Source organism: Kribbella sp. NBC_01505, from assembly GCF_045040285.1.
In the GTDB taxonomy this organism is placed as follows: domain Bacteria; phylum Actinomycetota; class Actinomycetes; order Propionibacteriales; family Kribbellaceae; genus Kribbella.
This window is the reverse complement of record NZ_CP109425.1, coordinates 624,967-681,932: the sequence shown is the minus strand read 5'-3', so window position 1 is coordinate 681,932 and position 56,966 is coordinate 624,967. Positions and strand designations below refer to the sequence as shown.

Annotated in this window: 53 protein-coding genes, 2 tRNA genes, 1 pseudogene and 2 riboswitches (2 of these 58 only partly in view); of the genes and pseudogenes, 34 read left to right on the top strand and 22 right to left on the bottom strand. The window is 67.9% G+C overall.

The window, feature by feature from the left end; genetic code table 11:
• The 4 genes in view from OG474_RS02995 to OG474_RS02980 are tightly spaced (at most 27 nt apart) and all read left to right on the top strand, a layout consistent with a single transcriptional unit that may run on beyond the window.
• Positions 1–557, top strand: partial view of a hypothetical protein gene (locus OG474_RS02995; protein WP_405060615.1) — the 3' portion only. It extends 391 nt beyond the left edge of the window; the window shows 557 of its 948 coding nt (coding positions 392–948); its start codon lies beyond the left edge, outside the window; it ends in the stop codon at positions 555–557.
• Positions 558–577: 20 nt separating this feature from the next.
• Positions 578–1,486 carry a 2-hydroxyacid dehydrogenase gene (locus OG474_RS02990; RefSeq protein WP_405060614.1) on the top strand — a complete coding sequence of 303 codons (909 nt, stop codon included), beginning with the start codon at positions 578–580 and terminating at the stop codon, positions 1,484–1,486.
• A 27-nt stretch (positions 1,487–1,513) separates the two neighbouring features.
• A complete protein-coding gene (locus OG474_RS02985) occupies positions 1,514–2,599 on the top strand; it encodes a WD40/YVTN/BNR-like repeat-containing protein (RefSeq protein ID WP_405060613.1) in 1,086 nt (361 codons plus the stop codon).
• 1 nt (position 2,600) lies between these two features.
• Positions 2,601–2,864 (top strand): MoaD/ThiS family protein, encoded by a 264-nt coding sequence (locus OG474_RS02980; RefSeq protein WP_405060612.1) that lies wholly within the window; start codon positions 2,601–2,603, stop codon positions 2,862–2,864.
• A 1-nt stretch (position 2,865) separates the two neighbouring features.
• Here the strand turns inward: OG474_RS02980 and OG474_RS02975 are convergent, their stop codons facing one another.
• The gene (locus OG474_RS02975) at positions 2,866–3,234 is read right to left on the bottom strand and encodes a nuclear transport factor 2 family protein (RefSeq protein WP_405060611.1); all 369 of its coding nucleotides are present in this window, start codon (positions 3,232–3,234) and stop codon (positions 2,866–2,868) included.
• Positions 3,235–3,374: 140 nt separating this feature from the next.
• Between OG474_RS02975 and OG474_RS02970 the strand changes: the two genes are divergently transcribed.
• Positions 3,375–3,914 (top strand): AAA family ATPase, encoded by a 540-nt coding sequence (locus tag OG474_RS02970; protein WP_405060610.1) that lies wholly within the window; start codon positions 3,375–3,377, stop codon positions 3,912–3,914.
• A 1,109-nt stretch (positions 3,915–5,023) separates the two neighbouring features.
• Here OG474_RS02970 and OG474_RS02965 read toward each other — a convergent pair.
• Entirely contained in the window at positions 5,024–5,935 is a 912-nt protein-coding gene (locus tag OG474_RS02965) for a 5-aminoimidazole-4-carboxamide ribonucleotide transformylase (RefSeq protein WP_405060609.1), read from the bottom strand.
• 15 nt (positions 5,936–5,950) lie between these two features.
• Positions 5,951–6,023: riboswitch (ZMP/ZTP riboswitch) on the bottom strand.
• Between the two features lie 68 nt (positions 6,024–6,091).
• Between OG474_RS02965 and OG474_RS02960 the strand changes: the two genes are divergently transcribed.
• Positions 6,092–7,078, top strand: coding sequence for a hypothetical protein (locus tag OG474_RS02960; protein WP_405060608.1), 987 nt, complete (start codon positions 6,092–6,094; stop codon positions 7,076–7,078).
• Here the strand turns inward: OG474_RS02960 and OG474_RS02955 are convergent.
• A complete protein-coding gene (locus OG474_RS02955; RefSeq protein WP_405060607.1) occupies positions 7,075–7,788 on the bottom strand; it encodes a class I SAM-dependent methyltransferase in 714 nt (237 codons plus the stop codon). The two genes, OG474_RS02960 and OG474_RS02955, sit on opposite strands and share 4 nt — an antisense overlap.
• A gap of 54 nt (positions 7,789–7,842) precedes the next feature.
• Between OG474_RS02955 and ilvD the strand changes: the two genes are divergently transcribed.
• Complete coding sequence (gene ilvD, locus OG474_RS02950) at positions 7,843–9,510, top strand: dihydroxy-acid dehydratase (protein WP_405060606.1); 1,668 nt, start codon at positions 7,843–7,845, stop codon at positions 9,508–9,510.
• 3 nt (positions 9,511–9,513) lie between these two features.
• Here ilvD and OG474_RS02945 read toward each other — a convergent pair whose 3' ends face one another.
• Entirely contained in the window at positions 9,514–9,885 is a 372-nt protein-coding gene (locus OG474_RS02945) for a hypothetical protein (RefSeq protein ID WP_405060605.1), read from the bottom strand.
• A 367-nt stretch (positions 9,886–10,252) separates the two neighbouring features.
• On the opposite strand from OG474_RS02945, the gene OG474_RS02940 reads away from it, so the two are divergent.
• From OG474_RS02940 to serA, 5 genes and pseudogenes are all read left to right on the top strand, one after another.
• On the top strand, positions 10,253–12,001 hold the full coding sequence (locus OG474_RS02940) for an acetolactate synthase large subunit (RefSeq protein ID WP_405060604.1): 1,749 nt from the start codon (positions 10,253–10,255) through the stop codon (positions 11,999–12,001).
• A 76-nt stretch (positions 12,002–12,077) separates the two neighbouring features.
• Positions 12,078–12,581 (top strand): annotated as a pseudogene (gene ilvN / locus OG474_RS02935) (acetolactate synthase small subunit); the annotation flags it as partial.
• A 201-nt stretch (positions 12,582–12,782) separates the two neighbouring features.
• Positions 12,783–13,802, top strand: coding sequence for a ketol-acid reductoisomerase (ilvC, locus tag OG474_RS02930; protein ID WP_405064536.1), 1,020 nt, complete (start codon positions 12,783–12,785; stop codon positions 13,800–13,802).
• Between the two features lie 99 nt (positions 13,803–13,901).
• Positions 13,902–15,125: a serine protease gene (locus OG474_RS02925; protein ID WP_405060603.1), complete on the top strand. Its 1,224-nt coding sequence runs from the start codon at positions 13,902–13,904 to the stop codon at positions 15,123–15,125.
• A gap of 78 nt (positions 15,126–15,203) precedes the next feature.
• Positions 15,204–16,802, top strand: coding sequence for a phosphoglycerate dehydrogenase (gene serA / locus OG474_RS02920; protein WP_405060602.1), 1,599 nt, complete (start codon positions 15,204–15,206; stop codon positions 16,800–16,802).
• 100 nt (positions 16,803–16,902) lie between these two features.
• Here the strand turns inward: serA and OG474_RS02915 are convergent, their stop codons facing one another.
• Positions 16,903–17,469 carry an O-methyltransferase gene (locus OG474_RS02915; RefSeq protein ID WP_405060601.1) on the bottom strand — a complete coding sequence of 189 codons (567 nt, stop codon included), beginning with the start codon at positions 17,467–17,469 and terminating at the stop codon, positions 16,903–16,905.
• A gap of 123 nt (positions 17,470–17,592) precedes the next feature.
• Here OG474_RS02915 and OG474_RS02910 point away from each other — a divergent pair, with 123 nt between their 5' ends.
• The 3 genes from OG474_RS02910 to OG474_RS02900 are packed head-to-tail and all read left to right on the top strand — an operon-like array spanning position 17,593 to position 19,956.
• The gene (locus tag OG474_RS02910; protein WP_405060600.1) at positions 17,593–17,772 is read left to right on the top strand and encodes a hypothetical protein; all 180 of its coding nucleotides are present in this window, start codon (positions 17,593–17,595) and stop codon (positions 17,770–17,772) included.
• Entirely contained in the window at positions 17,769–18,818 is a 1,050-nt protein-coding gene (locus tag OG474_RS02905; protein ID WP_405060599.1) for a 3-isopropylmalate dehydrogenase, read from the top strand. The genes OG474_RS02910 and OG474_RS02905 overlap by 4 nt, the downstream gene beginning before the upstream one ends.
• Before the next feature lie 46 nt (positions 18,819–18,864).
• Positions 18,865–19,956 (top strand): branched-chain amino acid aminotransferase, encoded by a 1,092-nt coding sequence (locus tag OG474_RS02900; RefSeq protein WP_405060598.1) that lies wholly within the window; start codon positions 18,865–18,867, stop codon positions 19,954–19,956.
• A 52-nt stretch (positions 19,957–20,008) separates the two neighbouring features.
• Here the strand turns inward: OG474_RS02900 and OG474_RS02895 are convergent, their stop codons facing one another.
• The 3 genes from OG474_RS02895 to OG474_RS02885 are packed head-to-tail and all read right to left on the bottom strand — an operon-like array spanning position 20,009 to position 22,050.
• On the bottom strand, positions 20,009–20,371 hold the full coding sequence (locus tag OG474_RS02895; protein WP_405060597.1) for a hypothetical protein: 363 nt from the start codon (positions 20,369–20,371) through the stop codon (positions 20,009–20,011).
• 9 nt (positions 20,372–20,380) lie between these two features.
• Complete coding sequence (locus tag OG474_RS02890; protein ID WP_405060596.1) at positions 20,381–21,523, bottom strand: polysaccharide lyase family 7 protein; 1,143 nt, start codon at positions 21,521–21,523, stop codon at positions 20,381–20,383.
• Between the two features lie 32 nt (positions 21,524–21,555).
• Positions 21,556–22,050: a hypothetical protein gene (locus tag OG474_RS02885; RefSeq protein WP_405060595.1), complete on the bottom strand. Its 495-nt coding sequence runs from the start codon at positions 22,048–22,050 to the stop codon at positions 21,556–21,558.
• 90 nt (positions 22,051–22,140) lie between these two features.
• Here OG474_RS02885 and OG474_RS02880 point away from each other — a divergent pair, with 90 nt between their 5' ends.
• The 3 genes from OG474_RS02880 to OG474_RS02870 all read left to right on the top strand — a co-directional run bounded on the left by OG474_RS02880 (position 22,141) and on the right by OG474_RS02870 (position 24,659).
• Positions 22,141–22,548: a hypothetical protein gene (locus OG474_RS02880; protein ID WP_405060594.1), complete on the top strand. Its 408-nt coding sequence runs from the start codon at positions 22,141–22,143 to the stop codon at positions 22,546–22,548.
• 273 nt (positions 22,549–22,821) lie between these two features.
• Positions 22,822–24,411, top strand: a complete 1,590-nt coding sequence (gene cimA, locus OG474_RS02875) for a citramalate synthase (RefSeq protein ID WP_405060593.1) — start codon at positions 22,822–22,824, stop codon at positions 24,409–24,411.
• Positions 24,408–24,659, top strand: a complete 252-nt coding sequence (locus tag OG474_RS02870; RefSeq protein ID WP_405060592.1) for a hypothetical protein — start codon at positions 24,408–24,410, stop codon at positions 24,657–24,659. Before cimA ends, OG474_RS02870 begins: the two co-directional genes overlap by 4 nt.
• Here the strand turns inward: OG474_RS02870 and OG474_RS02865 are convergent.
• Both OG474_RS02865 and OG474_RS02860 read right to left on the bottom strand, forming a co-directional pair.
• Positions 24,652–25,200, bottom strand: coding sequence for a TetR/AcrR family transcriptional regulator (locus OG474_RS02865; protein WP_405060591.1), 549 nt, complete (start codon positions 25,198–25,200; stop codon positions 24,652–24,654). The genes OG474_RS02870 and OG474_RS02865 overlap by 8 nt on opposite strands.
• On the bottom strand, positions 25,190–26,119 hold the full coding sequence (locus OG474_RS02860; RefSeq protein ID WP_405060590.1) for an oxidoreductase: 930 nt from the start codon (positions 26,117–26,119) through the stop codon (positions 25,190–25,192). The genes OG474_RS02865 and OG474_RS02860 overlap by 11 nt, the downstream gene beginning before the upstream one ends.
• An 88-nt stretch (positions 26,120–26,207) precedes the next feature.
• On the opposite strand from OG474_RS02860, the gene OG474_RS02855 reads away from it, so the two are divergent.
• The 3 genes from OG474_RS02855 to OG474_RS02845 are packed head-to-tail and all read left to right on the top strand — an operon-like array spanning position 26,208 to position 28,592.
• The gene (locus tag OG474_RS02855) at positions 26,208–26,669 is read left to right on the top strand and encodes a MarR family winged helix-turn-helix transcriptional regulator (RefSeq protein ID WP_405060589.1); all 462 of its coding nucleotides are present in this window, start codon (positions 26,208–26,210) and stop codon (positions 26,667–26,669) included.
• A complete protein-coding gene (locus OG474_RS02850; protein WP_405060588.1) occupies positions 26,666–28,003 on the top strand; it encodes an MFS transporter in 1,338 nt (445 codons plus the stop codon). The genes OG474_RS02855 and OG474_RS02850 overlap by 4 nt, the downstream gene beginning before the upstream one ends.
• A 10-nt stretch (positions 28,004–28,013) precedes the next feature.
• The gene (locus OG474_RS02845; protein ID WP_405060587.1) at positions 28,014–28,592 is read left to right on the top strand and encodes an isochorismatase family protein; all 579 of its coding nucleotides are present in this window, start codon (positions 28,014–28,016) and stop codon (positions 28,590–28,592) included.
• A gap of 666 nt (positions 28,593–29,258) precedes the next feature.
• Here the strand turns inward: OG474_RS02845 and OG474_RS02840 are convergent.
• From OG474_RS02840 to OG474_RS02790, 11 genes are all read right to left on the bottom strand, one after another.
• Positions 29,259–30,332: a ribonucleotide-diphosphate reductase subunit beta gene (locus OG474_RS02840; RefSeq protein WP_405064535.1), complete on the bottom strand. Its 1,074-nt coding sequence runs from the start codon at positions 30,330–30,332 to the stop codon at positions 29,259–29,261.
• A complete protein-coding gene (locus OG474_RS02835; protein ID WP_405060586.1) occupies positions 30,323–33,220 on the bottom strand; it encodes a ribonucleoside-diphosphate reductase subunit alpha in 2,898 nt (965 codons plus the stop codon). The genes OG474_RS02840 and OG474_RS02835 overlap by 10 nt, the downstream gene beginning before the upstream one ends.
• 138 nt (positions 33,221–33,358) lie before the next feature.
• A riboswitch (cobalamin riboswitch) is annotated at positions 33,359–33,514 on the bottom strand.
• A 31-nt stretch (positions 33,515–33,545) separates the two neighbouring features.
• Positions 33,546–34,127, bottom strand: a complete 582-nt coding sequence (locus OG474_RS02830; RefSeq protein ID WP_405060585.1) for a DinB family protein — start codon at positions 34,125–34,127, stop codon at positions 33,546–33,548.
• A 94-nt stretch (positions 34,128–34,221) separates the two neighbouring features.
• Positions 34,222–35,364, bottom strand: coding sequence for a Wadjet anti-phage system protein JetD domain-containing protein (locus OG474_RS02825; RefSeq protein WP_405060584.1), 1,143 nt, complete (start codon positions 35,362–35,364; stop codon positions 34,222–34,224).
• Positions 35,361–38,759 (bottom strand): ATP-binding protein, encoded by a 3,399-nt coding sequence (locus OG474_RS02820; RefSeq protein ID WP_405060583.1) that lies wholly within the window; start codon positions 38,757–38,759, stop codon positions 35,361–35,363. The genes OG474_RS02825 and OG474_RS02820 overlap by 4 nt, the downstream gene beginning before the upstream one ends.
• Positions 38,752–39,342, bottom strand: a complete 591-nt coding sequence (locus OG474_RS02815; RefSeq protein WP_405060582.1) for a DUF4194 domain-containing protein — start codon at positions 39,340–39,342, stop codon at positions 38,752–38,754. Before OG474_RS02815 ends, OG474_RS02820 begins: the two co-directional genes overlap by 8 nt.
• Positions 39,339–40,766 (bottom strand): DUF3375 domain-containing protein, encoded by a 1,428-nt coding sequence (locus OG474_RS02810; RefSeq protein WP_405060581.1) that lies wholly within the window; start codon positions 40,764–40,766, stop codon positions 39,339–39,341. Before OG474_RS02810 ends, OG474_RS02815 begins: the two co-directional genes overlap by 4 nt.
• A 407-nt stretch (positions 40,767–41,173) precedes the next feature.
• Positions 41,174–43,084, bottom strand: coding sequence for a potassium transporter Kup (locus OG474_RS02805; protein ID WP_405060580.1), 1,911 nt, complete (start codon positions 43,082–43,084; stop codon positions 41,174–41,176).
• 40 nt (positions 43,085–43,124) lie between these two features.
• Positions 43,125–43,322, bottom strand: a complete 198-nt coding sequence (locus OG474_RS02800; RefSeq protein ID WP_405060579.1) for a hypothetical protein — start codon at positions 43,320–43,322, stop codon at positions 43,125–43,127.
• 9 nt (positions 43,323–43,331) lie between these two features.
• Positions 43,332–44,198, bottom strand: a complete 867-nt coding sequence (locus OG474_RS02795; RefSeq protein ID WP_405060578.1) for a 3-methyladenine DNA glycosylase — start codon at positions 44,196–44,198, stop codon at positions 43,332–43,334.
• Positions 44,195–44,677, bottom strand: a complete 483-nt coding sequence (locus OG474_RS02790; protein WP_405060577.1) for a GNAT family N-acetyltransferase — start codon at positions 44,675–44,677, stop codon at positions 44,195–44,197. Before OG474_RS02790 ends, OG474_RS02795 begins: the two co-directional genes overlap by 4 nt.
• A 41-nt stretch (positions 44,678–44,718) precedes the next feature.
• Here OG474_RS02790 and OG474_RS02785 point away from each other — a divergent pair, with 41 nt between their 5' ends.
• From OG474_RS02785 to OG474_RS02740, 10 genes are all read left to right on the top strand, one after another.
• Positions 44,719–45,507, top strand: coding sequence for a fumarylacetoacetate hydrolase family protein (locus tag OG474_RS02785; protein ID WP_405060576.1), 789 nt, complete (start codon positions 44,719–44,721; stop codon positions 45,505–45,507).
• Positions 45,500–47,059 carry a glutamate--tRNA ligase gene (gene gltX, locus OG474_RS02780; protein WP_405060575.1) on the top strand — a complete coding sequence of 520 codons (1,560 nt, stop codon included), beginning with the start codon at positions 45,500–45,502 and terminating at the stop codon, positions 47,057–47,059. The genes OG474_RS02785 and gltX overlap by 8 nt, the downstream gene beginning before the upstream one ends.
• Positions 47,059–47,940, top strand: a complete 882-nt coding sequence (locus tag OG474_RS02775; protein ID WP_405060574.1) for a CPBP family intramembrane glutamic endopeptidase — start codon at positions 47,059–47,061, stop codon at positions 47,938–47,940. The genes gltX and OG474_RS02775 overlap by 1 nt, the downstream gene beginning before the upstream one ends.
• Before the next feature lie 139 nt (positions 47,941–48,079).
• Positions 48,080–48,151 (top strand) — tRNA-Gln (locus OG474_RS02770).
• A 78-nt stretch (positions 48,152–48,229) separates the two neighbouring features.
• Positions 48,230–48,305: transfer RNA gene (locus tag OG474_RS02765), tRNA-Glu, on the top strand.
• Positions 48,306–48,575: 270 nt separating this feature from the next.
• Complete coding sequence (locus tag OG474_RS02760) at positions 48,576–49,862, top strand: extracellular solute-binding protein (protein ID WP_405060573.1); 1,287 nt, start codon at positions 48,576–48,578, stop codon at positions 49,860–49,862.
• Between the two features lie 13 nt (positions 49,863–49,875).
• Positions 49,876–50,739: a carbohydrate ABC transporter permease gene (locus tag OG474_RS02755; protein ID WP_405060572.1), complete on the top strand. Its 864-nt coding sequence runs from the start codon at positions 49,876–49,878 to the stop codon at positions 50,737–50,739.
• Positions 50,736–51,557, top strand: a complete 822-nt coding sequence (locus tag OG474_RS02750) for a carbohydrate ABC transporter permease (RefSeq protein ID WP_405060571.1) — start codon at positions 50,736–50,738, stop codon at positions 51,555–51,557. Before OG474_RS02755 ends, OG474_RS02750 begins: the two co-directional genes overlap by 4 nt.
• A gap of 7 nt (positions 51,558–51,564) precedes the next feature.
• Positions 51,565–52,461: a nucleoside hydrolase gene (locus tag OG474_RS02745; RefSeq protein ID WP_405060570.1), complete on the top strand. Its 897-nt coding sequence runs from the start codon at positions 51,565–51,567 to the stop codon at positions 52,459–52,461.
• On the top strand, positions 52,445–53,425 hold the full coding sequence (locus OG474_RS02740) for a LacI family DNA-binding transcriptional regulator (protein ID WP_405060569.1): 981 nt from the start codon (positions 52,445–52,447) through the stop codon (positions 53,423–53,425). The genes OG474_RS02745 and OG474_RS02740 overlap by 17 nt, the downstream gene beginning before the upstream one ends.
• On the opposite strand, the gene OG474_RS02735 is transcribed toward OG474_RS02740, so the two are convergent.
• Complete coding sequence (locus OG474_RS02735; protein WP_132176781.1) at positions 53,426–54,145, bottom strand: IclR family transcriptional regulator; 720 nt, start codon at positions 54,143–54,145, stop codon at positions 53,426–53,428.
• A 145-nt stretch (positions 54,146–54,290) separates the two neighbouring features.
• Here OG474_RS02735 and leuC point away from each other — a divergent pair, with 145 nt between their 5' ends.
• From leuC to corA, 3 genes are all read left to right on the top strand, one after another.
• Positions 54,291–55,721 (top strand): 3-isopropylmalate dehydratase large subunit, encoded by a 1,431-nt coding sequence (leuC, locus tag OG474_RS02730; protein WP_405060568.1) that lies wholly within the window; start codon positions 54,291–54,293, stop codon positions 55,719–55,721.
• Positions 55,722–55,735: 14 nt separating this feature from the next.
• Positions 55,736–56,335 carry a 3-isopropylmalate dehydratase small subunit gene (gene leuD, locus OG474_RS02725; protein ID WP_405060567.1) on the top strand — a complete coding sequence of 200 codons (600 nt, stop codon included), beginning with the start codon at positions 55,736–55,738 and terminating at the stop codon, positions 56,333–56,335.
• 272 nt (positions 56,336–56,607) lie between these two features.
• Positions 56,608–56,966 carry the start of a magnesium/cobalt transporter CorA gene (corA, locus tag OG474_RS02720; protein ID WP_405060566.1) on the top strand. Its footprint extends 802 nt past the window's final position, so only the first 359 of its 1,161 coding nucleotides appear in the window; its start codon is at positions 56,608–56,610; the stop codon falls past the right edge of the window.

Below are 56,966 nucleotides of genomic sequence, written 5' to 3'. Positions count from 1 at the left end.
CGTGGATAGAGGCCAAGGTCGTGACGATTGCTCCGGGCCTGACGAAGGTGGCGACGGTGGAGGAACCGGACCATGTGTCCACGCCTACCGAATCGACCTTCGCACGGTTGAGCGACTTGGACCTCGACGTCGCAGCCCGGGCCGGACTGCGATCCGAGCAGATCGAGACTCACGAGGAGATCACGACGAAGTCGGGTGCCACGGTGCACCTCGTCGGCGGTACCTCGATGTTCATCGCGAGCAAAGTGCTGATCCCCGGCGATCTCGCGCGCTTGGCGGGCGCTCCGACGACGCCGCCGTTCGGGATCTTGTTCTGCGCGCCGTCGCGCCACCTGCTCGCGTTCCACCTGATCCGCGACGAGACGTACCTGGCCGCGGCCCTGGACCTGTGGGACTTCGGCCGTCAACAGTTCACCGGCACGGTGGAGCGGCCGATCAGTCCGGATGTCTACTGGAGCCGGGCCGCGCATACCAGTCGCGCGATCAGTTTGGAGGACCGGACGATGGAGATGGATGGGCAACTGATCAGCGTGGGCTCCTACCTCGACTACTGGTGAGCACTAGTAGGTTCAGCTGTATGGGTGAACTGGTGAGGGCGTGGCTGCCGTGGGAGGACTCGGAGCGGGTGCTCGGTGGGGTGCCAGACGGGGTGGTGGCGCAGGGCGGGCCTGATGGTGCTGAGCTCTTTGTGCCGGGGTACATGGAGGGCGTGGACCTGCCGGAGGCGTTTGCGGCGATGCCGGAGTTGAAGGTGGTGCAGCTGCAGACCGCCGGGTACGAGGGCGTGCTGCCGCATCTCCCGGAAGGCGTGACCCTGTGCAATGCGCGCGGGGTCCACGACGCGTCAACGGCCGAGTTGGCGGTCGGGCTGATCCTGGCGTCGTACCGGCGGTTGCCGCGGGCGGTGCGCAACCAGGAGCTCGGGGTGTGGCCGACCGACTACGTGGACATGGATGATTCGCTGGCGGATCGGACCGTGCTGATCGTCGGGTACGGGTCGATCGGTGAGGCGCTGGAGCGGCGGCTGACCGGGTTCGAGTGCGAGGTGGTTCGGGTCGCGCGGCGGCCGCGGGACGGCGTGCACCCGGTGAGCGAGCTCCCGGACCTGCTGCCGCGGGCGGACGTCGTCGTACTGCTGACTCCCGCGACCGACGAGACGCGCGGCATGGTCGACGCGAAGTTCCTCAGCCAGCTGAAGGACGGCGTACTCCTCGTGAACGTCGCCCGCGGCGTCATCGTCAACACCGACGCTCTGATCGCCGAGCTCGGGAGCGGCCGCATCTCCGCCGCGCTCGACGTCACCGACCCCGAGCCGTTGCCGTCCGGTCATCCGTTGTGGTCTGCTCCGAACGTGCTGATCAACCCGCATCGCGGGGGTGCCTCGACGGCGTTCGAGCCGCGGGTCGCCCGGCTGGTGCGCGCGCAACTGGAGCGGTTCGCCCGCGGCGAAGCACTCGTCAATGTGGTGGCAGGCCCACCGCGCTAGGAGACCTACCATGCTAGGAGGACGGCGATGTCCGAGGCCGTACTGCTGATCGGGACCAAGAAGGGGCTCTGGATCGGCCGCAGCGACGCTGCGCGCCGTGAGTGGAGGCTGGACGGGCCCGCGTTCGAGATGCAGGGCGTGTACGCCGTGGGCATCGACACGCGCGGTGAGCGACCGCGACTGTTCGCCGGTGGGACGAGTGAGCACTGGGGGCCGGCGGTCTTCCACTCCGACGACCTCGGGCAGACGTGGGACGAGCCGCCGGAAGGCGCGATCGGGTTCCCGGCCGGGACGGATGCGTCGCTGGAGCGGGTGTGGCAGATCCAGCCGGCGCCGGCCAGTCAGCCGGGAGTCGTGTACGCCGGGAGTCAGCCGTCCGCGCTGTGGAAGTCGACCGATGGGGGAGTGACGTTCGAGCTGGTCCGCGGGTTGTGGGACCACCCGCATCGGGAGCAGTGGGGCGCGGGTTTCGGCGGTCAGGCTGTCCACACCGTGCTGCCGCATCCGGCGGATCCGGCGCGAGTCAGTGTTGCGATGTCGACCGGCGGGGTCTACCAGACGTCCGACGGCGGTACGACGTGGTCGCCCGCCAATCACGGGATCAAGGCGTACTTCCTGCCGGATCCCGATCCCGAGTTCGGTCAGTGCGTGCACAAGCTGGCGGCGCATCCCGACGTACCGGAACGTCTTTTCGCGCAGAACCATCATGGTGTCTACCGGTCCGACGACGGTGGCGAGATCTGGAAGTCGATCGCGGACGGGCTGCCTTCGGACTTCGGCTTCCCGATCGCGGTGCATCCGCACGAGCCCGACACGGTGTACGTCTTCCCGTTGGTGGCCGATGGCAACCGAATCCCCACCGACGCGACCTGCCGCGTCTACCGCTCGCGCGACGCGGGCGCGACCTGGGAACCGCTGACCAACGGTCTCCCCGATGTCTCCTACGTGCCGGTGCTTCGCGACGCCCTGACCACCGACAGTGCCGACTCGGCCGGTGTGTACGTCGGCACCCGGGACGGCTGTGTCTACGCGAGCGCGGACGCGGGTGACACCTGGACGGAGGTCGCCCGCCACCTCCCCGACGTACTGACCCTGCGCGCCGCGGTGATCTGACGTGATCACCCTCCGGCTCCCACCCGTGCTCCGTCCGTTCGCGGGCGGAGCGGAGGCGGTCGAGGTTGACGCCGACACAGTCGGAGCAGCCCTCGCGGCCACCCAGCCGGCCCTCCGCCGCCGCCTCACCGACGAACAAGGCGCGGTCCGCCGCCACGTCAACATCTACCTGGGCTCCGACAACATCCGCGACCTGTCCGGCCCCGACACCCCGCTCCCCGAAGGCGCCGAACTCCTCATCCTCCCCAGCGTCGCCGGCGGCTGACCTAACGCCAGATGCCGGTCCAGTCATAGAGCTCCGCGCTGGTGGAGTACTCCCGCAGGTAGTCGATGCGACCGTCCGTCACACGTGCGACGGTCGCACCGTCGAAGGCCCCAGACTTGCCGAGCCAGGTGCATTCGAACTGCCACTCGGCGACCAGAGTGCTCCCGGCGGACGCCTGGCTGGTCAGCTCCCACCGGTCAACACTTCCGCCCGCGGCGAACCACTGGCTCATCCACTGCGCGACCCGAGCCTTCCCGCGGTACGTCGGCCCGTAGGCCTCGATCACCACGCAGTCGTCAGCCAGCGTGTCGAGCACCGCCTGAACGTCATGCCGACGCCAGCCGTCGATGTACGCCTCCAACAAATCCATCCGCCGATGTTTTCATGCGCCAACGCGGAGTCGCTCGGCACGAACGACAGGTGGTAGTTGGGCAGGACCGGTCTCTGCGCGCCTGGCCCAGGGGCCTTCAGAGCGGAGACCTCCTGTCGTTGGTGCCGTAGTTTCGGGGCGTGACGGGTGAAGTGATCGTGGTGACGGGGTCGCCGGGGGCTGGTAAGACGACGGTCGCCGGGTTGGTTGCTGCGGAGGCCGAGCGGCCGACTGTGCACCTGATCACGGACCAGTTCTTCGAGGCGATCCGGACCGGCTTCATCCCGCCGTACTTGCTGGAGTCCGAGTCACAGAACGACGTTGTGGTCGACGCCTACGTGGCCGCGGCGGCGACGTACGCGCGCGGTGGGTACGACGTCGTCGTGGACGGTGTGGTCGGCCCCTGGTATCTGCCGCCGTTCCGCGCGGCCGCGGCGCGGGACGGTCTGGCGATCTCGTACGTCGTACTGCGCCCAACGCTCGGTACGACGCTCAGCCGGGCGCAGGCGCGTGGTTCCGGGGCGCTGCGCGACGAGCAGGCGATCACCGGTCTGCACGAATCCTTCGCCGACCTCGGCCCGCTGGAGCACCACGCCCTCGACACCACCAACCAGACGCCGCTCGCCACCGCAGACGCCGTCCGCCAAGCGCTCGCCGCCGGCACCCACCACCTCCGCTAACTCGCGATTCGTGTCGCGAAGGACACGTAGTGGTCGGTGGCCGCGACCTCCCGCACGCCTGGCAGCGGCCGCCAGACGCCAGCTCGAGGCACCACTACGTGTCGTTACCGACGCTCAGCCGGTGGCCGGTGGCCGGTGGCCGGTGGCCGGTGCCGGCCGGTGCGCGCCGCCTCCTCCAATCCGCCGCCCTGGTCGGTGTACTCCGTGCACGAAGCGCGACTTTGGGTACCCACCGACCATCCGAGCTGCCCGAAAACGGTTGGTGGATACCCAAAGATCCGCTCGATGCACAAAGAGCAGCCGGCCCACTCCGAACACGGCCGCCCACCCTTGGGCACGAACCGCGTCTTTGGGCACGAGCGGCGTCTTTGGGTACCTACCGACCATTCGGAGTGCCTGGAAACGGTTGGTGGGTTCACAAAGTTGGGGATCGTGCACAAAGAGCCGCCGGCCCACTCCGAACACGGCCGCCCACCCTTGGGCACGAACCGCGTCTTTGGGCACGAGCGGCGTCTTTGGGCGCCCACCAACCATTCGGAGTGCCTGGAAACGGTTGGTGGGTTCACAAAGTTGGGGGTCGTGCACAAAGAGCCGCCGGCCCACTCCGAACACGGCCGCCCACCCTTGGGCACGAACCGCGTCTTTGGGCACGAGCGGCGTCTTTGGGTACCTACCGACCATTCGGAGTGCCTGGAAACGGTTGGTGGGTTCACAAAGTTGGGGATCGTGCACAAAGAGCCGCCGGCCCACTCCGAACACGGCCGCCCACCCTTGGGCACGAACCGCGTCTTTGGGCACGAGCGGCGTCTTTGGGCGCCCACCAACCATTCGGAGTGCCTGGAAACGGTTGGTGGGTTCACAAAGTTGGGGGTCGTGCACAAAGAGCAGCCGGCCCACTCCGAACACGGCCGCCCACCCTTGGGCACGAACCGCGTCTTTGGGCACGAGCGACGTCTTTGGGAACCCACCAACCATTCGGAGCGCCCGGAAACGGTTGGTGGGTTCACAAAGTCGAGCCCCGTGCACAAAGAGCAGCCGGCCCACCTTTGGGCGGGAGGCGGGAGGCGGGATGCGGACGGGGGACGGGGGACGGGGATGCGCCGGGGGACTCAGTGGCGGAAGAGGCGGAGGTTGGTGGGGGACCAGGTGATGTTGTGGGTGGTGCAGGCGGCGGCTACTTCGGGGGAGCGGATGGAGCCGGCTGGTTCGGCGATGTGGGTTACGCCGTAGGTGGCGGCTGCTTCGATGTTGTCGGCGAAGGGGAGGGCGCCGTCGGAGACCATGGCGACGCCGGTGAGCGGGGCAGCGGAGTGGCGGGACCACCAGAGGGCGGCCTTTGCTCCGGCCAGGTGGGTGCAGTCGACTCGGGATTGCTGGCCGGCGCCGATGCCGATGGCCATGCCGTCTTTGAGGAGGGCGACGGTGTTGGACTGGGTGTAGCGGACGACGATCAGGCCGAGCAGGAGGTCACGAGCCGCGTCCTCAGGAACCGAAGGTGCCAGGAGGTCGCGAGTCAGCGGCACGTCGTCGCGGCTCTGCGTCAACCGAACGCCGTACAGCTCACGCACCTCCTCGCAGGGCGGTTCGAACAGCGGATCCGCCTCCAGCACCAGGTACGTGCCACGCTTCTTGGCCGCCAACACCTCCACCACACCCGGCGCGTACCCAGGCGCGATGATCCCATCACTGACCACGCGCCGCAGCACGTCGGCGAGCTCAAGATCCACCGGCTCCGAGACCGCCACGAAATCGCCGTACGACGACTTGGGGTCAGCGTCCCGGGCGCGTCGGTAGGCGTCCGCGACCGACGTACCGAGTGCGGCACCAGCTGGGGAGACATGCTTGTACGACGCCGCCGCCGGCTGCCCGAAGGTCGCACCGGCCTCCCGCACGAGCTGCCAACCGGTCAGCGCGTCCAGCACATTGATGTACGACGGTTCGCCCGCGACGACCGTGAACGGTGCCCGCGGTCCGACGACCGTCAGCGCCGCCGTCTGATGTGGATTCATCCCATAACGCATGAGCAGACCTCCGCAAGGAGGCGCCCAGGCGGACGACGCCAGATAGGGTCCGCTCCCCGGTGGTGATCCACCCTCGCCAGTCGCGGTAGGGCAGAGCCTATTGCAGGAACGTGCAATTCGGGTCCAGAGAGGTCCGAGGAGTCTTACCATCCGCGAATGGGGTTCTTCTCGCGAAAGGAGGCGTCGGAAGTCGATGTGTCCGGGTTCAGGCTGGATCAGGCCTGGCTGGACGACGACCTCGACGCCGCGTACTCGGCGGTCCGCCAAGGCGACCTGTCGACCGGGCTGGCGTTGCTGAAGGTGACACCGGCCAACACGAACCTGCGGTCGATCCGGGCGACCGGGTTGGCCAAGGCCGCGGTCGGGCGGAGCGAGCAGCTGGAGATGCGGCTGGAGGCCTACCCCAAGGACCCCGATCTGCTGTTGTGGTTCGGTCAGACGCTGGTGCTCGAGGCGTGGGGCGTGCGGACCGGGCAGTGGGCGAAGGATGTGTCAGCGCAGCGGTTCGCGATGTTCCACGACATTCTGCGGACGGCGGCCGAGGTGCTGCAGGGCGCGATCGTCTCGGCGGCGGACGACTCGGTGCCGTGGGAGGTGCTGCAGTGGGCCGCGCTGGGATTGCAGGCGGAGCTGGAGGACAAGGCCGAGATCTTCCATGCCGCACTGGTCCGCCACCCGGGCAGCTACGCGGCGCACACCGGTCGCGTTCAGGTGCTGGCGAACAAGTGGTCCGGGCTCGGAGTCGAGCAGTTGATCGACTTCGGTGACGGTGTCGTTTCGAGGGCCCGATCGGGCAGCGTTCTGTGCAGCATCGCGGCCAACGTGTTCAACGAGGTCTGGCTGGAGATCGCCTCCGACAAGGACCTGCCGCGGGACGACCGGATGAAGCGCTACGCGAGCAGAGTCACGGCCCGCCGTACCGACTTGCTCACCGCCCGCGCCAAGTGGAACGACGCCCGTACGCCGGACCCCGCGGACGTCGCGGCCAACGGGGCGATGGCGTTCGCGCTCAAGTGGGCGAACGCGAAACCCGAGGCGATGGAGCATGCGTGCCGCACCGAGGGCCGGATCGAGAGCGTGCCGTGGGGCTATGTCGGCGGCGTGGCCGGCTTCGGTGAGGCACTCAAGCGACAGATGGACTAGACCTTCTCGGCGCGGAAGACCATCAGCCGGGACTCCGGCACGAACTCCTCGCCGTGCCAGCCGGCGGTCACCTGCACGGTGAACCCGGCCGCCTCCAGGGCCGCGGTGATCTCGGTCGCCGAACGGAAGTAGAGCTCGTTGCGGTAGACGTCGTCGCGACCGTCGTCGTACAGGTTGTGGGCGTCGAAGACGACGCGGCCGTCGCTGACCTCGATCAGGTCGAGCCACTCGGTGAGGTGCCCGACGGGCGTGTCACGATCCCCGTACGTCGCCTCGCGCGTCCACGACTCCCAGGCCCGCGCCGCGGGGTTGCGCGACTCGAAGGCCAGTACGCCGCCGGTGCGGAGCGCGGCTGCCAACGCGGTCAATGTCGCGGGCAGGTCGGCGATGTACATGACCGCGTTTCCGGTGGACAGCGCGAAATCGACGTCGCCGGTCGGCGCGATCGCGCCGGCGTCACCGGAGATCCAGGTGACCGAGCTCGGCGTACGGCGGGCGTAGTTGAGCATCGTCGGACTGGGATCGATGCCGATCACCTCCCGGCCGGGCGTCGCCAGCGCGCGGGTCAGCAGCCCGGTGCCGCACCCGAGATCGAGGACCTTTCGGGCATCGAGGGAGTCGGCGAGAGCGCGGAAGTACGCGTGATCGTCGCCGGGAGCATTGTCGAGGTCGTACAGCTCGACCAGGTTCTCGTCACCAAAAGGATCCACCTCGCGAACGCTAGAGAGCCTGGAACGCCGAAGCAAAGTGTTTAGAGTGACCCCATGGTCGATGTGAAGCCCCGCAGCCGCACTGTCACCGACGGTCTCGAAGCCACCGCGAGCCGAGGGATGCTCAGAGCGGTCGGCATGGGCGATGACGACTGGGTGAAGCCGCAGATCGGGGTGGCCTCGAGCTGGAACGAGATCACCCCCTGCAACCTCTCGCTGGACCGGCTCGCGAAGGCGGTCAAGGAGGGCGTGCACGCGGCCGGTGGGTATCCGCTGGAGTTCGGCACGATCAGCGTCTCCGACGGCATCTCGATGGGTCACGTCGGGATGCACTACTCGCTGGTCAGCCGCGAGATCATCGCCGACTCGGTCGAGACCGTGATGGAGGCCGAGCGCCTCGACGGCTCGGTTCTGCTGGCCGGTTGCGACAAGTCCCTGCCCGGCATGCTGATGGCGGCCGCGCGGCTCGATCTGGCGAGTGTGTTCCTGTATGCCGGTTCGATCATGCCTGGGCGGTTGGGCGACAAGGACGTCACGATCATCGATGCCTTCGAGGCGGTCGGTGCCTGCGTTCGCGGCCTGATCACCCGCGAGGAGGTCGACGCCGTCGAGCGCGCGATCTGCCCGGGTGAAGGTGCTTGCGGCGGTATGTACACGGCCAACACGATGGCCGCGTCCGCCGAGGCGCTCGGGATGTCGCTGCCCGGGTCGGCGGCGCCGCCCGCGGTGGATCGGCGTCGCGACGGGTATGCGCGGAAGTCCGGTGAGGCCGTGGTCGGCCTGCTGCAGAAGGGGATCACCGCGCGACAGATCCTCACCAAGGAGGCGTTCGAGAACGCGATCGCCGTGGTGATGGCGCTGGGTGGTTCGACGAACGCCGTGCTGCACCTGCTCGCGATCGCTCGTGAGGCCGAGGTCGACCTGACGCTGGACGACTTCAACCGGGTCGGCGACAAGGTCCCGCACCTCGGGGATCTGAAGCCGTTCGGCCAGTACGTGATGACGGACGTGGACCGGGTCGGCGGTATCCCGGTGATCATGCGCGCGCTGCTGGACGCCGGTCTGCTGCACGGCGACTGCCTGACGGTGACCGGCAAGACGATGGCCGAGAACCTGGCCGACATCGCCCCGCCGGATGTCGACGGCACGATCATCCGCGCGCTGGACAAGCCGATCCACCACACCGGCGGCATCACCATCCTGCACGGCACGCTCGCTCCGGAAGGCGCGGTGGTGAAGAGCGCGGGGTTCGACTCCGACGTCTTCGAAGGTACGGCGCGCGTGTTCGACGGCGAGCGCGCAGCGATGGATGCCGTGGCGGAGTTGAATCCGGGCGATGTCGTCGTGATCCGCTACGAAGGTCCCAAGGGTGGCCCGGGGATGCGCGAGATGCTCGCGGTCACCGGGGCGATCAAGGGCGCCGGCCTCGGCAAGGACGTGCTGCTGCTCACCGACGGCCGCTTCTCCGGCGGTACGACGGGGCTCTGCGTCGGCCATGTCGCACCGGAAGCCGTGGACGGCGGGCCGATCGCGTTCGTCCGCGACGGTGATCGAATCACCTTGGACGTGGCGAACCGCACGCTGGAGCTCCACGTCGACGCGGACGAACTGACCCGCCGTACGGAAGGCTGGACGCCCAAGCAGCCCGCGATCACCAAGGGCGTCCTCGGCAAATACGTCCGCCTCGTCGGCTCAGCCTCCCAAGGCGCAACCTGCGGCTGACCGTCAGCAGGGTTGCACGAAGTAGACCGGCGTCATGTCCTCGTAGCCCTGCGCGTTCGGCGGGAACCACCTCCAGACCGTTTTCCGGTCCTGCATGAGCACCGCGGCCCAGACATTGCCGGTCTGGTGGTTCCAGCCGTACCCGGGGCCGACCCAGCCGCTGACCGGGTAGATGCCACAGCGGTAGTAGTCGTAGGTCCGGCCGTTGATGTTGACGCAGAAGTGGCCGGACTCGCAGTTGATGGCCTTGCCCGGAACGTTGGTCCGGACGACGAAGCCGGGATCGACCTGCTGGGCGGCGGCCGTCGTGCAGGCCAGCAGTGACCCGGTGACGAGAGTTACAGCGGCGAGTGCGATGGAGCGAAGAACAGGCATCGAATGGTCCCTTCGGGGCGGGGCTGTTCCGCTCAGAATCGCCGGTGCCGCTGACATTTCGATGACATCCGCCACTGAGACGCTCGTCCCAACAGGTGAGACGCAGGATGCCCGAACTTGACCTGGACCTTGTCGGCGGGCGAATAATGCCTACATGCGATCGATTCTCCTCGTACTTGTGCGGCGCGCCGACTGACGCGACCTCTGAGTCGAGCGCGCCCCTTCAGCCAACCGGCGGAAGGGGTTTTTTGTTGCCAGGGCGACTATCTGAGACCCAGTAGCGTCAGGGGAACGAACACCAGCGAGGATGGATCGATCGCGTAACAGCCAAGCAAGGCACCGTGATCAGGATTAAGGGAAGGCACTCATGAGCGAGCAGCTGACCGGGGCACAGGCTCTGATCCGCGCACTGGAACATGCCGGAGTGGACACCGTCTTCGGCATCCCGGGCGGCGCGATCCTCCCGGCGTACGACCCGATGCTCGACTCGACCCAGATCCGCCACATCCTGGTACGCCACGAGCAGGGCGCCGGTCACGCCGCCCAGGGGTACGCCTCGGCGTCCGGCAAGGTCGGAGTCTGTATGGCGACCTCCGGCCCGGGCGCGACCAACCTGGTCACGCCGATCGCGGACGCCTACATGGACTCGGTCCCGCTGGTCGCGATCACCGGTCAGGTGGCCAGTGCCGCGATCGGGACGGACGCCTTCCAGGAGGCCGACATCCGCGGCATCACGATGCCGATCACCAAGCACAACTTCCTGGTCAACGACCCGAACGACATCGCAACCACGATCGCCGAGGCGTTCCACATCGCCTCCACCGGCCGGCCCGGTCCGGTCCTGGTGGACGTGACCAAGGACGCGATGCAGGCCAAGGTCGACTTCCAGTGGCCGACCGAGCTCTCGCTGCCGGGGTACCGTCCGGTCACCCGCCCGCACCCCAAGCAGGTGCGCGAGGCGGCCCGCCTGATCACGGCGGCCGAGAAGCCGGTCCTGTACGTCGGTGGTGGCGTGATCCGCGCGCAGGCCGAGGTGGAGCTGAAGGAGCTCGCCGAGCTGCTCGGCATCCCGGTCGTGACCACGCTGATGGCCCGCGGCGCGCTGCCCGACACCCACGCGCTGCACTTCGGGATGCCCGGCATGCACGGCTCGGTCTCCGCGGTCGGCGCCCTGCAGCGTTCGGACCTGCTGATCACGCTCGGCGCGCGCTTCGACGACCGGGTGACCGGCAAGCTGGACTCGTTCGCCCCCGAGGCGAAGGTCATCCACGCCGACATCGACCCGGCCGAGATCGGCAAGAACCGCGCCGCCGACGTACCGATCGTGGGTGACTGCAAGGAGGTCATCACCGACCTGATCGCAGCCCTGCGCACCGAGATCGCGAGCAGCGGCCGGACCCCGTCGTACGACACCTGGCGGACTCAGCTGGAGACAGTTCGGAAGAACTACCCGCTCGGGTACGACGAGCCCGAGGACGGCAGCCTGTCCCCGCAGTACGTGATCCAGCGGATCGGCCAGATCGCCGGCCCGGACACGATCTACACCGCGGGTGTCGGTCAGCACCAGATGTGGTCCGCGCACTACCTGCCGTTCGAGAAGCCGCGGCACTGGCTGAACTCCGGCGGCCTCGGCACCATGGGCTACTCGGTGCCGGCCGCGATGGGCGCCAAGGTGGCCCGGCCGGACAAGACGGTCTGGGCGATCGACGGCGACGGCTGTTTCCAGATGACCAACCAGGAGCTCGTCACCTGTGCGCTGGAGGGCATCCCGATCAAGGTTGCCGTGATCAACAACCAGTCGCTGGGCATGGTCCGGCAATGGCAGACGCTGTTCTACGACAAGCGGTACTCGAGCACCGACCTGCACTCGAACCGCATTCCGGACTTCGCCAAGCTGGCCGAGGCGATGGGCGGCGTCGGGCTGCGCTGCGCCGACAAGGCCTCGGTGGACGCGACGATCGACAAGGCGATGTCGGTGACCGACCAGCCGGTCGTGGTCGACTTCGTCGTGCACCGCGACGCGATGGTCTGGCCGATGGTCGCGGCCGGCGTCAGCAACGACGAGATCCAGATCGCCCGCGACATGGCGCCCCAGTGGGACTCGGAGGAACTCTGATGACTGAGCGAAGCGAAGGAAAAATTAAGCACAGCGTCCAAGCGACATCGGCGCCCGCAGCGAAGCGAGGACGATGATGTCGAAGCACACATTGTCGATTCTGGTTGAGAACAAGCACGGTGTGCTGGCCCGGGTGGCCGCGCTCATCTCGCGCCGCGGGTTCAACATCGACTCCCTCGCGGTCGGCCCGACCGAGCACCCCGAGGTGTCCCGGATGACCATCGCGGTCAGCGTGGACGAGCAGCCTTTGGAGCAGATCACCAAGCAGCTGAACAAGCTGGTGAACGTGATCAAGATCGTCGAACTCGAGCCCACGCAGACGGTTCAGCGCGAACTGCTGCTGGTGAAGGTGAAGGCGGACACCCTGACCAGGGGGCACGTGCTGGAGACCGTCCAGCTGTTCCGTGCGAAGGTGGTCGACGTGGCACCGGACGCGATCACGATCGAGGCGACCGGCAATCCCGAGAAGCTCGAGGCCATGCTCCGGATGCTGGAACCCTTCGGCGTCCGCGAGCTGGTGCAGTCCGGCATGGTGGCGATCGGACGGGGCAGCCGCTCCATCTCCGACCGCACGCTCCGGCCGGTCCCGGTGCCGCCGCCGTACGTCCAGTCGGGGACCCCGACGATCCAGGCACAGCCCCCAGAACGCCATACCTCATCGACTCCGCACCCGGTGCCGGCGCCGCCGCCGGGCCGCCCCGTGGCCCCGGCCCGTCAAGGCTGAGCGCCGTACCGGACCCCCAAGAAATCACAGAGGAGAACGCTCCAAGTGGCAGCAGAAATGTTCTACGACGACAACGCCGACCTGTCGGTGATCCAGGGCAAGAGCGTGGCCGTCCTCGGCTACGGCTCGCAGGGCCACGCGCACGCGCTCTCGCTGCGCGACTCCGGCGTCGACGTCCGCGTCGGCCTGCTCGAGGGCTCGAAGAGCCGCGCCAAGGCCGAGGCCGAGGGCCTGCGCGTCGTCACCCCGGCCGAGGCCGTCGAAGAGGCCAACGTCATCGTCGTACTGGCGCCGGACCCCGCGCAGCGCAAGCTGTACGCCGAGGCGATCGAGCCGAACCTGGCCGACGGCGACGCGCTCGTCTTCGGGCACGGCTTCAACATCCGCTTCGGCTACATCAAGCCCCCGGCCGGTGTCGACGTCTTCATGGTCGCCCCGAAGGGCCCGGGACACCTGGTACGCCGTGAGTACACCGAGGGCCGTGGCGTCCCGGTGCTCGTCGCCGTGGAGCAGGACGCGTCCGGCAAGGCCTGGGACCTCGCGCTGTCCTACGCCAAGGGCATCGGCGGCCTCCGCGCCGGCGGGATCAAGACCACCTTCACCGAGGAGACCGAGACCGACCTGTTCGGTGAGCAGGCCGTCCTCTGCGGTGGCGTGTCGGCGCTGATCCAGTCCGGCTTCGAGGTGCTGACCGAGGCCGGCTACCAGCCCGAGGTCGCGTACTTCGAGTGCCTGCACGAGCTCAAGCTGATCGTCGACCTGATCTACGAAGGCGGCATCGCCAAGCAGCGCTGGTCGGTCTCCGACACCGCCGAGTACGGCGACTACGTGTCGGGCCCGCGGATCATCGACGCCTCGGTGAAGGAGCGGATGAAGGAGGTCCTCGGTGACATCACCGACGGCACCTTCGCGGCCCGCTTCATCGCCGACCAGGACGCCGGCGCGCCGGAGTTCGCGGAGTTCCGCAAGAAGAGCCAGGAGCACCCGATCGAGGCCGTGGGCAAGGAACTGCGCGGCCTGATGGCGTGGGTCAAGTCGCACGACGACGACTACGTCGAGGGCAGCGCCGCGCGCTGACCCGCTAGCTGACCGGGCCCGGACCATTCAGGTGGATGGTTCGGGCCCCGTCATTTCTCCCCGCGGAGCCCGCTCGAACTGGCAGAATCATCGGCATCGGTGCGTGCGGCTGACGAGGAGGACGATTCGGTGGTGCACGACGGCAGACCGGCGCCGCCGCGACCGCCCCGGCGGATCCCCGCGGGTGCGCCTCCGCTGACCCAGCTGCAACCGCCGGTACGGCGTGGCCCGCCGCCCGAGCGTCGCCCGTGGCTCTACGGCCGCTTCCTGGCCGGTGTGATGGTCTTCCTGCTCGTGGTCGCCGGCGGTGCCACGGCCGGCTGGTTCATCCGCCAGGACCGGACGTCGATCGACGCGGACAAGGTGCTGACCGACGCCGGCTCGAGCGTTGTCCGCGTGCTCTCGACCGCGTGCGCCGGGAATGGGGAAGGCACCGGCGTGTACGTCGGCGACAACCTGGTCCTGACCGCGGAGATCGCCGTACTGGAGCCGCTCGCGGTGGCGGTCGTCACCCGGGACGGTGTGGTCCGGCGCGCGAACCTCCTCGGAACGGGCCCCGACGGGATCGCCGTGCTGCAGGTTGTCGGCAGGATGACCGTGCCGCCGCTCAAGCTCGCCGCTGATGCTCCGGATCCGGAGGCAGGCCGAGCGATTCTCGGCTACACCGCGGCAGGCACTCTGACTTCGCAGACGGTCGGATCGGTGCACCGCCCACGCGCGCTCAGTGAGGTGATGAACGCGGCCAAGCTCGGCGGCCCGGTGCTCGCCAAGTCCGGTGAGGTGGTCGGCATGGTCACCGGCGACAGCTTGCCCGCCGCCAAGATCATCCCGGTCTCCACTCTGCGGCCCTTCGCCGTACGGGGTGCTCAGGGCCTGACGTCGCACTCCGGCGGAACGTGCACGGAGTCGCGCGGCCCGCAGAGCACGCTCACGCCGGCCCTGCAGGTCTCGGCGACCCCGCTCGCGGTGCAGGCCCAGCGCACGCTGACCAACTACCTGACCCTGCAGAACCGGCACGACTTCGTCGGGGTCCGGAAGTTCTATTCGGCCCGCCTGAACGGGGCGCTGACCGCGGCGAAGGACCGGCAGAACCACCTGACGACGTACTTCTTCGGTGCGACCATCACCGAGGTCACCCAGTCGGAGGGGGCGGTGAACGTCCGGATCAACTACCTGACGCTCTTCTCGTCGAACGCCGATGGCGCGGCCGGTCAGAACTGCGCCCGCCGGGACCAGCGCTTCCGGCTGATCCCGGCCGGCAAATCACTCGTGGTCGACAGCACCGCCCAGGTGGTAGCGGCCGTCCCCTGCGACAACACCTGAGGTACGATCGAGTCAGCGGGCACAGCGCGGTGCTCTGTTCAACATGAGCCCCTACCGCTTTCGCAGGAGATATCTCCCATGACTGATGTGACTCGTCCCGTCGTCCTGATCGCCGAAGAGCTGAGCCCGGCCACCGTCGAGGCCCTCGGTCCCGATTTCGAGATCCGGCACGCGAACGGCGCCGACCGCGCCGAGCTGATCCCGGCGATCGCCGACGTCGACGCCATCCTGATCCGCAGCGCCACCAAGGTGGACGCCGAGGCCCTGGCCGCGGCGAAGAAGCTGAAGGTCGTCGCCCGGGCCGGGGTCGGCCTGGACAACGTCGACGTGAAGGCCGCCACCCAGGCCGGTGTGATGGTCGTGAACGCGCCGACCTCCAACATCGTCAGCGCCGCCGAGCTCGCGGTCGCGCTGCTGCTGGCCGCCGCCCGCCGGGTCCCGGCCGCCGACCTCTCGCTGAAGAACGGCGAGTGGAAGCGGTCGAAGTTCTCCGGTGTCGAGCTGTTCGAGAAGACCGTCGGCATCGTCGGCCTGGGCAAGATCGGCGTCCTGGTCGCGCAGCGGCTGGCCGCCTTCGGCATGAACGTGATCGCCTACGACCCGTACGTACAGGCCGGCCGGGCCGCGCAGATGGGCGTCCGGCTCGCCTCGCTGGACGAGCTGCTGGCCGCGTCGGACTTCATCTCGGTACACCTGCCGAAGACCCCGGAGACCATCGGCCTGATCGGCGACGAGCAGCTGCACAAGGTCAAGCCCGAGGTCATCATCGTGAACGCGGCCCGCGGCGGCATCGTCGACGAGACCGCGCTGTACTCGGCGCTCAAGGAGGGCCGGGTCGCCGCGGCCGGGCTCGACGTGTTCGCCAAGGAGCCGTGCACCGACTCCCCGCTGTTCGAGTTCGAGAACGTGGTCGCCACCCCGCACCTGGGCGCGTCGACCGAAGAGGCGCAGGAGAAGGCCGGTATCGCGGTCGCCAAGTCGGTCCGCCTGGCCCTGTCGGGTGAGCTGGTTCCGGACGCGGTCAACGTCCAGGGCGGCGTGATCGCCGAGGACGTCCGGCCGGGGATCGGTCTGACCGAGAAGCTCGGCCGGATCTTCACCGCGCTCGCCGGTGGCGTCGCACAGCAGCTCGACGTCGAGGTCCGTGGCGAGATCACGCAGTACGACGTCAAGGTGCTCGAGCTCGCCGCGCTCAAGGGCGTCTTCGCCGACGTCGTCGAGGACAACGTCTCCTACGTGAACGCGCCGCTGCTCGCGGCCGAGCGGGGCCTCGAGGTCCGGCTCGTCACCGACCACGAGAGCCCGGAGCACCGCAACCTGATCACGCTGCGCGGCACGCTCGCCGACGGCGCGCAGGTCTCGGTCAGCGGCACGCTGGTCGGCGTCCGGCAGTCGGAGCGCCTGGTCGAGGTCGACGGCTTCGACGTCGAGGTCGAGCTGGCCGCGCACCTGGCCTTCTTCACCTACGAGGACCGCCCGGGCATCGTCGGCCAGATCGGCCGGATCCTCGGCGAGGCCGACGTGAACATCGCCGGCATGCAGGTCAGCCGGGACCGCAAGGGTGGCAAGGCCTTGGTCGCGCTGTCGGTCGACTCGGCCGTGGCGCCCACGGTCCTGGACGACATCGCCTCCGTCGTCCAGGCCGACACTGCCCGCACTGTGGACCTCGACGCCTAGGTTTACCCGAACGGCTGTTTTACTGGTAGGTAGCCAGCCACCCGCAGGCGCATGGTGGCTGGTGAGGGCCCGGACCCAAGTGTCCGGGCCCGACCTATGTCTAGTGCCTGGTTGCGAGCAGTACGGCGGCGTCCGCGGCGACCATCACCTCGACGGTGGTGAAGCGCGGGTCCATCAGCCATTCCTGGCGCAGCGTGTCGACGCGGCCCTCGTACATCGGGGGCCAGACGCCGGACGGGGTGAAGTCGTCGAGGACGACGAAGCCGCCGGGCTCGATCACGTCGGCGATCACGTCGCGGGCCGAGAGCTTGGCCTCGCGGGCGTCGACGAAGAGCAGCGCGAACGGGCCGCGCTCGATCAGCGCGGTCCAGTCGGCCGAGACGACCTCGATCCGCTCGTCGTCGGCGAACAGCTCCGCCACGACCTGGGCCAGCTGCGGGTCGCTCTCCGCGGTGACGATCTTGGTGCCCTCGCCGGCGCCGCTGCGCAGCCAGGCCGAACCGACACCGCAACCGGTGCCGAGCTCGCCGAGCAGGCCGGTCTTGGACGCGGCCAGGCTGGCCAGCAGCCGGCCGGTCTCGTTCCGGGTCGAGCTGACGAAACCACGCCGTCCGGACAGGCTGAGGGCCGCGGAAACCAGCGGCGGCAGTTCTGGAGGAGCACTCACCGGTTGAGAGTTGCACAGCTGCGGTCCAGTCCCTGCACCGGGATCTCACATATTGGGATCGAATGCCCGCATTGTGGCGAGATAGTCGCATGTCAGAGTAAATTCGGACCCATCCTGCCGCCCATGACCAACCGGGGAGAGTGCAGCATGTACGACATGTATCCAGCCAACTGGCCCGCGATCGACGCCCGGGAGCGGAAGGCGGCCCGGCGCCGCAAGCCGGCCCGCCCGGCGAGCGACGAGGTCAAGGCTGTCCAAGAGGCCATGAACCGCCGCGACAACGGGGGAGAACCCAAGAAGTGAGCGACAACAAGAACTTCACGCTGGCCGTCGTTCCCGGAGACGGGATCGGACCGGAGGTCACCACCGAGGCACTCAAGGTGCTCGACGCGGTGGCCGCCCAGCACGGCGTGACGTTCGAGCGGACCGAGTACGACCTCGGCGCCAAGCGCTGGCACGCCACCGGTGAGACCCTCCCGGACGCCGAGCTCGAGGAGATTCGCAAGCACGACGCGATCCTGCTCGGTGCCGTCGGCGACCCGAGCGTCCCGTCCGGCGTCCTCGAGCGCGGTCTGCTGCTCAAGCTGCGCTTCACGCTCGACCACTACGTGAACCTGCGCCCCTCGAAGATCTACCCCTCCGTCGGCTCCCCGCTGGCGAACCCGGGCGAGGTCGACTTCGTCGTCGTCCGCGAGGGCACCGAGGGCCCGTACGTCGGTAACGGCGGCGCGCTGCGGGTCGGGACACCGGCCGAGATCGCCACCGAGGTCTCCGTCAACACGGCGTACGGGGTGGAGCGGGTCGTCCGGGACGCGTTCGCCCGGGCCCAGGCGCGGCCGCGCAAGAAGCTCACGCTGGTGCACAAGAACAACGTGCTCGTGCACGCCGGCCACCTGTGGACGCGGACGGTGGACAAGGTCAAGGCCGACTTCCCCGAGATCGCGGTCGACTACCTGCACGTGGACGCGGCGACCATCTTCCTGGTCACCGACCCGGCCCGGTTCGACGTGATCGTCACCGACAACCTGTTCGGCGACATCCTCACCGACCTGGCCGCGGCGATCACCGGCGGGATCGGGCTGGCCGCGAGCGGCAACATCAACCCGGACCGGACCGCGCCGAGCATGTTCGAGCCGGTGCACGGCTCCGCCCCGGACATCGCCGGCCAGCAGAAGGCCGACCCGACCGCGGCGATCCTGTCCGCGGCGCTGCTGCTCGACCACCTCGGCCTGCCCGAGGCGGCGGCCGCGATCGAGGCGGCCGTCACGGCCGATATCGAGGAGCGCACGGGCAGTGTCCGGACCACCGCGGAGATCGGCGACGCGATCACCAAGCGCGCAGCCGGCTGAAAGGTGGCCCTCGCATGACCAGTCGACCAACAGGTACGGTGCGGCTATGAGCAGCGACCTGCAGTTCACCGTTGAGCCCAACACCCAACCGGCCAGCGACGACCAGCGTGCCCAGATCCTGGCGAACCCAGGCTTCGGGCAGTACTTCTCCGATCACATGGCGATCGCCACGTGGACGAAGGACCAGGGCTGGCACGACGCACGGATCACCGCCTTCGGACCGCTGGAGCTGTCTCCGGCGACCTCGGTGTTCCACTACGCCCAGACCATCTTCGAGGGGATGAAGGCCTACCGTCATCCCGACGACTCGATCCACATGTTCCGCCCCGAGGCCAACGCGGCCCGGTTCGCGAAGTCGGCCCGCCGGCTCGCGCTGCCGGAGCTGCCCGAGTCCGCGTTCCTGGACTCGATCAAGGCGCTCGTCGAGCTGGACCAGGCCTGGGTGCCCACCGGTGGTGAGACCTCGCTGTACCTGCGCCCGTTCATGTTCGGTTCGGACCCGTTCCTCGGTGTCCGCCCGTCCGCCCAGGTGACGTACTGCGCGATCGCGTCCCCGGCCGGTTCGTACTTCAGTGGCGGCGTGAAGCCGGTCCGGATCTGGCTGAGCGAGGAGTACACCCGGGCGGCCCCAGGTGGCACCGGCGCGGCCAAGACCGGTGGCAACTACGCCGCGTCGCTGCTGGCCCAGGCCGAGGCGACCGAGAACGGCTGTGACCAGGTCGCCTTCCTGGACGCGATCGAGAAGAAGTGGGTCGAAGAGCTCGGCGGGATGAATCTGTACTTCGTCCTCGACGACAACTCGGTCGTCACGCCGGAGCTGTCCGGCACGATCCTCGAGGGCGTCACCCGGGACTCGATCCTGAAGCTCGTCACCGACCTCGGCCACTCCGTTGCCGAGCGCAAGATCTCGGTCGACGAGTGGCGCGACGGCGCCGCCTCCGGCCGGATCCGCGAGGTCTTCGCCTGCGGCACCGCCGCGGTGATCACGCCGGTCGCCTCCCTGAAGTGGAAGGACGGCGAGGTCCAGGTCGCCGACGGCCAGGGCGGTCCCGTGACCGCGGCCGTCCGCACCGCACTCCTGGATCTCCAGTACGGCCGCACCGCGGACCCGCACAACTGGATGACCAAGGTCTGCTGACCACGATCGAATCGGTCCGGTCCGGTGCTTCGGCACCGGACCGGTTCTGTTTCTAGCGGGCGTCCTTCCAGATCCGGACGCCGATCAGAATGACCACTGCCCACAGGCCGAGGGCAATGCGTGGCGCACCGGTCCAGCCGTCGTCGGCGGTCAGGATCAGAAAGGTCGCCAGTAGTCCGACGATGCCGCCGAAGAAGGTGGTGCCCATCGTGGTGCGGACCAGGATCAGCACGGCCATCGCCAGGTAGGCCAGCGCCAGGATCGAAACCCCGTCACTCCGGTCGTTCAGCAGCCCGGCTCCGGTCGAGAAGCCGGACTCGGGAGGCAGCCAAGGCGTGCCGAGCAGCCCGAGCAGCACCACGGAGAGGGTGAAACCCATCAAGCGGTGCTTGAGCTGCTTGTTCTCCTCGCTCATGAATTCCCTTCAGGAGTGCGTGACGGTGACGGATGTGAGGGTGGTCTGGCCGTAGTTGGTGGCGGCGCAGGGCGACGAGTTGGTGCAGTTGGCCTGGGTGTAGGCGCCGGCTTTGAAGTAGGCGCCGGAGAAGTTCTTGCTGATCGTGGTCTGCAGGGTGCCGTTGTAGTAGGCCTTCACCTGGCCGCCGCCGACCGCGAACTTGGCCTCGAAGACGGTCCCGAGGACGTACGAGCTGGTCACCAGCTTGTGATGCGTGGTGTCGCCGTTGGTGATGTAGAGGCTGCTGCCCTCGAGCCGGAACACGGAGACGTCGTCATCCGCGTCGTGGATCTGCGCACCCACCAACTGCGGCTTCTCCGCCGGCAGATGATCGAACGACTCCCGTACGACGAGGGTGTGCGTTCCGGAGGTCGACGACCAGCTCGCGTTGCTGCTGCCGTTCATCTCGCGGAGCTCCGAACGTGGATAGCTCGAACCGCTCGTGGTGACACCGTTGACGGGGGCCCGGAACTGGACGCCGTCCCCGACGACCTTGAAGAACGGGTCGTTGGAGTAGCTGTCGAGCGCGGGCTGCTTGACCTCCGTCGGGCTTCCGCTGGACCCGATCGGCAACGTGACCTTCCAGTTGGTCAGATCGAGCACGTCAGCCGGCACCTGCGGACCTGGTTCGGAACCACCGCTGCCCCAGACCTCGATCTCGGTGACGCTGCTCCAGCTCCCCGTGCCACCGGAGTTCAGTTGGTAGCCGTGGCCGACGTACCGGATCTTCGAGGCCTCCTGGTCGGTGAAGTCGAAGGTCTGCAGGGCCGTGCTGGTGCCGCTGCTGAGGCCGTCGAAGACGGTGGTCCAGGTGGAACCGTTGAGGACCTGCAGCTCGAAGTCGTTCTTGCGCTCGTCACCCTTGTAGACGGCGACCTTCAGGTGGCTGACCGTCTTGGTGGCGCCGAGGTCGAGGGTCAGCGAAGCTCCGTCACCGTCACCTGACCAGCGGGTCGCGTAGTTGTTGTCGATGGCGTTGGTCGCGACGTTGGCGTCGCTGGTGCTCGCAGTCACGCTCGCCGGGGTGAGTTCGACGTTCGCCGCGTACGCCGGTGGGACGGCGATGGCGGTTGCCGCGAGCACCAATGCGGTGCTGAGGAGGGTCTTCATGGTTGGCCTCTCGGGGCGGGAAGGGGCGGTGTTCAGTGGCGTTTCGTGGAGCTCGCGGCGCCGCAAACGGCTGCCGCCAACAACCAGAGGGCGATGACCACGACGGGTGCTCCGGTCCACTCGACCTCGGTGCTGCCCTTGGACTCCGGCCGGCTGACCACGATCACGAAGGACGTCACCGCACCGGCGAGTGAGAGCAGGATGCCGGTCACGGTCCCGGCCCGGACGAGCATGAGCGCGCCGGCGAGCAGGATGTAGACGAGCACCGGGAAGGGCCCGAGCGCGCCGCGGGTGATCGCGTCCCCGGCGCCGGCGAACAGCGAGATCCCGCTGTGCGCGTCGACCAGGTGTGGCATCGGGTCGTCCGAGGTCACGACGTACCAGGTCGGGGCGAGCAGCGCGAGGAGCGTCGTCGCCGTGGCGAACAGCATCGTGCGGTACTGGCGCCGGCGGAGCTCACCGGCCGGTTCGAAGAGCGCCGTACGGACCTCGTCCTCGAACGCCTCACGTTGCACTTCGTCACTCATCGGAAACTCCCTGTGATGTTGGTACTTCACAGGATCTTCTCAGGCCGAAGTGGCCAATCGGCCGCGATCGGCCCGATAAAGTCAACTTGTATGAGCAGCCTTCCTGACGACGTCCAGGCCTACTACTCGGACCTCGCTCAGCGGCGCGACTGGTCGTACGAGACTGTCGTCGCGGTGCGGACGACCGTGGACCTGATCCGGGAGCTGGACCGCGGGACGGCACCGCGGACGTACGGCGCGGTCGCGGCCGACGACGGGACGGACTGGCTGTACGAGGCGGTCTGGCACGAGCGGGAGTGGGTCGTCGTGCGGCAGCTCGGAGTCCGCGAGGACGGCGAGATCACGCAGTACTGGTGGCAGCGGATCGAGGACGACGAGGGCATGCTCACCGACAAGGCGCTCGATCGGGAGTCCTGGGGACTGCGCGAGCTGTCGCGGGAGGATTTCTACGCCGCCTGGGACGAGCCGGGCTGGTCGCTGGGCGCACTCACCGCCTGAACGGACAGCTACCTGAACTGACAGCTACCCGGCAGTACTGAACGGCGTACCGGATGTTCGTGATGCGAGACAGCGCCGCCATCGGGCGGACTTTGTGTGGCAGACTGCGAATTGTCATGAACAACCACCGGGTGATTATTACCTAGGCGCGCTCAGCAGCAGTACCTGAGCGCGCGGACCTCTCGCACCTTGCGGGAGGTTTTTTGTTTGCCCGATTCCGATGCCACAGCACTCCACAGCCCGACTCGCCAGCCCCACCGGAAGGCCTCGATCATGAGCATCTCCGACGAGTTCCACGTCTACGACACGACCCTGCGCGACGGTGCGCAGCAGGAGGGGCTCGCGCTGTCCGTGGCGGACAAGATTGCCATCGCGCAGCACCTGGACGACCTGGGTGTCGGATTCATCGAGGGTGGCTGGCCGGGCGCCGTACCGAAGGACACCGAGTTCTTCCAGCGGGCCCGGACCGAGCTGGACCTGCGGACCGCGACCTTCGCTGCGTTCGGCGCGACCTGCAAGCCGCACACCGCCGCGGCCGACGACCCACAGGTCGCGGCGCTGCGCGAGTCCGGCGCCGGGGTCGTCACACTCGTTGCCAAGAGCCACGATGCGCACGTGGAGCGCGCGTTGCGGACCACGCTCGACGAGAACCTGCGGATGGTCGCCGACACAATCCGGCACCTGCGGGAGAACGGGCAGCGGGTCTTCCTCGACACCGAGCACTTCTTCGACGGCTACCGCGCGAACCGTGCGTACGCGCTCGAAGTGGTCCGGGTGTCGGCCGAGGCCGGCGCGGACGTGGTCGCGCTCTGCGACACCAACGGTGGAACGCTTCCGCGCGAACTGCAGGACATCGTCCGCGACGTACTGGAAAGCACCGGGGCCCGGCTCGGGATCCACGCCCACAACGACGGCGGCTGCGCGGTGGCGAACTCGATCGCCGCCGTCGAGGCCGGCGTCACGCACGTCCAGGGCACGATCAACGGGTACGGCGAACGCACCGGGAACGCCGACCTGCTCGCGGTCGTGGCCAACCTCGAACTCAAGCGCGGGATGGAGCTGCTGCCGGCCGGCAACCTGGCCGACTCGTTCCGGATCGCGCACGCGATCGCCGAAGTGACGAACGTGCCGCCGTCGACCCGGCAGCCGTACGTCGGCCTGTCCGCCTTCGCCCACAAGGCGGGGCTGCACGCCAGCGCGATCAAGGTCGACCCGGATCTCTACCAGCACACGGATCCTGCCTTGGTCGGCAACGACATGCGGATGCTCGTCTCGGAGATGGCCGGCCGGGCCAGCATCGAGCTCAAGGGCCGCGAGCTCGGCTTCGACCTCGGCAACGACCGCGAGCTGGTCAGCCGGGTGGCCGATCGGGTCAAGGAGATGGAGGCCTGCGGCTACACCTTCGAGGCCGCCGACGCGTCGTTCTCGCTGCTGCTCACCGAAGAGATCGACGGGAAGCGTGCGTCGTACTTCGACGTCGAGTCCTGGCGCGTGATCACCGAATCCCGCGCCGACGGCGAAGCGGTCTCGGAGTCGACGGTCAAGCTGGTCGCCGGGGGAGAGCGCGAGATCGTCACCGGTGAAGGCAACGGCCCGGTCAACGCCCTCGACCACGCGCTGCGGACGGCGATCGAGCGTGCCTACCCGGTCGTGAACAAGTTCGAGCTCGTCGACTACAAGGTCCGCATCCTCGACCAGGGGCACGGCACGGACGCCGTGATCAGGGTCCTCATCCAGACCGCGGACGGGGAAGGCTCCTGGGTCACGGTCGGCGTCGGCCACAACATCGTCGAGGCATCCTGGGAGGCCCTCGTCGACGGCTTCACCTTCGGCCTCCTTCGTCACAAGGAGGTTGCGCGATGACCACCGTCCTCGAAGCTCCCGCCGCAGTCGTTGCCACCAGCACCGTCTTCACCGCGTCCATCGTGGAGACCGAGGGCATGTTCGCGCGGATCGCCGTCATGCTGAACCCGTACGACGTGCGGCACCTCTCGCTCTGCCTCGAGGCGAACACCCTGCGGATCGTGGTCGCCGGCGCCGGTTTCGACGCCGGCCGGGTCGCCGCCCGCCTGGAGAAGGTCATCGGCGTACTGGAGGTCACGGTCAGCTGATCGCCCGCCAGCAGGCGTCGGCGATCTCGTCGAGCTGGGTCGCGGTCAGTTCGAGGTCACCGGCGGCGAGCCGGATGGCCGGGCTGAGCGCGAGCTCGTAGAGCACGTCGACCGGGAACGGGCGCAGTCGCGCGGCGAGGTCCGGCTGGGCGACCTGGGCCAGGAACGGGTCGTCGGGATTGCTGAGCGCGGCCTCGTGCGCAGGGCCCCGGTACGGCGAGTGCTCCACCTGCAGGAGGAACTGGGCGTGGGTCGGGTTCGCGCGCAGATGCCGGTAGCAGGCGAGCCAGAGGGCGCGGAACCGCTGCTCGGGCGGGAGGGTCTTGTCCAGCTCGGCCACTGCGGCTTCGCCGAGCTCCGCCTTCGTCTCGCGGTACGCGGCCAGCACCACGTCGTCCTTGGACGCGTAGTACGTGTACGCCGTACCGGTCGCGACCCCGGCCTCGCGGGCGACTGCGCTCATCGAAGCGCCGTGGAACCCGTTGCGGGCCACGAGAGTGCGTAGCGCCGTTCGAACGGCGACTGCTCGATCAGTTGCCATTTGTCTTGATCGCTACGCCGGTCTCGCGCTCGGACACGGCCCAGAGCTTAGCGATGGCTCGGTCCATGCCGTACCGGCGCAGGATCGGCTTGCGGACCGGTTGGCCGTTGTTGACGAACAGGGGTCCGTAGAACTCGCCGCCCTTGGCGGTCAGGTCCGTTGCGGCGCGCAGTTGCGGCAGGGCGCCGTTCTCGGCGGACATTCCGGTCAGTCTGGTCAGGCCGTGGGCCATCCGCTGGGTGATGCCGCCGTCCGAGCCGGCCACGCTGACCGATTGCAGGTCAGTGTCGGACAGACCGGGGTGCGCGATCAGACTCGCCGTACGGGCGCCTGCGCGTTTCAGTTGCTGGTCCAGCCCGAGGCCGAAGTGGAAGTTGGCCAGCTTCGCCTGGCCATAGGCGCGCCATGCTCCGTACCGGCCGTCCAGATGCGGGTTGGACTCGTCCACCGGGCGGCCCAGGTGGTGGGCGGTGCTGGTCACGGTCACCACGCGCGATCCGGGCTGGCTCAGCATGGCGGGGAGCAGTAGTGCGGTCAGCGTCCAGTGGCCGAGGTGGTCGACGCCGAACTGCATCTCGAAGCCGTCGACGGTCCGTGCTTCGGAGATCGCCATCACGCCGGCGTTGTTGATCAGCAGGTCGAGCGCGTCGACGCTGCTCCGGATTTGGTCCGCCGCTTGCTTGACGGACTCCTGCGAGGAGAGGTCGAGCGGGATCAGCGTGAGGGCGGCGTTCGGAACGGTCGCGCGGATCTGCTCGACGGCTGCGGCGGCCTTCTCCTGGTTGCGGACTGCCATCAGGACGTGCGCGCCTTTCGCGGCCAATGCGGTGGCGGTCACCAGGCCGAGCCCGCCGTTCGCGCCGGTGACCACGGCCGTGCGTCCCTGCTGATCCGGCATGGCATCTGTTGTCCAGCTCATGTCACTTCTCTTCCTCCGAATGAACGTTCATTCAAAGATAGCAGATGGTGAAGTAGACAGTTTGGACTGTGCAGTTTAGGCTGGCTATATGACTGATGAGGTGTCCGCGTCGGCGGTGCAGGCGGCCAGTGAAGTGCGGGTCGTGTTCGGCCGGGTGCGCCGGCGGCTCAAGGAGCAGACGGAAGACGACCTCACGCCGTCGCAGACCTCCGTGCTGCGCCGGATCGACAAGGGCGGTCCGGCCTCGGCCAGTGAGCTGGCCGCGGTCGAGCGGGTTCGCCCGCAGTCGATGGCGGCGATCCTTGCCTCGCTGCGCGAGCTCGATCTGATCCAGCGGCATCCCGATCCGCTCGATGGTCGGCGCCAGGTGGTCTCGCTGACCTCCGCCGCGCGCCGCCGGTTGCAGGGGGACCGGCGGGCTCGGCAGGAGTGGTTGTCCGCCACGCTCGAGGCCGAGTGCACCGAGGCCGAACGCCAGACGATCCTCGAGGCGCTGGCCATTCTCGACCGGGTCCTCGAAGCAACCTCCCCGGAGGCGACCTCCCGGTGACCGCAGGCGAGGGCCGGTTCGACCGGCGGTTGATCGCACCGATGGTGGTCGGGTCGATCCTGAACCCGATCAACTCGTCGATGCTCGCGGTCGCGCTGATCCCGATCGGGGTCGCGTTCAGTGTCGGACCGGCGCAGACCGCTTGGCTGATCACCGGGCTGTATCTGGCGACCGCCGTCGGGCAGCCGGTCGTGGGTCGCCTGGTCGATCTCTTCGGACCGCGCCCGCTCTACTTGATCGGTACGGCGACAGTCGGGGTGGCCGGACTGCTCGGCGCGCTCGCCCCCACCCTCGGCGTACTGGTCGTGTCCCGGGTGCTCCTCGGGTTCGGAACCTCGGCGGCGTACCCGGCCTCCATGTCGTTGATCCGCAGCGAGGCCGACCGGACCGGATTGGAGACCCCGGCCGGCATCCTCACCATCCTCTCGATCTCCAACCAGGTGATCGCAGTGATCGGGCCGACGCTCGGCGGGCTGCTGATCGGGCTCGGCGGTTGGCACCTGATCTTCACGATCAACGTGCCGCTCTCGTTGGCCTGCTTGGTTCTCGGCTCACTGCGGCTGCCGAAGACGCCGCGCACCCGCTTGAAGCTACAGCTCGACTACGCGGGCATCCTTCTCTTCGCCGGCTCCCTCGTGGCCATCATGCTGTTCCTGACCGAACCGCGCGCGTCGCATTGGTATCTGCCGGTCCTCGGCATCGCTTGTGGAGTGGCGTTCGTCCTGGTCGAGCTGCGAGTGGTGGAACCGTTCATCAACCTGCGAGTGCTCGGCGGCAACCGGCCACTGATCGCGACGTACGCCCGGCAGGTTCTGGCCTACGTGATCAGCTACTCGTTCCTTTACGGCTTCGCGCAATGGCTCGAGGAAGGCCATGCGCTGAGTGCGGCCACCACGGGTCTGCTGATGCTGCCGCTGTCGGCTGCCGCCGTACTGATCACCGCCCTCACCGGCCGCAATCCTCGGGTTCGGGGGAAGTTGGTTGCCGGCAGCATCCTTCTGCTGGTTGCCGGTGCGTTGCCGCTGTTCATCGACGGCCGGACCGGGCTGTGGTTCCTCGTGCTGATCGGTGTCGTGGCCGGTATCCCGCAAGGCCTGAACGGCTTGGCCAACCAGAACGCGCTCTACCGCCAAGCCGATCCGGCCCGGATCGGGTCCGCCGCGGGCCTGCTCCGAACCTGCACCTACCTCGGTGCGCTGATCGCAGCCGCCGCCAACGCGCACTTCTTCGCCGGCGGAGCCACGACGCCAGGTCTGCATGAGCTCGCCTGGTTCCTGCTCATCATCGCCTCGCTGCTCACCGCCGTCACCCTTGCCGATCGATCCCTTGTCTGAAAGGACCACCGTGCCCGTCACCACGCTCGACCCGAAAACCGCCCTCGTCGTCATCGACCTGCAGAACGCCCTCAAAGCCTTCCCTGGTACGCCGTACCCCTTGGCCGACGTCATCGCCCGCTCGGCCGAGCTCGCCGAAGGCTTCCGCAAGCGCGGGCTCCCCGTCGTACTGGTCCGCGTCAGCATCCGCCCCGACGGCGCCGACTGGGTCCCCGGCCGCACCGACGAAGCCCGCCGGATGTCCCTCGCCGACGCCCCGGAAGGCGCCGACCAGATCATCGACGAACTCGCCGGCCACCCCGAAGACATCATCGTCACCAAACGCAACTGGGGCGCCTTCCACGGCACCGACCTCGACATCCAGCTCCGCCGCCGGGGCATCACCCAGGTCGTCATCACCGGCGTAGCCACCAGCGCCGGCGTCGAATCCACCGCCCGCGCAGCCCACGAACACGGCTACCACGTCACCATCCCCACCGACGCCGTCACCGACAGCAACCCCGACCTCCACGACCGCGCCGTCACCGCCATCTTCCCCCGCCTAGCCGAAACCGGCACCACAGCCGACATACTCAACCGCTTGCCCTAAGCAACGGCTCCCGTCATACCGGAACCCCCAACCAAACCCCCTGACCCCACCAGTCCCCACCCGCCCCACCCGCCCCACCCTCCGCCCAAAGGTGGGTCGGCGGCTCTTTGTGCACGACCCCCAACTTTGTGAACCCACCAACCGTTTCCGGGCACTCCGAATGGTTGGTGGGTGCCCAAAGATGCTGTTCGTGCCCAAAGGTGGGCGGCCGTGTTCGGAGTGGGTCGGCGGCTCTTTGTGCACAGGGCTCGACTTTGTGAACCCACCAACCGTTTCCGGGCGCTCCGGATGGTTGGTGGGTACCCAAAGACGCCGCTCGTGCACAAAGACGCGGTTCGTGCCCAAGGGTGGGCGGCCGTGTTCGGAGTGGGTTGGCGGCTCTTTGGGCGCGGGGCGGTTCTTTGGGTAGCCACCGACCATTCTTCGGGGCTTCGGATGGTTGGTGGGTTCACAAAGTTGGGGCGATGCAGCGGTACGAGCAGTTGTACGGCGTACTGGGGTGAAAGGACGCTGGATGGGTAGCTAGGTGAGCCGGGGGCGGAGGAGATCACCGCCGAAGAGTTCGAGCGGTTGTGGGTGGCCGCGCGGCCGGCTCTGTTGCCCTGTGCAACGGCAGGAGCCGGGCAACCATCGTGGCTGCCCGGCTCCCGTCGTACTGCGTGGTGGTCAGTCCCAGCTGAGGCCGGAGGACGACTGGTATTCGATGACTCGGGTCTCGAAGAAGTTCTTTTCCTTCTTGAGGTCCATGACTTCGGACATCCAGCCGAACGGGTTGCGGGTCTCGCCGAAGATGGGGGCGATGCCGATCTGCTCGGCGCGGCGGTCGGTGATGAAGTGCATGTACTGCTCGCAGAGGTCGGCGGTCAGGCCGAGCATGCCGTTCGGCATGGTGGAGCGGCCGTAGGCGACCTCGAGCTCGCAGGCCTCGGTGAGCATCTGGCGGACCTCGGCCTGGAAGGCCTCGGTCCACAGGTGCGGGTTCTCCTGCTTGATCTGGTTGATGCAGTCGATGCCGAAGTTCAGGTGGATCGACTCGTCGCGCAGGATGTACTGGTACTGCTCGGCGATGCCGACCATCTTGTTCCGGCGGCCGAGCGACAGGATCTGCGCGAAGCCGGTGTAGAACCACATGCCCTCGAAGACCACGTAGAACGCGATCAGGTCACGCAGGAACGCGGTGTCCGACTCCGGCGTACCGGTCTTGAAGTCCGGGTCCTCCAGGTGCTGGGTGTACTTCAGCGCCCAGGCATCCTTGTCGGAGATCGACGGCACCTCGCGGTACATGTTGAACAGCTCGCCCTCGTCCAGACCGAGCGACGTACAGATGTACTGGAAGGTGTGCGTGTGCACGGCCTCCTCGAAGGCCTGGCGCAGCAGGTACTGCCGGCATTCGGGGTTGGTGAGCTGGCGGTAGACGGCGAGCACGATGTTGTTCGCGACCAGGGACTCCGCGGTGGCGAAGAAGCCGAGGTTGCGCTTCAGCATCAGGCGCTCGTCGTCGGTCAGGCCGTCCTTGCTCTTCCAGAGCGAGATGTCGGCCTGCATCGAGACCTCGGTCGGCATCCAGTGGTTGTTGCAGCCGGCCAGATACTTCTCCCAGGCCCACTTGTACTTCAGCGGGAGCAGTTGGTTGACGTCGGCGCGGGCATTGATCATCGCCTTGTCGGAGACGTCGATGCGGGAAGCGCCGACGGTGATCGAGCCGAGGCCCGTGGCGTTGTCGGTGGTCGTCACTGGCAGGCCTCGCAGTCAGGGTCTTCGAGCGAGCAGATCGCTCCGGTCGGTTCGGGCAGCGGAGCGTCGTCGATGGTCGACGGCTTGGTGACCGGCACAACCGCCGGCACAGCGGCCGGGACCGCGGTCGCGATGGTGGCCGAGACGGCGTTCAGCTTGCCGTCGGTGCCCTTCAGCGTCGACTTCTCCACGTGGGTCTTCGACTGCGAACGCAGGTAGTACGTCGTCTTCAGGCCGTAGCGCCACGCGTTCCGGTAGAGCTCGTCGAGCGCCTTGCCGGACGGCGAAGCCATGTACAGGTTGAGCGACTGCGCCTGGTCGATCCACTTCTGCCGGCGCGACGCGGCCTTGATCAGCCACAGCGGGTCGATCTCGAACGCGGTCGCGTACAGCTCGCGGATGTCGGCCGGGATCCGGTCGATGTTCTCCAGGATGCCGTCGTGGTACTTGAGGTCGGAGACCATCACCTGGTCCCACAGCCCGCGCGCCTTCAGGTCGTTGACCAGGTACGGGTTCGCGACCGTGAACTCACCGGACATGTTCGACTTCACGAACAGGTTGGAGTACGCCGGCTCGATCGACTGGCTGACCCCGCAGATGTTGGAGATCGTCGCCGTCGGCGCGATCGCCATCACGTTGGAGTTCCGCATGCCGTCGCGCAGCACCTTGGCGCGCAGGGTGTCCCAGTCGAGCGACTTCGCGTCGTCCAGGATCACGTCACCCTTGCGGGCCGAGCGCAGGATCTCGAGCGAGTCGATCGGCAGCACGCCCTGGCTCCACAGCGAGCCCTCGTGCGTCGAGTACGCGCCCCGCTCGGCGGCGAGGTCACTCGAGGCCTCGATCGCGTGGTAGCTGATCGCCTCCATCGAGCTGTCGGCGAAGGCGATGGCCGCCTCCGACGAGTAGGGGATCCGCAGCGAGAACAGCGCGTCCGCGAAGCCCATCAGGCCGAGGCCGACCGGACGGTGCCGCTGGTTGGCGCGCTCCGACTCGGGCGTCGTGTAGAAGTTCACATCGATGACGTTGTCGAGCATCCGGACCGCGGTCTTGACCGTGTCGCGGAGCAGGTCGCCGTCCAGGCCGGTCTCGGTCAGGTGCGCGATCAGGTTGACCGAGCCCAGGTTGCAGACCGCGGTCTCGTCGACCGTCGTGTTCAGCGTGATCTCGGTGCACAGGTTCGACGAGTGCACGACACCGTTGTGCTGCTGCGGCGAACGCAGGTTGCACGGGTCCTTGAAGGTGATCCACGGGTGACCGGTCTCGAACAGCACGGTCAGCATCCGGCGCCACAGGTCGACGGCGCGGACCCGGCGGAAGACCCGGATCTCGCCGCGGTCGGCGGCCGCCTCGTACTTCTCGTACGCCGTCTGGAACGCCTCACCGAACAGGTCGTGCAGGTCCGGCACCTCGTCGGGCGAGAACAGCGTCCACTGACCGTCGGCCTCGACCCGCTGCAGGAACAGGTCCGGCACCCAGTTGGCCGTGTTCATGTCGTGCGTGCGGCGACGCTCGTCACCGGTGTTCTTGCGGAGGTCGAGGAACTCCTCGATGTCCATGTGCCAGGTCTCGAGGTACGCGCAGACCGCGCCCTTGCGCTTGCCGCCCTGGTTGACCGCGACCGCCGTGTCGTTGGCGATCTTCAGGAACGGTACGACGCCCTGGGACTCACCGTTGGTGCCGCGGATCTTGGCGCCGATGCCGCGGACCGGGGTCCAGTCGTTGCCGAGGCCGCCGGAGTACTTGGCGAGCATGGCGTTGTTGCGGATCCCGCCGAAGATGCCGGACAGGTCGTCGGCCACGGTGGTGAGGAAGCAGGACGAGAGCTGCGGACGCGTCGTACCGGAGTTGAACAGGGTCGGCGTCGACGACATGAAGCGGAACGAGCTGAGCAGCTCGTAGAACTGGATCGCGCGGCCCTCGCGGTCGTCCTCGCGCAGCGACATCCCCATCGCGACGCGCAGGAAGAACGCCTGCGGCAGCTCGAACCGGGTCTTGTCGATGTGCAGCAGGTAGCGGTCGTAGAGCGTCTGCAGACCGAGGAAGGCGAAATCCAGGTCGCGCTCGGGCCGGATCGCCGCGGACAGCCGGTCGAGGTCGAAGTTCGCCAGCTCGGGGTCGAGCAGGCCGGCCTCGATCCCGGTCGCGATGTAGCGCGGGAAGTATTCGGCGTACGCCGTGGCCATGTCGGCCTGGCTGGCCTGCCGGGGCTCACCGTGCACGCGACCGAGCGCCTCGCGGCGGATCTGGTCCAGCAGCAGGCGGGAGGCGGCGTAGCTGTACTGCGGCTCGGTCTCGACGTAGGACCGGGCGGCCATCACGAGGGCCAGCTCGACCTCGTGCTGGGCGATCCCGTCGTAACAGGAGCCGATGGTCTCGTTCAGGATCTGCTCGGGGTCGACGGAGTCCAGCCCGGCGGCGGCCTCGGCGACGATCACGCGCAGCCGCTCGACGTCGAGCGGGGCACGGGTCCCGTCGGCCTGGCGGACCGACACGACCGGCTTGGTGGTGGCCAGCTCGGCCGGGTCCGCGGGGGTGCGGGCCTTCGTCCGCTCCTCGCGGTACAGGACGTAGGCACGGGCGACCTGATGCTCTCCCGCGCGCATCAGTGCCAGCTCGACCTGGTCCTGGATGTCCTCGACCTGGACGGTACGGCGGGCGTCGCCACGACTGGTCAGCGCCTCGACGACCCGGCCGGTCAGGTCGGTCACCAGGTCACGGACCCGGTGGGTGGCGCCGGCGTCGTTGCCCTCGACGGCCAGGAACGCCTTGGTGACGGCGACCGAGATCTTGGTCGCGTCGAAGTCGGTGTTACTTCCATCGCGGCGGACGACGGTCAGCTGGGTCCCTTGACCGGCCTCGTCGGCCGCCGATCGGGATGTGGAAGCGATGGTCACAGAAGCTCAACTCTTTCTGCGCGTACGGAGGACCGCGACCTGAGAAGGCGTGCGTGCATGACGGGACGGACAGCACCGGCCGGGAAAGCTGTCGTCTCGCCCTGCGACCCACCCTCGAGGTCTCGGACCGCGTGCACCGGCGGTGCACGCGCCGGTGTCAGGTATCCGGACTCGCGGAGACGCCACTACTACGTGGCGCCCGCTCACCGTTGCGGGGCAGCTCCGGAGTCGCACCGGATTCCCCTGTTCACCAGCTCGACAGACTTTAGGGCAGTCGCTAGATCTAGTGGTAAGCGACACGCCGTCGGAGCACATGTTGTGGTCCTCACGCGGCCACGCCATACAAATCCTGTAACGTCATGATCTCTGATCCGTGATGAATCAGCTCGCGATTGAGACGTAACACGACGTGTCCGAACGGCTCCCCGGCGTCCAGCTCGGTCGCCTGGCTGAGCCCCACCGTCGTCACCTGGTCCTCCGGCAACGACGCGATCCCGTCCTGCCAGGCCTCGACCCAATGCGTCAGCCAGGCCACCGCGTCCCGCGCGTTCCCGTGCAAGGTGATGTCGGCCCGGCTCTGCTGCCGCGGCCCGAACGTCCACTCCCACCGCTCGAAGAACGTCTCGGTCAGATGCGCGATCAACCAGGCAATCGTCCGCGGCCCCCGATGATCCGGCTCGTCCGGCCACTGCGCCACCCACTCACCGGACCCCAGTGACCGGTAGTGGCCGGGCTGATGCCGCCGCACCACACTCAACGCCGTACCTCGTGGCTGCCAGAAGTACTCCTCATCGGTGAGCTGCGCCAACCGCCCCGACAACACCATCCAACTGAACCCCAGCTGCCCCCGCACCATCGCCATCGCCGACGGCCGATGCAAGATCTCCCAGTCGAACGGCTCAGGCATCGAGATTTCCTTTCCAATCGAACATGTGTTCGAATTGAACTCGATCGGGACCCCGAAGTCAACGTGAGAGGCGGCGCCGATGACGCCCAGCACATCAGTAGCCGAAACGCTCCGTGGCCCAGGCCCAATCGATGCGTTCCTGTTCGAGACGGATGCGGTCACCGAACCGGTCCGCGACCAGATCTGCGTAGAGCTCCGCCTCGTCCGGGCTGAGCCGTTCGAGGTTGGCCGCGGTGGGCGAGCTCTCGTGTCCCCAACGCTCACGGTGCGCGAGCAGCGTGTCGCGGTCCATCAGGAACGATCGGGCCTGCGGCAGCCAGGCCCTGACCTGGTTCAGGATCGCGAATCCGTGAGTGTCGAGATCACCCCAGTAACGCACGTCCGCGTCCCGGAGCCAGGGCAGCGACCCGGGGCGGTTCACCTCGAAGCCCTTGCCCCACAAGACGATGCCACCGGCTGGGACCGGAACGCTCAGGAACGTGATCTCGTTCTCGACGATCACAGCCGTCCGCACGTCGAGCTCGAGCAGCGCCAGCTCCGCCAGCCGCACGGTCGCTTCGGAGAATCCGTCCAGCAGCCCGAGGCTGGGGTCAGGCCGCAACCGAACGGTCTCAGGTTTGGCCTGCAGCCCCAGCGCAGCAAGGAAGTTCGGCGCCGACGAGGGGACTCCGAGGAGCTGGGCGATCACCGCCCGATGCTGTTCGACGAACTTCGTGTCGACGCCTGGTGCGCTGATCTCGCGCAGGTAGCGCGCCGAGCCACGCGCCTCCGTGAGCCAGCGACAGGCCGTCAGCAGTTGTGGCCACACCGGGCCGAGGGCGAGGGTTCGCAGCGGCTGGCGAGCCACCCAGGACCGGATGGCCGGCTCGTCGGTCGTGAGGGCCAGAACCTCCGTATAGGCCCGGACCTCGCTGCTCACGCCGAGCAGCGCCCACGCCTGGCTGTACGTCGTGATCCGTGCGCGAGTGGGCAACTCGTTGCGGCCGATCAGCCGGCCACCGATCGCGGCGTAGTCGAGGCTGTAGTGCGTGTCACCGCGGCGACCGGTGTCCAGTGCTGAGATCCAGGTCCGGACCGCGCCGAGATCGTCGCCGATCTGGGCGGCTCGCGGACCGCGGAGGGCGACCTCGACAGCAGGGAACTGGTCCCCATCGGCCAGTGCGCGCAGCAGACTGCCGTCGTCCCAACGGCGCCGGACACGGGCCCGGATGTCGGCCACGGTCGTCCAGCCGGTCAAGCGCGGCCGCCTGCCCGTCGCGCCTGGAACTCCTCGATCGTCAGCGTCTGCAGCCGGGAGTTGTTGCCGGCCGGATTGTCGACGAAGCCGATCGCCTTCACATAGGGCTCGATCACGTGGACCTTCTGCAGCGGCGTGACGATGAGAAGCTGCAGACCGAGCTTCGCGAACAGCTCCAGCGCATAGCGCGTCGAAGCGTCCGAACCCCGGCCGAACGCCTCGTCGATGACGGCGAACCGGAAGTCACGCGACTTGTCGGCGCCCCACTCGAGGCCGAACTGATAGGCCAGCGAGGCCGCGAGGATCGTGTAGGCGAGCTTCTCTTTCTGGCCGCCGGACTTGCCGTCGGAGTCGCGGTAGTGCTCCCACTCCTGGTCGGTCTCCCGATCGCGCTCCGACGCCGAGAACGTGAACCAGTTACGGACGTCGGTGACCCGGCGGGTCCAGGCCTTGTCGGCGTCGGCGTGGTTGTCACGGCCCCGGAACCGGCCGATGATCCGCTGCACATCCAGGAAGCGCTGCTCCGAGTACTGGTCGTCCGCCGGTGCCAGGGTGTCGTCCGTCGCCGCGCGCAGGTCGCTGCGGAAGGTCTGGACCTCCTGGTTCACCGTTCGCTCGGCGACCAGCGTGATGTAGCGCCCGGGGCTGTAGTCGATGGCTCCGAGAGCCTCGTTGATCCGGGCGACCCGCGTGTGGATCTCGTCGGACTGCCGCCGCAGCCAGTTGTTGAACTGCGCCAGCTCGCGGATCGTGTTGGTGTTCAGCTGGCGCTTGAACTCCGCCTCGAACCGGGGCAGATCGTCGCCGGCGACCCGGTCGTGGAAGTCCCGGAACTCCTTCCGGGCCTCGACGCTCGCGTCCATCTCCGTCGTCGCCTCCGGCCAGCGCCGCCGTACCTCGTGCATGTACTGCAGGATGCTCTGGGTGTAGCCGCCGATCTCGCGCCCGATCTTGTCGATCGCGGCCTGCAGGTCCGCGGTGACCGTCTCCGCTGCGCCAGCACACGCGGCCGACTCGCGCGGCACGGAAGCGCCGAGCCTGGCGTCCAGCTCGCCGTACGACGCTCTGGCGTTGGTGGCCGCCGCGGGAGTCTGCTCGGCGACGAAGCGCTCATCGGCCTGCCGGGCCGACTCCGCGCGGCTGATCCGGTCCTCGAGCACGCGGACATCGCCGGTCAGCTTCGTCAGTCCGGCTTGCAGTTCCTTGGCGGCCTCGGCGTTCGTCATCAGCCGTGCTTCGATCTCGGCGAGCGCGGAGGAGCCGGAGAGCAGCCGTTCCCGCTCGGCATCCGCGGCCTCGGCCCGCGCGGCCGCCTCGGTCCAGTCGAGATCGGTCCAGGACGTGTAGACGTCGAGATTCGCGAGGGCCGTCAAGATGCCGCTGACATCGCCGCGTTCCGTGGCGAGCGCCTCGTGGCGTTGGTCGACGGCGAGCAGTTGCTCCTGCTGCTCGACGAGTTGCGCGGTGAGGGCCGCGATCTTGCGCTCGTTGACCCAGCCAAGCACCCACGTCCGCGGATCATCGACCCTGGACCGGTCGTCCTTCTCGTGCCGCGCGCCCGAGCGGACCTGTCCTTCGCGGGTGACGGCCCGGTTCTCGTCGCGCAACCGCTCGATGGAATCGACACACCGATAGTCCGCGCGTCGAACGAGTTCGTCGCGCAGATAGTCCTGGAAGGGGCCGTCGGCGAGGTCCAAGGTATGGGCCAGAAGCAACGATCGGGAGGACTCGCCCGGCCGCAACGGGACCCGGCGGGCCGCGACCCGCTCGTAGACCAAACGGCTACCGGATACCTTGCCGTCGTTGCGGCGGTAGGTCAGCCGATGATCGTTGACCCAGGTGGCAACGTCGCTGTAGTGCTGCTGGGGCACGAGCAGGGACAGCGCGAATCCGCGCAGGACGCGTTCGGCCGCGCCACGCCACTCGGCGAACTCCTCGCCGACGTCGATCAGCTCACCGGCGAACGGCAGTTCGCTCTCCTCGATCCCGAGTTCCTGACACAGCTGCGAGCGTACGTCGAGCTGACTACTCGGCAGGTTGCTCGTGCGGCCGGCCAGGCTGGTCAGCTCCGCACGCGTCTCTTCGCCCTGCCGGCGCAGTTCGGTGCGCCGTCCGACGCACTCGCCGAACTCCTCGTCCAGCCTGCGCTGCTTGGCTTCGACCTCGTCGCGCAGCCCAGCGGTCCGACGGGCCAGAGCGGCGAAACCGTCGGCCTCGGCGACGGCGTCCAGGCCCGCGGCCCGGACCCGAAGGTCGAAGCCGTCCCGCCGTTCCTTCCGCTCGGTCGCCTGAGTGCGAGCCGTGGCAGCTTCGGACTCCAGCTGGCTCACGCGGTCGCCACCGGCTCGCGAGCGGTCGGCGATGAGCTGTTCCCGGGCCTGGCCCAGCTCCTGGTACGAACGCTGCCCGGCGACGACCTGCTGATCCAGCCGGGAGCGTTCCGTCCCGTTCGCCTCGATCTCCTCGCCGAGCAAGCGGATCCGGAGCTCGGCGAAGAACCTCCGGACGGCGTTGCGTTGCCGTTCGGCGCTCTCCCGGCGGCGCAGCGCGTCGTCGTACTTGTCGCTCGTGGCAACCAATGGGCGCAGGGCCTCGAGCTGATCGCGAGCACGCCGTACCGCGTCGTGTGCTTTGGTCAGGTCCTCGAAGTGCGCGACGATTCCCTTGACCTTGTCGGCGGCGTCGGCGGGTTCCAGCATGTGGTTGCGGACGAACTCGTTCAGATTGCCGACCGACTTCATCGACACCGTCTGATGAAAGAGTTCCATCGCCTGCTCGGACCTGATCCCCAGCAGCCGGCGGGCGTGCCGGGCGTACTCGGGGAAGACGGTGTCGATCCGCGCACCGAGGCCGCGCAGGCGTCGCCGCAGGTCGTTGAGGTCGGATCCGAAGCCGGTGAACTCCGCCTCGATCGACAACTCCTTGGCGGAGGTGACGAAGAAGCGGTCCGGCTGACCGGCCTTGTCCTTCTGGTGGAAGACCTGCGCCAGTGTCACGGTCTCGCCGTAGCCTTCGTTGACGAAGACTCCGAGCAGCACCGAGTACGCCGTGTGGTTGCGCAGGCCGATCGGCTTCGACGCGCCGGACGACTCGATCCGCTCGGACTTGTAGTGCCCCTCGACGTAGCTGCGCAGTGTGCGTTCCTTGGCCTCGGCGCCGGCGGCCTTGTTGTACGAGATCTTGTTGGCAGGCAGCAGGAGAGTGGTCACCGCATCGACGAGTGTCGACTTGCCGCTACCGATGTCGCCGGTCAGCAACGCCGTCTCACTGCCTGGGGTGAGCACCCAGACTCGCTGATCGAAGGTGCCCCAGTTGAAGACCTCCAGATGGTGGAGGCGATAGCCGGCGCGACTGTCCGTCTGGAGCTCGACCTGGGAGAACAGGCCGTCACTCATCGCCGCCGCCTGTCATGGTGGCCGCATACTCCTGGAGTTTGCCGGCGAAGTCCGACAGCGTCTGCGCATCGACGTACGCCTTCAGAATGCGCCGGACCTCCCATTGACCGGTGTCGCCACGGAGTTGACGCAGGAAGCCGAGCTCCGCGGCCTTCTTGATCGTCGTCTCAGCCTGGTCGATCATCCGCGCCTCGTTGGTCGAGTCGGTGAGGAACAGGCGTAACAGCTCGACGATCTCGTCCCGGCTCAGTACCAGCTTGCCTTCGCCGTCCGTGGTCTCGAACTCCACGAGCCGCTTGCGCAGGAGGACGAGCAGCAGGCTCACGTTGTAGGTCAGGCTGCGCCGGATCACCAGCCGGGGTAGCGGATCGTCGCCCTCGTCGTCGTCCTGGCTGCGAAGGTATGCGTATCCCTCCGTGTCGTCGACGACCACGTCGACGCCGATGGTGGTGAAGTGGTCGCGAACAGCCGAGCCGTGCCGCTGCAGCGCCGACCAGGTCTCCTCGTCGGTCTCCCGATAGGTGACACCGCGCATCAATCGAATGATGGCGGCGGCGATGGCGTGTTCCTCAGGAGTCCTCACTGCCGCGTCACCGTCACCTTCGGCAGGCGGGCCCGCCGTACGACGTCACCTTCGGCGTACTCGATCAAGGTCTCGTCGGCCTCGTCCATCGCCACCTCCAGGTCGTCGTCGGTCAGCGCGAGGTAGCCGATGATTTCGGCTGCCCCGTGCTCGAGCGGGAACAGTGCGACGATGTCGCTGAGCAAGGCGGAGCTTCGCGGCGGTACGACGGATCGGATGTTGGCGGCGAGCCGGACCTGGTCGACGAAACTCTGGTCGAGCAGAGTCGCGACGTCCACCGTCGCGTCGTCAACGGGGGAGAGCAGGCTGTCCACCCTGGCTGCCGGAGTCGCATCATACAGCGGGCGCTCGAAGGGCAGGGCGACCGCGATACCGGGCTCGTCGATCTCCAGTCCGATCTGGGGCGGCGCCGTACGGCTGGCCAAGGCAGCGGTCTCGACCAGCCGGACCAGATCGACCACCCGCCGGTTCTCCAGCCAGACCTGGTCGTCGAGGAAACGCCGGAGCTGCTCCGAGATCTGCCGTACGGTGCGCTGAGTGCGTTCGGCCGCTTCGGACCAGTCGTGATGGATCGTCCGCAGGCGCTGGTCGGAATCGATCTGATCGAGCGCTTGGACCTGTGCGAGCAGCGCCGACAGTTCGTCCTGGCGGGCGTCGGACAGCAACAGGTCGTAGAAGGCCTGGAAGCTGCGGCCCTGGTCCGATCCGTCGATATCGGCGCGGTTGCCGACCAGTTCGGCGAGGAGTTCGCCCTTGCTGCCTTCCCAGGCAGCGATCCGCTCCCGAGCGGCCCGGTCGAGACCGCGGAAGTTCTCCTCCACCTCCCGGAAGTCCGAAAGCAGTTCTCGGGCGGTGCCCGCGAACTGCTGGTAGCGATCCCGCAGCGCGGCCCGGTCGAGAACGGTGATGGTGCCGGCCTCGACCTCGGCGATCTCCCGGTCGATCGCGGCGCGACGTGATCGAAGCTCGGCCAGCCGTACCTCCGGATCGGTTTCGGTGCCGTGCACGATCTGGCGCAACAGGTCGACGACGGTGTGCAGCCGGGACTCGGTACCGACGAACGTTCTGACCTGCAGACCAGCGACCCATGAATAGGCCTTCTCGAAGGCAGGGGTGGCGTCGTAGTGAACCTCGTCCGAGCCCAACGGGTAGAAGCGGCGCAGCCAGCCCGACTCCGTGGCCGCCCAGTCCTCGAGGTAGTCCACAGCGCGGCGAGGATACCGAGGCTGCTCGGCATCGGCCGAGTTCAACGCGTACAGGTCGTCGTCGAGCGCCGACACCAGCGCGGTAGCAGCCGTCGCCCCGTGGTTCTCCTCCACGAAGAACCGCCCCAGGAACGACAGCGTCAGGGGAGCGTTCCCCGCTCGCAGCAACCGCCAGGCAGGATGCCTGTCGCGCAGCCGCTCGATCCCCTCGAAGTCCACCGCGCCACCCTAACGCCCGCGCCCACCAGCACGCCGTACCGCATCTTTGTGCACCCACCAACCACTCCGACCCCGCGAAAACGGTCGGGGCGCCCCCAAAGTCATCCATCGCGCCCAAGGGTGGGTCGGCGTCTCTTTGGGCGCGTGGCTCCACTTTGGGCCGGCAGCCCATCTTTGGGCGCCCAGCAACCGTTTTTGCGGGGTCGGGGTGGTTGGTGGGTTCTCAAAGTTGCGGGTCGTGCACAAGGGTGGGTGGGCGTGTCTTTGGGCGGGGGGCTCCACTTTGGGCCGGCAGCCCATCTTTGGGCGCCCAGCAACCGTTTTTGCGGGGTCGGGGTGGTTGGTGGGTTCTCAAAGATGCCGGTCGTGCACAAAGTTGAGGGTCGGGCAGCAAGGTGGGTGGGTGGTCAGACGGTGATTTGGGAGCCGACGATTACTACTTGTTCGCGGGGGAGGTGGAAGTACTCGGCGGCGTCGGCGGTGATGGCTGTGGTGGCCAGGAAGATGTGTTTGCGCCAGCGGGGCATGCCGGGAGCGTCGCCCAGTTTCAGTTCGATGGCGGAGAGGAAGTAGGAGGTGTCGTCGGGGTCGACGGTGAGTTCGGTGCTGTGGGCGGCGGCTTGTTCGAGGATGGCGGGGACGTTGGCGTTCTCGACGTAGCCCAGGCGGGCGGTGACGTGGATGATGCCGTCGTCGGTGTAGCCGAGGGAGTCGACCACGACGCGCTCGTCGTCGGGGACGTGTGGGACCGTGAGGGTCTCGATGGAGAGGATGACCACGTTCTTGTGCAGGACGTGGTTGTGCTCGACGTTGGCCCGCATCGCGAGCGGGACCGTGGTATTGCCCCGGTTCAGGAAGACCGCCGTACCGTCGACGCGGGTGATCGGGCGTTCGTGCAGGGTGTCGATGAACTCGCGGAGCTCGCCTTCTTCGCGTTCGCGCTTGGCGGTGACGAGCTGGCGGCCCTGCTGCCAGGTGGTGAGCACGATGAAGACGGTGACCGCGATCAGCAGCGGCAGCCAGGCGCCGTGCACGAACTTCGTCAGGTTCGCGCCCAGGAACAGCAGCTCGACCGACAGGAAGAAGGCCGCACCGATGACGACCATCCACAACGGCTTCTGCCACTGCTTACGGACGATGTAGAAGAACAGCAGCGAGTTGATGACGATGGTCCCGGTGACCGCCATACCGAACGCGAAGGCCAGTGCGGCCGAGGTCTCGAAGGCGAAGACCAGGGTGAGTACGGCGATCATCAGCGCCCAGTTCACCCAGGGGACGTAGATCTGCCCGGCGGTCTCGGTCGAGGTGTACTGGATCCGCAGCCGCGGCAGGTAGCCGAGCTGGACGGCCTGGTGCGCGACGGAGAACGCGCCGGTGATGACGGCCTGGGACGCGATCACGGTCGCGGCGGTGGCCAGGACCACCATCGGGATCCGGGCCCACTCGGGCACCAGCAGGAAGAACGGGCTCGTGAACCCGTTCGGGTCCTCGAGTACCAGGGCGCCCTGGCCGAGGTAGCTCAGGATGCAGGCCGGGAAGACCATGAACAGCCAGGCCCGCGTGATCGGCTGCCGGCCGAAGTGGCCGAGGTCGGCGTACAGGGCCTCGGCGCCGGTGATCGCCAGTACGACGGCTGCCAGCGCGAAGAAGGCGATCCCGAAGTGACCGGTCAGGAAGCCGATCGCGTAGGTCGGCAGGAGCGCCTTGAGGATGCTCGGGTGGTCGACGATGCCGCCGATCCCGGCGACGGCGAGGACGGTGAACCACACGATCATGATCGGTCCGAACGAACGGCCGATCCGGCCGCTGCCGTGCTTCTGCACGCTGAACAGCCCGATGATGATGACCGCGGTGATCGGTACCACCCAGACGTCCAGCCCCGGCTCGATCACCTTCATGCCCTCGACCGCGGACAGGACCGAGATGGCCGGCGTGATCATCGAGTCGCCGAAGAACAGCGAGGCGCCGAAGATGCCGAGCCCGGCCAGGATCACCGTCGTCCGGCGGCCGCTCGACCGGGGGATGTTCTGGATCAGCGTGATCATCGCCAGGATGCCGCCCTCGCCGTGGTTGTCGGCGCGCAGCACCAGCAGCACGTACTTGAGCGTGACGATGATCGTCACCGACCAGAAGATCAGCGAGATGATCCCGTACACGTTCTCGGTGGACACCGGCACCGGGTGCGGGTCACTCGGGTTGAAGATCGTCTGGATGGTGTAGATCGGACTGGTCCCGATGTCACCGAAGACGACGCCGAGGGCGCCGATCAGCAAAGCGGCCTTGGCCGGGGTCCGTGCCCCTGTGGTCTGGCTCGTCACGCCAAAATTGAACCACGGGTACGGCGCAACCTCCGGACGGTCAGCGTTTTTGGCGCGGCCCGCGGATCGCCACGTACAGCAGCGAGACGCCGAAGGCGGCGACGATCGGTCCGACGATGGCCCACAGTGAGCTGCCCGTCATCGAGCTGCCCTTGAGATAGCCGAGCCCCTGCAGTGCCCAGACAACGCCGAGCACGGTCAGCAGCACGCCGAAAGCGATGGAGACAATCTTTCCCATGGGCGGAGGTTAGCCGAGAAGATCGTCGCAGAGGGCAACGAGTTGCTCGCGGAGCGGGCGGGCCCGGCCGGCGAAGGTGCGCTGGGCGGCGGCGTACTCGGCCTTCCCGGCCGGCGTTTCGATCCGGACCGCGTCGTACCCGAGTGCGGCCAGGTCGTACGGCGAGGCGCGCATGTCGAGCGTGCGGATGTCCCGGGCCAGCTCGAAACAGTCGAGCACGAGCGCGCTCGGAGTGAACGGCGCGAGCTTGGTGGCCCACTTGTAGAGGTCCATGTTCGCGTGCAGACAACCGCCCTGCTCGAGCGCGGGCTGCGACTCGCGGGTCGGCTGCAGAAGGTTCAGCGGGCGGGCCTCGTCGGTGAAGAACCGGAAGGCATCGAAGTGCGAGCAGCCGATCTTGTGCGACTCCACCACCTGATCGGTGCCCTCGGCCCCCAATCGCAGCGGCCACTTCTCATGCCGTACGGCGTCCGCGCGGTACACCATGGCCCATTCGTGCAGCCCGAAACACCCGAACTGCGGTTGGCGATCCAGCGTGGCTCCGAGCAGAGCACGGATCCAGGTAATGCTCTCCCTCCGCCGCTCGATCTCGGCAGGGTCCAATCCGGCCGCGCCATCGACGTACCGGTAACCCTTGCGTCCCTCGTACGACGGGGCGTCGAGCAGCTGGACGCCCGGGCCGGGGTGCCAGATGCGGAGCTGCTTCGGCCGCACGGGGTAATAGGTGAAGAGGAAGTCCTCGACCGGGTGCGGTTCGCGGCGCTGCTTGCGGGCGAGATGACCGGCCATCAGCGCATCGGCACGCTCGGTGTGGGCGCGCTCGAGCGGCTCCCAGTCGGCGCGCGCCAGGGTGCGAGGCAGCGTTGTCGTAGTCACAGCTCGAGAGCGAACGCGTAGAGGTCGAGGCCGGGGATCGGCGACCAGTCACGCTCGGGCAGGCGGGTGAAGCCCAGGCGTTCGTAGATCCGGTGCGCAGTCTGCATATATACAGCCGAGCTGAGCACGATGCGGGGCAGGCCGAGCTCACGCGTCCGCTCGATGCAGTGCTCGGTCAGTGTGGTCCCGATCCCCAGTCCACGCGCGCGACCGGCGACTCCGAGCATCCGGAACTCGCCCTCGTCGTCCCGCCCGATCTCGCGGTACACCGAGCCTGGCGGGCAGTAGGTGACAGTGCCGAGCAGGCCGGTCGCGTCCGCCGCGACCCACAGCTCGGCCTTGGCGGCCCGGTCCGCCGCAGCACGCAGCGTCATCGCGTACTCACCGCGGACGAAGCCGTCGTGCGAGTACGCCGCCACGGTCAGTTCGCCGACCTCGTCGTACTCCTCCGGAAGGGCCTGGCGGATCTCGGTTGTCACCGCACCACTGTCTCATTCTCCAGCGACGGTAGGCTCAGCCCGTGCGTATCGCCAGATTTTCCGTCGACGACGAACCCAAGTACGGCATCGTCGAGACCGATGACCCCGAGGGGCTCGTCGGTACCGTCGCCCTCCTCGACTCCGACCCGCTCTACCGGCCGGTCCAGCTCACCGGGGAGACGCTGCAGCTGGCCGACGTCCGGCTGCTGGCGCCGGTGATCCCGCGCAGCAAGGTGGTCTGCGTCGGCCGCAACTACGCCGCGCACGCCGCGGAGCTGGGCAACGAGGTGCCGAAGGAGCCGATGATCTTCCTGAAGCCGAACACCTCGGTGGTCGGTCCGCTGGACGGCATCGTCTACCCCGAGCAGACCAACGACCTCCAGTTCGAGGGTGAGCTGGCGATCGTGATCGGCCGGATCTGCCGCGATCTGCCCAAGGAGCGCGCCGAAGAGGTGATCTTCGGGTACACGATCGCCAACGACGTGACCGCTCGGGACCTGCAGAAGTCCGACGGGCAGTGGGCCCGCGCCAAGGGCTACGACACGTTCTGCCCGCTCGGCCCGTGGATCCAGACCGACCTCGACGTGGCGGATCTGCGGGTGACCACGACCCTGAACGGCGAGACCAAGCAGGACGGGCGGACGTCGCAGTTCATCTTCGACATCCCGACCGTGCTGGCCTACATCACCTCGTTCACCACGCTGCTGCCCGGCGACGTGGTGCTGACCGGTACGCCGGCCGGCGTCGGCCCGATGTTGCCCGGAGACTCCGTCTCGGTCACCGTCGAGGGCCTCGGAACGCTGACGAACAGGGTGATCGTGCGTGACTGATCGGCCCGCTCGCGACGACTCCGACGTCCTGGGCGGCCTTGCTCCGGCCGAGGTCCGGGTCCGGTTCCCACCGTCCCCGACCGGCCTGCTCACGGTCGGCAACATCCGCAGCGCCTTGTTCAACTGGGCCTTCGCCCGGCACTACGGCGGCAAGCTCGTGCTCCGGATCGAGGACACCGACCGCAGCCGCAACACGCCGGAGGCGCTCGAGTACACGCTCGACGCCCTGCAGTGGCTGGGCCTGACCTGGGACGAAGGCCCTGGCGTCGGCGGCGACCTCGGTCCGTACCTGCAGTCCGAGCGGATGGACGTCTACGCCGACATCGTCGCCAAGCTGATGACGGCCGGCAAGGCGTATCACTGCTACTGCTCGCAGGAGGAGCTCGACGACCGCCGCGAGACCGCTCGCTCGGCCGGACAGCCCAGCGGGTACGACGGCCACTGCCGGGCACTGACCGACGAGCAGCGGAAGGTCTTCCTCGACGAGGGCCGCCGGCCGGTCGTCCGGCTCCGGATGCCGGACCGGCCGATCGTGTTCGACGACCTGGTCCGCGGCGAGATCACCTTCCTCCCGGAGAACCTCGGCGACTACGTCCTGGTCCGGGCGAACGGCTACCCGCTCTACCCGCTGGTCAACCCGGTCGACGACGCCCTGATGAACATCACCCACGTGCTGCGCGGCGAGGACCTGCTGTCCTCGACACCGCGCCAGATCGCGTTGTACGAGGCGCTGGCCGAGATCGGGATCGGCAGCGGCCGGACTCCCCGCTTCGGGCATCTCCCGATGGTGATGGGTTCCGAGGGCAACAAGAAGCTGTCCAAGCGCGACCTCGGCGCCGGCCTGGACGAGTACCGCACCCAGGGCTTCCTGCCCGAGGGCCTGCTGAACTACCTGGCCCTGCTCGGCTGGTCGATCGCCGACGACCGCGACGTCTTCACGATGGCGGAGATGATCGAGGCCTTCGACATCCGCAAGGTGAACTCGAACGCGGCCCGCTTCGACCAGAAGAAGTGTGAGGCGATCAACGCCGCGCACATGCGGATGCTGCCGCAGGACGAGTTCGCCGCCCGTACGGTCCCGTTCCTGGTCAAGGCCGGATACCTGCCCGCCGTACCGAGCGACGATCAACTCGCGGTACTGCGCGCCGCCGTACCGTTGGTGCAGGAGCGGATGGATGCGCTGGCCGAGTCGGTCGAGTTGCTCGGGTTCCTGTTCGCCGGCGAACCCCGCCTGGCGGAGCCTGGCCAACGGCACTTCGCGATCGAGCCGGACGCTGCGGCGAAGGTGCTGGCCGGTGACGCCGGGACGGTGCTGGAGGCGTCGGCCAAGGCGCTCGCGGACGTCGAGTGGACCACCGAGGCGATCGAGGCCGCGCTGCGGTCGTCGCTGGTCGACGGTCTCGGCCTGAAGCCGAAGAAGGCGTTCGGCCCAGTTCGGGTGGCCATCTCCGGCCGCCGCGTCTCGCCGCCGCTGTTCGAATCGATGGAGCTGCTCGGCCGGGAGGTTTCACTCCGGCGCATCGAGCAGGCGCGCGTGAAGGTGGAGCACTGATGGGCCCGACGTACCAACGGCTGTTGAAGAACGAGCAGAGCCCCGCCGGGTACGTCGTCCTCGGCGCACTGGCCATCTGGGCCGGCTGGGCAGTGGTGTCGATCCTGTTCATCAGCACCGCCCGAGCCATCCATGCGGATCCCGAGGGCACCACGTCGTGGGTCACGCTGCTCGCCAACAACCTGTCGCTGGCCGCGTTCATCCCGCTGAGTTTCATCGTCGCCCAGCGGCTCAATCGGCAGACACCGGGCCTGTTGTCCTCGGTGCTCGGCCGCATCCGCTGGCGGCCGCTGGCCTGGTTCGCCGGGGCTGCCGTGCTGGTGGAGCTGCTGTCGCTGCTCGCGATCAGGACCCTCGACATCGATCTGGTCGGCAGAGGTGACCGCCCGGCGCCGGATGCGGCGGCTCTGATCGTGGTCGTGCTGCTGACCTCGACGATCCAGTCGGCGGGGGAGGAGTACTACTACCGCGGCTACCTGCTGCAGGCCTGCGGTGCCCTGATGCGCAATCCGGTGGTCGCAGTCCTCGTCACCACGGTTCTCTTCACGATGGCCCACAACGTGCTGCCCTGGCAGAGCCCGGCGCTGTTCCTGGATCGCTTCGTCTTCGGGCTCGTCGCGGCACTGCTAGCGATCCGCACCGGCGGACTCGAGGCAGGCATCGCAGCCCACGCCGCCAACAACATCGTGGCCTTCGTGTACGCCGCTCTGACCGACAGCGTGAGCGCCAGCCTCGGGGCGAAGGACGCACCGTGGTCAGTCGTTCTCATCGACATCGCGAAGTTCGTCCTGTTCGGCGCGATCGCGCTCTGGATCGGTCGCCGGACGAAGCTCGAGACCGAGTCGGACCTGCCGCTGACGCCGATGCCGCGACTGGTGTGACGGGAGTGACAACCCGCCCACGGGACCTCGTTTTGGTGTCCGGCGGGTGGCTCGGGTAAGCTCTCCGAGCCGGGTTGGTGAGGGCGGAAACAAACTCTCCAAGCCAGCGCAGTGGTCTTTTTTTGAATGAAAATGCCTTTGGGGTATGGGGTAATTGGCAGCCCGTCTGATTCTGGTTCAGTTAGTCTAGGTTCGAGTCCTAGTACCCCAGCGGATTGGACCGCACCGATGAAAATCGGTAAAGTTCAACCTCGTTGCCCGGTCCGCAAGGACCGGCTGACAAAACTCTGGCCCCGTTGTGTAGCGGCCTAGCACGCCGCCCTCTCAAGGCGGTAGCGCGGGTTCGAATCCCGTCGGGGCTACCAGAGACAAGCGCCTCTCATCATCGATGAGGGGCGCTTTGCATTCCCTGCCGAACCATCGCGGTGGTTGCCGGCGGCAGATCGGTCCCAGGCCCGGACGCATCGGCGGGTTGCTGCCTGTCTGGTTCGGGGAGCGCTGTGAACCGGAATCGGTGGGTTCTGCTCCCCAAACTGGTTTGGGGAGGTTGGCCTGCGGGGGCCTGGACATCGGTGGATCTAAGCGCTTAGTCTAACCGCTTAGATTCCTCGGCTCGTGTGTCTTGAGAGGTGCCCATGAAGCGGAGTGTGGTGCTCGCGGTGGTGGTGGCGTTGCTGGTGGCTGGGTGTGGGGGATCGGGAGACAAGCCGGCCGGCGGGGACGCGGGGCCGGCGACGGGGACGATCACGTTCACCGGGACGGACAACGCGGCGACGTACCAGCCGGTGATCGCGGCGTTCGAGGCGAAGAACCCGGGGATCAAGGTCACGTACACGCAGATCCCGTTCGACCAGTTCAACGCGACGATGCAGCAGCGGCTGAGCGCGAAGGATGCCGGGATCGACGTCTACACGGTGGACGAGCCGCGGGTGTCGCAGCTCGCGGCCAAGGGTTTCCTGGTCGATCTCACCGAGCTGGACGCCAGAGCGAAGACCTCGTTCGGCGAGACGGCGTACAAGGTCAATCACTTCCGCGACAAGCTGTGGTCGCTGCCGATGTGGAACTCGACCCAGTTCCTCTTCTACAACAAGGCCGCGCTCGCCAAGGCGCAGGTCACCCCGCCGACCGCGGATCCGGCCAGGCGCTGGACCTGGGAGCAGGTCGAGGCGGCCGGGCGCAAGGCACAGCAGGCGGGGACCAAGTACGGCCTGTTCGTCGAGCAGCCTGAGGCTTACTACCAGTTGCAGCCGCTGGCCGAGTCGCTCGGCGGTGGCTCCGGCATCACCGGTGCCGACGCGCTCACCCCGGCCGTCGAGACCGACGGCTGGAAGAAGGCCATGCAGTGGTACGGCGCGACGTACAAGAGCGGACTGTCACCGCGGGGGATCGGTGGCTTCCAGACCGGGCCCGTGTTCAGCACGGGCAACGCGGCGTTCTTCGTCGGTGGTCCGTGGGATCTGAAGATCTTCGGCAGCGCCAAGTTCGACTGGGGTGTCGCGCCGATGCCGTACTTCGCCGGTGGCAAACCGGCCACGCCGACCGGGTCCTGGTCGCTCGGGATCAACCCGGCGTCCAAGCAGCAGGAGATGGCGCGGAAGTTCGCCGAGTTCGCGACGCTCGACGCGGCCGGCAACCTCGCCACCACGAAGACGACCACGATCATCCCGGCCAACCTCGAGGCGCAGAAGCAGTACCTGCCGGCGATGGACGCCTACTCCGGTGCGCATACCGCGGGCGCGTCCGCGATCACGGCGTACGAGGCAGCCAGTACGGCGACCTCGCGGCCGGTGAGCGTCGGCTACATCCAGTTCGAGGAAGTGATGGGTAAGGCGTTCGCCGACATCCGCAACGGCAGCGAACCCGACGCCCGCTTGGCCGAAGCAACCCGTCAGCTGACGGAGGCCTGGCGGTCCATACGGTGAGTGGGGCGATCAGGTGAAGAAGCAGCGGCAAGGGCTGATCGCGCTCGCGTTCCTGGCGCCGGCGTTGATCAGCCTCGCTGTCCTGCGGATCGGCCCGGCGATCTACGCCCTCTTCGAGAGCTTCTATGCCGAGAGCCTGCTCCGCGGCGGCCGAGTTTTCGTCGGCCTGAGCAACTACACGGATCTGCTGGCGAACAAGGACTTCCGGCAATCCGTCGGCGTCACCCTGCTGTTCACGGTGCTGGTGAATCCGATCCAGGTCGTCGCGTCGTTCCTGCTCGCCGTGCTCTTCACCCAACGCGCCCCCGGCGCCCGACTGTGGCGGACGCTCGTCATCTTGCCGATCGCCACACCGCCAGCGGTCTCGGCGGTGATCTGGAGCGTGATCTACCGGCCGGACGGAATCGCGAACAGCTTCCTGGCCCGGCTCGGTCTGCCGGATCAGCCGTTCCTGACCTCGGCGAGTCAGGTGCTCCCGGCCCTGATCGTGCTGCTGTCCTGGATCGGTGTCGGCTACTGGATGCTCTTCCTGATCGCAGGCATCCAGGACATCCCCGACGAGATCCGCGAGGCCGCGCTGCTCGACGGCGCCGGTGCCTGGCGCCGGATGATCTCCGTGACGCTCCCGCTGGTACGGCGGCCGCTCGCGTTCGTGCTCGTCGCCGACACCGTGTCGAACCTGCTCGTCTTCGCGCCCGTGCAGATCCTCACCAAAGGCGGACCGAACGGTTTCAGCAACCTGCTGATGTACGACGTCTATACCCGCGCCTACGCACTCGGCGACATCCACGTCGCCCAGGCCGAGGTCGTCCTGCTCGTCGCGCTCACCCTCGCGATCGTGGCCGGGCAGTTCCGGCTGCTGCGAGGTGACCAGTGACCAGACGGATAAGCCTGTCGGCGCTCGGTGCCGTGATCGGTCTGCTCTTCTTCATCCCGCTGCTGTGGGTCGTCACGAACTCGCTGCGCCCCGGCGCGGAGACGTTCGCCCACCTGAGCCCATTGACCTGGGAGTCGTTCTTCGAACTGCGCCCGACACTGCTCAACTACCGCGACCTGTTCGGCGGCGAGATCGGTCGCGCGACGCTCAACTCGATCCTGGTCAGCGCAGCCACCGTGCTGCTCGGTCTCGCGGTCTGTGCCTCGGCCGCCTTCGGCCTGGCGGCGTTCCAGTACCGCGGCCGCGGGCTCGCGTTCGGCATCGTCGTACTGAGCTTCCTGGTGCCGTTCGACGCGATCGCGATCCCGCTCTCGACGATGTTCCGGGACTGGAACCTGACCAACACCTTCACCGGACTGATCCTGCCCGGGATCGGCAACGGGATGGCGATCTTCCTGCTCCGCCAGTTCTTCCTCGGTATCCCGACCGAGCTGGTCGAGGCCGGCCGGCTGGACGGACTCAGCTGGTTCGGGGTGTTCCGGTGGATCTATCTGCCGCTGTCCAAGCCCGCGCTGATCGGCGCCGGGCTGATGCTGTTCCTCTTCCAGTGGCAGTCCTACGTCTGGCCCCTGTTAATAGGTACTGACGCCAAGCACATCGTCGGACCGGTAGCCCTCGCCAATCTGCAGGGGCAGAACTTCACCGACTACGGCCTGGTGTTCGCCGGTGCCGTCGTCCTCACGATCATCCCGCTTGCTGTGATCGCGGGTTTCCAGCGGTACTTCGTCCAGTCCGTCTCCAGCAGCGGACTCAAGTAGGGGGACCATGTTTTCCACAAGGCAACTGATCCTGGACACCGACATCGGCTCGGACGTCGACGACGCGATGGCACTGGCCCTCATCCTCGGCACCCCCAGCCTGGAGCTGGTCGCGACCCACACCGTGTACGGCGACACCCGGCTGCGCGCGCGGTTGGCCCGCCGGTACGGCGCTCTGGCCGGCCGCGACCTCACTGTCGTGGCCGGTACGGCGGAACCGTTGTCGGGCCGCGAAGTGTGGTGGCCCGGGCACGAGGGCACGCTGCACGACGATCTGGAGTCAGAAACGTTCGCACCGGGCAGTGCGCCCGAGGACCTGGTCGCACGGCTGCAAGCCAACCCTGGTGAGCTTGATGTCGTTGCGATCGGCCCACTGACCAATCTGGCCGCCGCACTCGAGCTGGAGCCGCAGGTCGCGCAGTGGATCCGCCACCTCTGGGTGATGGGCGGCCACTTCGGTGCGGACGCCAAGCCGGAGCACAACTTCAAGAGCGACCACGTGGCCGCGAGGACGGTCCTCACCGCCGGCATCCCGACCACGATCACCGCGATCGAGATCACTCAGCAGGTCACGATCGGTGCCGACCTGCTGCAGCGGATCCGCGCCGCCGGGGCGCTCGGTGCTGCGCTGGGTGCGGACATCGAGCAGTGGTGGGCGTACTGGAAGGAGACGTGGAACGTTCCGCACGACCCGATCGCGGTGCTGACCCTGTCCCGGCCGGATCTGTTCACCCTGTCGCCGCGTGGTCGGATCACCATCGCGGACGACGGTCTCAGTACGTTCGCACCGGATCCGACAGGTACCGTGCGCATCGTGACCGAGCTCGACACTGCCGCCGCTGCCGAGGAGATCACCGCGCGCATCGTGGCCGCGAGTGGGGAGACCGATGGCGACGGCTCGTGATGTCGCCGAGCGGGCCGGTACGTCCACCGCGGTGGTCAGCTATGTCTTCAACAACGGCCCGCGGCCAGTAGCCGCGACCACCCGGCAGCGGGTGCTGGAGGCTGCGGCCGAGCTCGACTACAAGCCGAACGCGGTAGCCCGTGCGCTGAGTGCTGGTCGCACCTTCTCTTTAGGGCTGTTGATTCCGCAGGTCCGCAACCCGTTCTTCGCCACGCTGACCGAGCATCTGGAGATCGTGGCCCGAGCACACGGCCACCTGCTGCTGATCGGTGACTCGGCGGGCGATCCGGCTCAGGAGTCCGCGCACATCGGCTCGTTCATCGAGCGGAAGGTGGATGGCGTCGTACTGGTGTCGTTGCTGGCGGAGCCGGCGATCCGGCGGTTCCACTCGGCCGGTGTGCCGGTGGTTGCGCTGCATCCGGTGCCAGATGGTGTGACGGTCTCCACGCTGTCTATCGACTACGTGGCTGCGGCTGAGGCTGCGGTGGATCACTTGCTGGCCCATGGCTACAAAACGTTGGCTGTATTAACAGGGCCAGAAGACTCACCCGGTACGGCGCAGCACCGGGCCGGTGTGGAGCGGGCGCTGGAAAAGCACCCCAAGACGACAGTGCGGTACGCCGCTGGCCCGGTGTCGCGGTTCGCGGCGCGGGACGCCGTACAGGCTTGGTTTCAGCAGAAGCGGCCGCCTCGGGCTGTCTACTGCGCTACCGATGAGCAGGCGTTCGGGGTGCTGTTCGCTGCCTGGGAAGCCGGACTGCAGGTGCCGGAGGACGTCGCGGTGATGGGGGTCGACGGCACCGATGAGTGTGCGGTGACGATTCCACCGCTGGCCAGTGTGCGTCAGCCGGTCGACGAGATCGCGCGGCGGGCCGTAGACGTACTACTGGCCGCCTCCGATCGGGAGGCGGCCAGAGTGGTCCTGGACTATGAGCTGGTACCGCGCACTTCCTGCGGCTGCTAGCTATTCCGAGGCGCGGCGCAGAGCTTCGGAGAGGCGCTCGGCTGCGGCCATGACGGCCGGGGCGTGCATGCGGCCGGGCTGACGGGACAGGCGCTCGATCGGGCCCGATACGGAGACGGAAGCAATCACTTTGCCGCTGGGGGAGCGGACCGGTGCGGACACTGAAGCCACACCCTGCTCACGCTCGCCGACCGAGTGCGCCCAGCCGCGACGCCGCACGCCGGCCAGTGCGGCCGCGTTGAAGGTCGCGTTGTGGAGGCCGCGGTGCATGCGCTCCGGGTCCTCCCAGGCAAGCAGAATCTGAGCAGCTGAGCCGGCTGCCATGGTCAGCTGGCTGCCGACCGGCACGGTGTCGCGCAGACCGGACGGGCGCTCGGCCGCCGCGACACAGACGCGGTACTCGCCCTGGCGACGGAACAACTGGGCGGATTCACCAGTGATGTCACGCAGACGGGCCAGCACCGGACCGGCGGTCGCGAGGAGGCGGTCCTCACCGGCGGCGGAGGCCAACTCGCTGAGTCGCGGGCCGAGCACGAAGCGTCCCTGCATGTCCCGGCCGACCAGCCGGTGGTGCTCGAGAGCCACCGCCAGCCGGTGTGCCGTCGGCCGGGCCAGCCCCGTGGCCGCTACGAGTCCGGCCAGGGTCGCCGGCCCGGACTCGAGTGCGGACAGAACGAGAGCTGCTTTGTCGAGCACGCCGACTCCGCTAGAGTTGTCCATGAGACGATACTGCCGTCTCGAATCGTGGAACGCAAGTCGCTTCGGGGCCTCGATCGAGAGCACTGTGAGCGAAAGCACCTCACCAAGAGGAAGCCGAACCGACCGGGGCGGCGGGGTGGGACAAGTATCTAAGGGAGCGAGTCTGATGGGTAGGACGTTGTCGGAAAAGGTCTGGGACGCGCATGTTGTGCGCCATGCAGACGGAGAGCCCGACCTCCTTTACATCGACCTCCACCTGGTGCACGAGGTGACCAGTCCGCAGGCCTTCGACGGTCTGCGCCTGGCCGGGCGGCAGGTCCGGCGCCCGGATCTGACGATCGCGACCGAGGACCACAACGTCCCGACGCTGGACGTGGACAAGCCGATCGCCGACCTGGTGTCGCGCACCCAGGTGGACACGCTGCGCAAGAACGCCAAGGAGTTCGGCGTCCGGATCCACACGCTCGGCGACCCCGACCAGGGCGTCGTGCACGTGATCGGCCCGCAGCTCGGCCTGACCCAGCCCGCCATGACGGTGGTCTGCGGTGACAGCCACACCTCTACGCACGGCGCGTTCGGTGCGATTGCCTTCGGCATCGGTACGAGCGAGGTCGAGCACGTGCTGGCGACCCAGACGCTGATGCAGGCCCGCCCGAAGACGATGGCGGTCACGGTCGACGGCGTACTGCCCGACGGTGTCTCGGCCAAGGACCTGGTGCTCGCGCTGATCGCGCAGGTCGGCACCGGTGGCGGCCAGGGCTACATCGTCGAGTACCGCGGTGAGGCGATCCGCGCGCTCAGCATGGAAGCGCGGATGACGATCTGCAACATGTCGATCGAGTGGGGCGCCAAGGCCGGCATGATCGCGCCGGACGAGACGACGTACGCGTATCTGAAGGACAAGCCGCACGCGCCGCAGGGCCTCGACTGGGAAGCCGCGGTCGAGTACTGGAACAGCCTGGCCACCGACGACGACGCGACGTTCGACCGCGAGATCGAGCTGCGCGCCGAGGACGTCGCACCGTTCGTCACCTGGGGCACCAACCCGGGCCAGGGCGTGCCGCTGTCGGCCAACGTGCCGTCGCCGGACGACTTCGACAACGAGAACGACAAGATCGCCGCCGAGCGCGCGCTGGAGTACATGGGCCTGACGGCCGGTACGCCGCTGCGCGAGGTGCAGGTGGACACGGTCTTCCTGGGTTCCTGCACCAACGGCCGGATCGAGGACCTGCGCGCCGCGGCCGGAGTGCTCGCCGGGCGGAAGGTTGCCGACGGCACCCGGATGCTCGTCGTACCGGGATCGGGCCGGGTCCGGCTGCAGGCCGAGTCCGAAGGTCTGGACCGGATCTTCAAGGACGCCGGCGCCGAATGGCGTGGCGCGGGCTGCTCGATGTGCCTGGGGATGAACCCGGACACGTTGGCTCCCGGAGAGCGCAGCGCCTCCACCTCGAACCGCAACTTCGAAGGCCGTCAGGGCAAGGGCGGCCGCACCCACCTGGTCTCGCCGCTGGTCGCCGCCGCCACCGCAGTCACCGGGACGCTCGCCGCTCCCGCCGACCTGCAGCCGCTGGACGTAGCCGTCCCCGAGAACGTCTGAGGAGCACAGAAATCATGGATGCCTTCACCCAGCACATCGGTACGGCGGCCCCGCTGCGCCGCAGCAACGTCGACACCGACCAGATCATCCCGGCCGAGTACCTGAAGCGGGTCACCCGGACCGGCTTCGAGGACGGGCTGTTCGCTGCCTGGCGCAACGATCCCGAGTTCGTCCTGAACCAGCCGCAGTACGACGGCGTCTCGGTGCTCGTGGCCGGGCCGGACTTCGGCACCGGATCCTCGCGTGAGCACGCGGTCTGGGCCCTGCTCGACTACGGCTTCCGCGTCGTCGTCTGCTCGCGGTTCGGTGACATCTTCCGCGGCAACTCGGGCAAGGCCGGGCTGCTCGCGGCGCTCGTCGCGCAGGACGTCGTCGAGCAGCTGTGGTCGACGATCGAGAACGACCCAGGCACCAAGGTGACCGTGGACCTGGAGAACAAGACGATCTCGGCCGGCGAGCTCTCCGCGCCCTTCGAGATCGACGACTACACGCGCTACCGGCTGCTCAACGGCCTGGACGACGTCGGCATCACCTTGTCCCACGAGGCCGACATCTCGGCGTACGAGGCGACCCGTCCGGCCTTCAAGCCGGCCACCCTGCCTGCCAAGGCCTGAACGGGCAGAGCTGTCGCCCCCGCCGCCGAAGGCGTTGCCAATGATGCTGTAACGCTTTGGTGTATGGGGGCGATAACTCGGGTGTTACCCTTGCGTGGTTGTCAGAACAAGGCTTGCGAGACCTAGGAGGTGAGGCGCTGATGAACAGCAGCGAACCCTCCAGACCTATGGGTCTCGCTCGATCCTTGTAGGGCTGACTTTCTCTCTCCTCTGCAGTGCGGTCGGGCAGACGTGTGCCGTCTCTCACCCGTACCACCGCACCTGGAGGACTCATGTCCGACCTTCGCCTGCGCACTTTTCGCCGCTTCGGCCGTACGCCGTCACTGCGTGGCACCGCGCGTAAGCACGCCGCACCCGCTCCCGTGATCGAGCCGGTCGTCGAGAAGCCGCGCGAGAAGTCGTTGCCCAAGGGCCACAGTGTCGTCGACAGCGCGATCTACTGCGACGGCCGCCGGATCGCCTCGCCCGAATCCCTGGCCGAGACCTATCGCGTGCTGCACAAGGCGCCGCGGGGCCTGGCCTGGATCGGCCTGTACCGCCCGGACCAGCGCGAGCTCAACTCGCTGGCCCAGGAGTTCGACCTGCACGAGCTGGCCGTCGAGGACGCCATCCAGGCCCACCAGCGGCCGAA

What these genes read in the sequence shown, in the direction of transcription:
- OG474_RS02830 (WP_405060585.1), bottom strand. Translation starts at nt 34,127, where the DNA reads ATGCCTGAGCCGTTCGACTGGGAGATCTTGCATCGGCCGTCGGCGATG.
- OG474_RS02860 (WP_405060590.1), bottom strand. Translation starts at nt 26,119, where the DNA reads ATGAGCTGGACAACAGATGCCATGCCGGATCAGCAGGGACGCACGGCC.
- OG474_RS02890 (WP_405060596.1), bottom strand. Translation starts at nt 21,523, where the DNA reads ATGAAGACCCTCCTCAGCACCGCATTGGTGCTCGCGGCAACCGCCATC.
- OG474_RS02960 (WP_405060608.1), top strand. Translation starts at nt 6,092, where the DNA reads ATGGGGTTCTTCTCGCGAAAGGAGGCGTCGGAAGTCGATGTGTCCGGG.
- OG474_RS02940 (WP_405060604.1), top strand. Translation starts at nt 10,253, where the DNA reads ATGAGCGAGCAGCTGACCGGGGCACAGGCTCTGATCCGCGCACTGGAA.
- OG474_RS02910 (WP_405060600.1), top strand. Translation starts at nt 17,593, where the DNA reads ATGACCAACCGGGGAGAGTGCAGCATGTACGACATGTATCCAGCCAAC.
- leuC (WP_405060568.1), top strand. Translation starts at nt 54,291, where the DNA reads ATGGGTAGGACGTTGTCGGAAAAGGTCTGGGACGCGCATGTTGTGCGC.
- OG474_RS02820 (WP_405060583.1), bottom strand. Translation starts at nt 38,759, where the DNA reads ATGAGTGACGGCCTGTTCTCCCAGGTCGAGCTCCAGACGGACAGTCGC.
- OG474_RS02985 (WP_405060613.1), top strand. Translation starts at nt 1,514, where the DNA reads ATGTCCGAGGCCGTACTGCTGATCGGGACCAAGAAGGGGCTCTGGATC.
- OG474_RS02885 (WP_405060595.1), bottom strand. Translation starts at nt 22,050, where the DNA reads ATGAGTGACGAAGTGCAACGTGAGGCGTTCGAGGACGAGGTCCGTACG.
- OG474_RS02870 (WP_405060592.1), top strand. Translation starts at nt 24,408, where the DNA reads ATGACCACCGTCCTCGAAGCTCCCGCCGCAGTCGTTGCCACCAGCACC.
- OG474_RS02735 (WP_132176781.1), bottom strand. Translation starts at nt 54,145, where the DNA reads ATGGACAACTCTAGCGGAGTCGGCGTGCTCGACAAAGCAGCTCTCGTT.
- OG474_RS02740 (WP_405060569.1), top strand. Translation starts at nt 52,445, where the DNA reads ATGGCGACGGCTCGTGATGTCGCCGAGCGGGCCGGTACGTCCACCGCG.
- OG474_RS02865 (WP_405060591.1), bottom strand. Translation starts at nt 25,200, where the DNA reads ATGGCAACTGATCGAGCAGTCGCCGTTCGAACGGCGCTACGCACTCTC.
- OG474_RS02945 (WP_405060605.1), bottom strand. Translation starts at nt 9,885, where the DNA reads ATGCCTGTTCTTCGCTCCATCGCACTCGCCGCTGTAACTCTCGTCACC.
- OG474_RS02895 (WP_405060597.1), bottom strand. Translation starts at nt 20,371, where the DNA reads ATGAGCGAGGAGAACAAGCAGCTCAAGCACCGCTTGATGGGTTTCACC.
- OG474_RS02900 (WP_405060598.1), top strand. Translation starts at nt 18,865, where the DNA reads ATGAGCAGCGACCTGCAGTTCACCGTTGAGCCCAACACCCAACCGGCC.
- cimA (WP_405060593.1), top strand. Translation starts at nt 22,822, where the DNA reads ATGAGCATCTCCGACGAGTTCCACGTCTACGACACGACCCTGCGCGAC.
- leuD (WP_405060567.1), top strand. Translation starts at nt 55,736, where the DNA reads ATGGATGCCTTCACCCAGCACATCGGTACGGCGGCCCCGCTGCGCCGC.
- OG474_RS02855 (WP_405060589.1), top strand. Translation starts at nt 26,208, where the DNA reads ATGACTGATGAGGTGTCCGCGTCGGCGGTGCAGGCGGCCAGTGAAGTG.
- OG474_RS02775 (WP_405060574.1), top strand. Translation starts at nt 47,059, where the DNA reads ATGGGCCCGACGTACCAACGGCTGTTGAAGAACGAGCAGAGCCCCGCC.
- OG474_RS02880 (WP_405060594.1), top strand. Translation starts at nt 22,141, where the DNA reads ATGAGCAGCCTTCCTGACGACGTCCAGGCCTACTACTCGGACCTCGCT.
- serA (WP_405060602.1), top strand. Translation starts at nt 15,204, where the DNA reads ATGACTGATGTGACTCGTCCCGTCGTCCTGATCGCCGAAGAGCTGAGC.
- ilvD (WP_405060606.1), top strand. Translation starts at nt 7,843, where the DNA reads ATGGTCGATGTGAAGCCCCGCAGCCGCACTGTCACCGACGGTCTCGAA.
- ilvC (WP_405064536.1), top strand. Translation starts at nt 12,783, where the DNA reads ATGTTCTACGACGACAACGCCGACCTGTCGGTGATCCAGGGCAAGAGC.
- OG474_RS02975 (WP_405060611.1), bottom strand. Translation starts at nt 3,234, where the DNA reads ATGGATTTGTTGGAGGCGTACATCGACGGCTGGCGTCGGCATGACGTT.
- OG474_RS02800 (WP_405060579.1), bottom strand. Translation starts at nt 43,322, where the DNA reads ATGGGAAAGATTGTCTCCATCGCTTTCGGCGTGCTGCTGACCGTGCTC.
- OG474_RS02965 (WP_405060609.1), bottom strand. Translation starts at nt 5,935, where the DNA reads ATGCGTTATGGGATGAATCCACATCAGACGGCGGCGCTGACGGTCGTC.
- OG474_RS02990 (WP_405060614.1), top strand. Translation starts at nt 578, where the DNA reads ATGGGTGAACTGGTGAGGGCGTGGCTGCCGTGGGAGGACTCGGAGCGG.
- OG474_RS02760 (WP_405060573.1), top strand. Translation starts at nt 48,576, where the DNA reads ATGAAGCGGAGTGTGGTGCTCGCGGTGGTGGTGGCGTTGCTGGTGGCT.
- OG474_RS02745 (WP_405060570.1), top strand. Translation starts at nt 51,565, where the DNA reads ATGTTTTCCACAAGGCAACTGATCCTGGACACCGACATCGGCTCGGAC.